This is a genomic window from Nocardia sp. NPDC004582 (assembly GCF_053602115.1).
Window position 1 is genome coordinate 1 of the sequence record NZ_JBSGCY010000045.1, and the last position, 44,442, is coordinate 44,442.

Below are 44,442 nucleotides of genomic sequence, written 5' to 3' on the forward strand. Positions count from 1 at the left end.
GGCCGGCTGGCGCTGGCGGGTCTGCGCGGTGCTGGCGGTACTGGCCGCGATGGCCGCGCTGGCCTGGGTCGGCACCGGGGCGCTGGTCGCGGGCGGCATCGGACTGGTCGCCACCACCTACCTGCTGAACACCGCCACCGTGTCGGCCCCGGCGGGCGTGGTGCCCACCACCATTCCCTCGGTCGCGGGCGCGCTGCTGTTCACCGTGGCGGCCGGGGCGGCGACCGTATTGCCCGCCGGACTGTCCTGGGTGCCGATCCTCGCGCCGTTCGCCGTGATCGCGTTGTACGCCATGCTGGTGCGCGGACTGACCAGCGACTCGGCCTAGCCGCCGGGGCGAAAATCGCTTCGAATCCGCCTGCGGGACTGCTTCACTCGCGACATGAACGAATATCGCATGAACGAGCGACAGCTGGTCCGGACCTCCAAGCGGCTGTCCCGGCATCTGCGGCACGCGCCCGAGGCGATCGGGCTCACCCTGGACTCGGCCGGATGGGTGGACGTCGCCGCGCTGCTGGCGGCGCTGGCCCGGTACGGCCGCACCGTCACGCGGCCCGAACTGGACGAGGTGGTGGCACGGAACAACAAGCGCCGCTTCGAATTCGACGCGACGGGGACCCGGATCCGCGCGAGTCAGGGGCACAGTGTCGCCGTTGACCTGGAGTACCGGGCGACCACGCCGCCCGAACTGCTCTACCACGGCACCGTTGCCGCGGCCCTGCCCGGAATTCGCGCCGAGGGCTTGCGGCCCATGCGCCGCCACGACGTCCATCTGTCGGCGGACACCGAGACCGCCGTCAAGGTCGGGTCACGTCGAGGCCGACCCATCGTGCTGACCGTGGACGCCGCCGCGATGCACCGCGACGGGCACGAGTTCCGGGTCAGCGCCAATGGGGTCTGGCTGGTGGCCGCCGTCCCGCCCGGTTACCTGACCGGTCTGTGAGCTCCGGCAGGACGCGAGCAGGACGGAATCCACTGTGGGCGGGGATTATTGGAGCGCGGGCGGCATCCGGGTCGGCTTGATGCGGCCGGCGTCGATGAGCGCCCGGAATGCCGCGGCTTTGCGCTGGCATTCGGCGACCGGGCAGCGGCGGTGCTGCTGCATGGTGCGGTGGGCTTCCTGGAGGCCCAAGGGGTGATCGGGGGCGAGGTGCGACCAGGAGGATGGTGCGGTGGTAGCCAACGCCAAAGCGTTGTGCTCCTTGGTGATTCGATCGCGGATCCGATCCACTGAGAGCCGATCCGGATCCTGGTGGGGGTGGTGCAGGCTCATGATGGCGATTGCCGTGACCACGAGCGTTGCGAGGGTGGCCGTGAACACTTGCCAGGCGGCCATTCGTTCACCTTCTCCATGTATATCGGATGTAGTCAGCTAGATATTCAGTTGGTTAGCTAGATATTCACCGTATGTCCCAAGACGTTACGCCTCCAGCGTGTCCTGGGTCAGAAACAATCGAATTTCGGCCGCTTTCAGCAACTTCCCCGGTCGTTCGGTCGCGCGGCACGCTGAATGGTTGCGACTATTTCGAGGTGGCGGACGGTCATGCCCGGTCGCGCTCCATCGCCGGTGCGGCACTCCTCGCCGAGTCGGCGGTCGGCCACGGCAGCGACGGCGCTTATCTCCTGTGTCACTACGGAATTGGTGAAATCGACCGGATGGATTCGACCCTCGATCGGCTTCGCATAGGAGCCGGCCCTGACGCGCGATAGCGTGGCCGATGCCGGGGATTCGCCCGGTATGGGGTTTATGGCCGAATTATTGTGTCACCCACGGAGTCTGATAGCCCGCCTCTCCAATGCGGGCGCCACCCTTCGTGAACTTAAACCGAAACGGTCGGTTTGCTGGCCGGGAAAGTCCGCATCGCCGCCCGCGCCGCCACCCTGCCTGTCGCACGAAAAGGGAGCCCTCACCGCGGGAACCGATTCGGTTTCGCACGATGAGGGCTCCCTGATGCGGTGGCCCGGTTCGGCTCAGGAGTGGGTGAGCACCACGTCCGCGAGGACGGGGGCGTCGTCGCGCTCGACGACGGTGACCGCGATGACGAGCTCGCCGTCCTGCTGCCAGATGCGGGAGCGGAGGGTCTCGCCCGGGTACATGACGCCGGCGAAGCGGGCGCGGAAACCCTTGACGCGGGACACATCCGAGGCCAGGGCGGTGTCGGTGGCGGTCTTGAGGACCAGGCCGTAGGTGCACAGGCCGTGCAGGATGGGGTTCGGGAAGCCGGCGTTGCGGGCGAACTCCGGGTCCGAGTGCAGCGGGTTGCGGTCACCGCACATGCGGTAGAGCAGGGCCTGCTGCGGCAGGGTGGGGGTGAGCACCTCGAAATCCGGTGCGCGGTCGGGGAGTTCGGTCTTCGCGGACGGGCCGCGGTCGCCGCCGAAGCCGCCCTCACCCTTGGCGAAGATGGAGGAGCGCGACGTCCACAGGACTTCGCCGTCGGAGCCGACCGCGGTGTCCTCACGCCAGATGACGGCGTTGGAGCCCTTGTCCCAGATCTCGGTGATCTTGCCGGAGATGGAACCCTTGCCCGCCGCCGGGATCGGGCGGTGCACGATGATCTCCTGGCTGCCGTGCACGACCTTCGCCAGGTCGATGTCGATGCCGTCGAACTTGACCTTCGGCGCCTCGGTCTCGTGGAACGAGGGCGCGACGGTGCCGAAGGACGGCAGCACGGCCGGCTCCCGGTCGTCGAGGTAGCGCAGCTCGGCGGCGTCGGTCCAGCGGTTGCCCGCGCCGAGCGCCAGGTTGTAGGTCTGCACGTCGCTGGCCGACCAGCTGAAATCGCGTGCCGGGATCTGCGCGCCGAGCGCGACGCTCAAGTCGATGGGCATGAAAGTTCTCCTCGTGATCGCGACCCCACTCGGGTCCGAGTTGATGTCGTGGCACCGAACCCGCGAGCCCCGTTCGTTGGGTCCGATGTTTCAACGCGGGGCCCGCGTCCGCAAGCCTGTGCCCGCTGACCGGGTGGCACATACGCCGGACCCGCCATCGGAAAGAGCGTTCGCGATGGCGGATCCGGGTTCTTCAGTTGTCGTCACACACCCCGCCGGGATAGAGCGGTACGACGGGATGTGTGGGTGGGTTGGGCGCGGACTCGACGTGACCCGACTCGCGCCCAACCCGATCCTGAACCGGGTTGGGACGGTTCAGGACGCCTTGTCGGCCTTGACCGGCGCGCCGTTCTTCGCCTTGGCGGCGATATCGAGGGCGGCCAGGTAGCCGAAGGTGATCGCGGGTCCGATGGTCGCGCCGGGACCGGCGTAGGTGTGGCCCATGACCGGCGACGAGGTGTTGCCGGCGGCGTAGAGGCCCTCGATCACGGTGCCGTCCTCGCGCAGCACGCGGGCGTCGTTGTCGGTGACCAGACCACCCTTGGTGCCCAGGTCGCCGGGGACCATCTTGACCGCGTAGAACGGGCCGACCTCGAGCTTGTTGAGGCACGGGTTCGGCTTGATGGTCTCGTCGCCGTAGTAGCGGTCGTAGGCGCTGTCGCCACGGTTGTAGTCGAGGTCCTTGCCGGTCTCGGCGAAGCCGTTGAAGCGCTCGATGGTCGCCGCCAGCTGGTTCGCCGGAACGCCGATCCGCTCGGCCAGCTCGGCCACCGTGGGCGCCTTGACGATCAGGTCGTTTTCCATCCAGCGGGACGGAATCCGCTGGCCAGGCTGCAATCCGGCGAAGATGTAGCGAGACCGGTAGCGCTCGTCGAACACCAGCCAGCACGGCACGTTCTCGCCCGGACCCTCACCCTGCCCGTATTCGCCGCCGTACATGGTGTGCACAGCCTCGACGTAAGGAGCGGACTCATTACCGAATCGCTGACCTTGCGTGTTGATCATGATGCTGCCGGGCAGGTTGCGCTCCGCGAGGCAGAACCAGGGACGACCCTCACCGCGGAAGGTGGTCGGACCCCACCACGCGTCGTCCATGAAGTCGATCGCGCCGCCGGCCTCGATGCCCGCGCGGATGCCGTCGCCGGTGTTGGCCTCGGCGCCGGTGGTCCACTCGGTGGTGATGGGCTCACGCTGGTACTTGTGCCGCATATCGGCGTTGCGCTCGAAACCGCCGCTGCCCAGGATCACGCCGTACTTGGCGTTGAACCGGACGGTCTCGCCGTTCTCGGTGGCCTCGACGCCGGTGACCACGCCGTTCTCGATGACCAGGCCGGTCAGCGGGGTGTTCAGCAGCACCGGCACGTTCGCGTCCAGCAGGCCCTTGCGCAGGCCCGCGATGATCGCCTGGCCCATGCCGACCAGCGCCTTGCCGGTGACCTTGCCCCACGCCCAGCGGGTGCCGACGCGCAGCACGCGCAGCATGCCGCTCGGGTGGCGGCGGATCAGGTTGAGCTTCTTGTAGTCGGCCTGCATGACGACCACGTTCAGCGGCGCCTTGCTGTAGGGCGGTTCCAGATTGAAGCGCTCTGCGCCCAGTACCTTCAGGTTGAAGGGCTTGGGCTCGCAGGAGCGGCCGTCCGCCTTGCCGCCCGGTGCCTCCGGGTAGTAGTCGGAGTAGCCCGGCACCCAGGTCATCTTCAGCGCGGAGTGGTCCAGGACGTAGTCGAACGCCTCGGCGCCGCGATCGATGTAGGTGTCGATCTTCTCCTTGGGCACCACGTCGCCGATGATGCTGTACAGGTAGGTCCGCGCCTCGTCCAGGTCGTCGCCCTTGCCGGCGGCCTTGAGCACCTTGTTTCCGGGAATCCAGACGCCACCGCCCGAACGCGCGGTAGAACCGCCGTAATGAGCGGCTTTTTCGATGAGCACCGTGCGCAGACCGTGGTGCGCAGCGGTGAGGGCGGCGGACATACCGGCGGCACCGCTGCCGACCACCACCACGTCGTAATCCCGATCAGTCATGTAGAACACGTTATAGAATCAATCCTGGTTTGGTCTATGTTGGTCTGGCAGATGGGACTGCCGAAGCGATGTTCTTCACAAAAACTCGTTTCAATTTCCAGTCTCGTCACCGTAGGGCCACCGGCCGGTACCCCCGATGGAAGGACAACAGCGTGCTGACCGACGCGCTACGCAAGGAACTGGCTGACGAACTCGCCGCGGCCGAACGGGATCGCACCCCGATCGACCCGCTGGTCGCGCGGCACCCCGAGATCGACGTGGTCGATGCCTACGAGATCCAGCTGATCAACATGCGGCAGCGGTTCGCCGGTGGCGCGAAGGTGGTGGGCCACAAGGTCGGCCTGTCGTCCAAGGCCATGCAGCAGATGATGGGCGTCGACGAGCCCGACTACGGGCACCTGCTCGCGGAAATGGAAGTCTACGAAGACGTTCCGGTCGACACCTCCAAGTACCTGTACCCCCGCGTCGAGGTCGAGGTCGGGTTCATCCTGGGCGCTGACCTGCCCGGCGAGGACTGCACCGAAGAGGACGTCCGCAAGGCCACCGTCGCCTACGCGCCCTCCATCGAGCTGATCGACACCCGCATCAAGGAGTGGAAGATCGGCCTCTGCGACACCATCGCCGACAACGCGTCCTCGGCCGGCTACGTGCTCGGCCAGGCCCGCGTCGCGCCGGAACTGCTGGACATCAAGGCCATCGACGCCGTGCTGACCCGCAATGGCGAGGTCATCGCCGAGGGCCGTTCCGACGCCGTGCTCGGCGACCCCACCATCGCCGTGGCGTGGCTGGCCCGCAAGGTCGCCTCGTTCGGCGTGCGGTTGAAGGCGGGCGACATCGTGCTGCCCGGCTCCTGCACCCGTGCCATCGACGCCCGCCCGGGCGACGAGTTCATCGCCGAGTTCGCCGGACTCGGTTCCGTCCACCTGGGCTTCGCGTAAGCGCCGCCCCGACTGACACAGACCTCACCGAGTAGGAGAAAGCCGTGACTGCAAGCAAAGTCACCGCCGCGATCGTCGGGTCCGGCAACATCAGCACCGACCTGCTGTACAAGCTGCTGCGTTCGGACAAGATCGAGCCGCGCTGGATGATCGGCATCGACCCCGATTCCGAGGGCCTCAAGCGCGCCCGCGGCCTGGGCCTGGAGACCTCCGCCGAGGGCGCGGACTGGCTGCTGGCACTGCCGGAGAAGCCGGACCTGCTGTTCGAGGCGACCTCCGCGTACGTGCACCGCGCCTACGCGCCGAAGTACGCCGAGGCCGGCATCCGTGCCATCGACCTCACCCCGGCCGCCGTCGGCCCCGCGGTCATCCCGCCGGTCAACCTCGACACCCTGCGTGACGAGATGAACGTCAACATGATCACCTGCGGTGGCCAGGCCACGATTCCGATGGTGCACGCGGTTTCTCGCGTCGTGCCGGTCGAGTACGCCGAGATCGTGGCGTCGGTGTCGTCGGTGTCCGCCGGTCCCGGTACCCGCGCCAACATCGACGAGTTCACCAAGACCACCTCCGCCGGTGTCATGAACATCGGTGGCGCCAAGCGCGGCAAGGCGATCATCATCCTGAACCCGGCCGAGCCGCCGATGATCATGCGCGACACCATCTTCTGCGCCATCCCCGAGGACGCCGACCGCGACGCCATCACCGAGTCGGTGCACCGCATGGAGAAGGCCATCCAGGAGTACGTGCCCGGTTACCGCCTGCTCAACGAGCCGCAGTTCGACGAGCCGTCGCTGGTTTCCGGTGGCATGGCGAAGGTGTCGATCTTCGTCGAGGTCGAGGGCGCGGGCGACTTCCTGCCGCCGTACTCGGGCAACCTCGACATCATGACCGCGGCCGCCACCCAGGTGGGCAATGTGCTGGCCGACCAGATCCTCTCGGCTCGGGTGTAAGGAGAACCGACAGTGAGCAATTCGAACGCCGCGGCGAGCCGCGCCAACTCTATCGTGAAGCCGTTCTCCGCCGATCTCGACGTCCGGGTCACCGACACGTCGCTGCGTGACGGCTCGCACCACAAGCGCCACCAGTTCGTCGTCGAAGAGGTTCGCGACATCGTCGCCGCCCTCGACAACTCCGGCGTGCCGGTCATCGAGGTCACCCACGGTGACGGCCTCGGCGGTTCCTCGTTCAACTACGGTTTCTCGAAAACCCCTGAGCAGGAACTGATCAAGGTCGCGGCCGAGACCGCCAAGCAGGCCAAGATCGCCTTCCTCATGCTGCCGGGCGTCGGCGTCAAGGAAGACATCAAGATCTCGCAGGACAATGGCGCGAGCATCTGCCGCATCGCCACCCACTGCACCGAGGCCGACGTCTCGATCCAGCACTTCAACATGGCCCGCGATCTCGGCCTCGAGACCGTCGGCTTCCTGATGATGGCGCACTCCACCACCCCGGAGAACCTCGCCAAGCAGGCCCGCATCATGGCCGACGCCGGCTGCCAGTGCATCTACGTCGTCGACTCCGCCGGCGCGCTGGTCCTGGAGCAGGTCTCCGACCGCGTCTCCGCCCTCGTCGCCGAGCTCGGCAACGACGCGCAGGTCGGCTTCCACGGCCACGAGAACCTGGGCCTGGCCGTCGCGAACTCGGTGTACGCCGTGCGCGCCGGCGCCACCCAGATCGACGGCAGCGCACGCCGTTTCGGCGCGGGCGCGGGCAACCTGCCCGTCGAGGCCTTCATCGGCGTCTGCGACAAGCTCGGCATCAAGACCGGTGTCGACTTCTTCGCCATCACCGATGCCGCCGAGGACGTGGTCCGCCCGGCCATGCCGTCCGAGTGCCTGCTCGACCGCCAGGCCCTGATGATGGGCTACGCGGGCGTCTACTCGTCGTTCCTGCGTCACGCCGAGCGCCAGGCCGAACGCTACGGCGTCTCGGCTGCCGAAATGCTCGTCCGCGCCGGCCAGCGCAAGCTCGTCGGCGGCCAGGAGGACCAGCTCATCGACATCGCCCTGGAACTCCAGCGTGAGAAGGAAAAGTCGGCCGCCAACGCCTGACCCTTGTCCTGCACTGGGCCGCAACCGACTCCGGTTGCGGCCCAGTGTCGTTTCCGGAGGCCACCGTGAAGTCAATCATCGTCAGGACGATACGAATGGACAAATAACGGAGATTCCAGGCTATTCAGAGTCTTCTCCGGCCTGCCTAACGTTGTCGGTATCGGTTCGAGGGACGGACCGGGGAGAGCGTTGGAGGGCAGAGCGATGCGGGCGGTCATTCAGAAGAGCTTCGGTGGGCCCGAGGTGTTGGAGGTCGTGGAGGTCGCGAAGCCCGCGTTGTTGCCGGGCGAGGTGCTGGTCCGGGTGCGGGCCAGTGGCGTCAACCCGGTGGACGTGGTGGTGCGGTCGGGGGCGTTCCCGTTGCTGGGCGAGCCGCCGTTCGGGGTCGGGTGGGATATCTCGGGCGTGGTCGAGGCGGTGGGCCCCGGGGCGCGGTACGACATCGGGGACGAGGTGTACGGGATGCCGTTCTTCCCCAGGGCCGCAACCGGTTACGCGGAGTACGTGGCCGCGCCCTCGCGGCAGCTGGCCCGCAAGCCCCGGTCGATCGGGCATGTCGAGGCGGCGGCGCTGCCGTTGGCGGCGTTGACCGCGTGGCACGGACTGGTGGACAAGGCGGGGATCGGGCCGGGGGATCGGGTGCTGATCCATCGGGCGGCCGGTGGGGTCGGGCACCTGGCGGTGCAGATCGCGAAGGCCCGGGGCGCGTATGTGATCGCGCTGGCCAGCGCGGGCAAGCACGACTACGTGAAGGCGCTGGGCGCCGATGAGGTGATCGACTACCGGACCACCGATCTCACCCGGGTCGTCGAGGATGTCGATGTCGTCTTCCACTCCGTCGCCGATGCCGAGCACTCGCTGTCGGTGCTGAAACCCGGTGGGACGCTGGTGACGATCTCCGAGCACATGAACCCGGCGGTGGCGGCCGCCGTCGAGGCGGCGGGGAGGAAGTTCGCCGGCGTCTCCGTGGAGCCGGATTACGCCGCGCTGGAACGGATCGCGGAGCTGGTCGACGCGGGCGAGCTGCGGCCGACCGTCGCCGAGACGCTCCCGCTGGAGGAGGCGGGGAAGGCGCACGAGCTGGTGGCGAGCGGGCAGACCGTGGGCAAGGTGGTGCTGACCGTGGAGTGACCGCGGCGGCGAATAATCGGAGGGGAACCCGGGTCGCGGCCCGGGTCCCGGAGGCGGAGGAGAGCGGCGATGGATGTCCTGAGTGAGGCGCTGGCCTCCATGCGGACCGGCGTGGCGCACTCGGTGCTGACCGAGGGCCGCGCGCCGTGGGCGCTGCAGCTGCCGTCCACCGCGGGTGCCGGCTTCCATGTGGTGCTGCACGGCACCTGCTGGTTCTATCCGACCGATCGCAGCGACCCGCCGATCGCGATCGGGCCCGGCGATGTGGTGTTCGTCCGCGACGGCGCGGGCCACATCCTCGCCGACCATCCGGACACGACTCCGGAGATCCCCCGCCCCGAGCAGTACATCCAGGGACCCCCGATCGGGGCGGTGCGGCTCGGCGGCGACGGCCCGGCCACCAGCCTGCTCTGCGGCAACTATCACCTCGACGGCCAGCGGCCGCATCCGCTGCTGCGGCAGCTGCCCCCGGTGATCCACCTGCCCGCGCGGCACGGACGCCATCCGGAACTCGCCGCCGCGATCCAGCTGCTCGGCGTGGAACTCGACAACCCGCGCATCGGATCGCACGGGATCGTGCCCGCTCTCATCGATTCCCTGCTGCTCTACATCCTGCGCGCCTGGATCGAGGATCAGCCGCGGTCGGCGGCGGCGGGATGGGCCGCGGCGCTGCGTGATCCGGCGGTCGCCCCGGCGCTCGCGGCCATTCATGACGATCCGGCCGCCCCCTGGACGGTGCAGTCGCTCGCCGATCACGCGGGCCTGTCCCGAGCCGCCTTCGCCCGCAAGTTCAACGCCATGGTCGGCGAACCGCCGCTGGCGTACCTGACCCGCTGGCGGCTGACCACCGCCGCCCGCCTGCTGCGCGAGGACGACATGGCGGTCGACAAGGTCGCCGCCCGAGCGGGATACAGCTCGGAGTTCGCGTTCGGCAAGGCGTTCAAGCGCGAGTACGGGCTGGCTCCCGGCCAATACCGCCGCCAGGCTCGCGCCGCCGCCTGACCCCGGGAGCCGAATCTATCCACAATGCGCACAGACGAGAAAGGCCCCTGTGGATGAATTCCACAGGGGCCTTTCGCTTATCGCCAGGGTTCTGGAGGAACCCGTCCTACAACCACGTATCCAACGTCGTGGTGGTGAGGAAGTGTTCGAGGTCCGCGCGCCAGGGGGCGGGGGTCGTCTTCTCCGGTTCGATGGCCGTGTACTGGCCGCGGTAGAAGAGCAGCGGCCTGCCGGAGTCGGTGGACTCCGACAGGGCCTGTACCCGGCCGATCACGATGTAGTGATCGCCGCCGTCGAGCACGTTGTCCACAGTGCACTGGATCGTGGCCAACGCGCCGTCCAAAACCGGGAGGTCCAGTTCCGAGGTGTGCCAGTCGATTCCGGCGAACTTGTCGGGTTCGCGGGAGCCGAAGCGGGCGCACACCGGCTGTTGCTCCTCGGCCAGCATGTTCACGGCGAAACTGCCGTTGCGTTCGATCGCCTTCCAGGAGCGGGACTCCTTGGTGGGGCAGAACAGCACCAGCGGCGGATCGAGGGACAGGGCGGCGAAGGACTGGCACGCGAAGCCGATCGGCGCCCGCTCGCCGTCCTCGCCGTCGAAGGTGGTGATGACGGTGATGCCGGTGCAGAACTGCCCCAGCACATTCCGGAACTGCCGCCCATCGATGACGGGGTGCCCGTCGGTGGTCACGTCCTTGGTCAACTCTGCCTCGGTCACTGTTCTGCCGCCCCTGTCCGTGCTCGCTACTTGAATCCGACGCTGAAGTCGTGGCCCCACAGGCTGACCGCGGTGGACTCGCGCGCGATCCACGAGTGGTCGTCGACCTCGAGTCCCTCACAGCCGAATTCGATGTCGAACCCGCCCGGCGTCTTCATGTAGAACGACAGCATCTTGTCGTTGATGTGCCGGCCGAGAGTAGCCGACATCTTGACCTTCTTGCGGTTCGCGCGATCCAGGCAGAGGCCGACATCGTCGGAGTTCTCCACCTCGACCATCAGGTGCACGATCCCGGTCGGGTTGGGCAGCGGCAGGAACGCCAGCGCGTGGTGGCGCGGGTTGCAGCCGTAGAAGCGCAGCCAGGCCGGGTCGCCGTCGGCCGGACGGCCCACCATCTGCGGGGGCAGACGCATGGAGTCACGCAGGCGGAAGCCCAGCACGTCCTGGTAGAACGCCTGCGCCGCGGCATCGTCGGTGCAGGTGAGGACCACGTGGCCCAGACCCTGCTCGGCGGTGACGAACTTGTGGCCGTACGGGCTGACGAAACGGCGGCCCAGGTACTGCGCGCCGTAGAACGCCTCGAGGGTGTTCCCGGCCGGATCCTGGAAGCGGATCATGCCCTCGACCCGGCGCTCGGCCAGCTCTTCCTTGGTGCCCTCGGTGAAGGCGACGTCGGCCTTGGCCAGGGTTTCGCGCAGGTTCTGCATGCCGCGGGCGTCGGTGACCTCCCAGCCCGAGACCAGCAGCCGGTCCTTTTCGCCGGGCACGATCACCAGGCGGGCGGCGAAGTCGTCCATGCGCAGGTAGAGCGCGTCCGGGTTATTGCCGGTGCCCTCCATCATGCCCAGCACCTTGAGGCCGTATTCGCGCCAGGCCGCCATATCGGTGGCCTCGATGCGCATATAACCGAGCGCCTTGATCATGGTCACTTCTCCTTGACGCCGAGCAGGAAGTCGGTTGCCAGGCGGTTGAACTCGTCGAACTTCTCGAGCTGCGCCCAGTGGCCGCAACCGCCGAACACGTGCAGCTGCACGCGCGGCACCATCTTCAACGCCACCAGCGCGCCGTCGATCGGGTTCACGCGGTCCTCGCGGCCCCAGATCATCAGCACCGGCTGCCGCAGCTTGAACGCGTCCCGCCAGATCATGCCCTTGGCGAAATCGGCGCCCGCGAAGGACTTGCCCATGGCGCGGGTGGCGGCCAGGGATTCCGGCTGCGAGGCCGAGGCGAAACGCTCCTCGACGAGTTCCGGCGTGATCAGCTTCTGGTCGAAGACCATGATCCGCAGGAACGCCTCCAGGTTCTCCTTCGTGGGTTCGAAGTTGAACTTGGACAGCAGCTTCACGCCCTCGGTCGGGTCCGGCGCGAACAGGTTGGTGGACAGGCCGCCCGGGCCCATCAGCACCAGCTTGCCGGCGCGGTCCGGGTAGTCCAGCGCGAAGCGGGTGGCCGCGCCGCCGCCGAGCGAATTGCCCAGCAGGTGCACGCGATCGGTGATCCCGAGGTGATCGAGCAGGTCCTTCAGCGCCGAGGACGAGTGCACGAAGTACTGCGGGTGCTCGGTCGGCTTGTCGGACTGCCCGAAGCCGGGCTGGTCGACGGCGAGGACGTGGAAGTCCTTGGCCAGCACCGGAATGTTCTTGGCGAAGTTCGACCAGGAGCTCGCGCCCGGACCGCCGCCGTGCAGCAGCACGATGGTGGGGCCGTTGCCGACGCCCGCCTCGTGGTAGTGCAGCTTCAGGTCCGGCCGCACCTGCGCGAAGCGCGAGGTGGACTCGTAGGTGATTTCCTCTACGGCGGTCACGGATTACACCATTCCGTCGGTGACCGGCAGGCCGAACGCGTGGGTGCCGTACATGACGTAGGCGCGCTCGGGATCCTGCGAGGCGTGCACGCGGCCGGCGTGGGCGTCACGCCAGAAGCGCTGCAGCGGAGTGCCTTCCACCAGCGCGGTGGCGCCGGCGGCCTCGAAGAGGCGGTCGACGGAGGCGATCACGCGGCCGGTGGCGCGCACCTGGTCGCGGCGGGCGGCGGCCCGCATCTCGAACGGGACGTCCTTGCCGGCCACGATGCACGCGTACTCGTCGGCGATATTGCCCGACAGCTGACGCCAGGCGGCGTCGATGTCACTGGCGGCCTCGGCGATGCGGACCTTGGCGAACGGGTCGTCCTTGGCGTTCTCGCCGGCGAAGGCGGCGCGCACGCGCTTGCCCTGGTGCTCGACGTGCGCCTCGTAGGCGCCGTAGCCCATGCCGATGATCGGCGCGGTGATGGTCGCGGGATGGATGCTGCCCCACGGCATCTTGTACAGCGGATCGGTATTCTGTTCCAGGCCAGGCGATTTCAGTTCGCCCATGGTCCGCATGCTGAGGAAACGGTGCTTGGGAACGAAGACGTCCTTGACCACGACGGTGTTGGAGCCGGTGCCGCGCAGGCCGACCACGTGCCACACATCGTTGACGACGTACTCGCTGCGGGGGATCAGGAACGAGCCGAAGTCGACCGGCTTGCCGTTCTTGATGACCGGGCCACCGACGAACACCCAGTCGGCGTGATCGGAGCCGGAAGACCAAGCCCACGAACCGTTCACGGTGTAGCCGGAGCCGTCCTCGGTCACCACGCCCGCGCCCATCGGGGCGTAGGAGGAGGAGATCCGGACCTCGGTGTCGTTGCCCCAGACCTCTTCCTGGGCCTTCTGGTCGAACAGCGCCAGGTGCCAGTTGTGGATGCCGAGGATGCCGGCACACCAGCCGGTGGAACCGCACGCGCTCGCGAGCTTGCGGACGGTGTCGTAGAAGATCACCGGATCCGCGGCGTAGCCGCCCCACTGCTTGGGCTGCACGAGCTTGAAGAAGCCGGTCGCCTGCAGATCCTTGACGGTCTGGTCCGGAAGGCGGCGCAGATCTTCGGTCTCCTGGGCGCGCTCACGCAGGGTGGGCAGCAGCGCCTCTACCCGCTCAACTACTTCTTGCGTCATCTCGCCAGATGCTCCTGCCTGGTGCTGGTACCGGAAGCGGTCTTCGTTTGCCCCTGAGAGTAGAACACGTTCTTATTCCTGTCGAGAACGCGGTTCACGCCCAGCTCAGAGACTCCCCATCCAGGTAGTTGGTCCTATCGCTGGCAAACGGTCAGCCGATTTTGTAACGTGTTCTAGTACATCCATAGGAGGATCAGGAAAATGGCGACATCCCCCCAAGGGCCCCGCGGGAAGGTCCGCGAGATCGACGTGGGCACCGCGCCCACCCGTTTCGCCCGGGGCTGGCACTGTGTAGGCCTGGCCAAGGACTTCCGGGACGGCAAGCCGCACTCGGTCAATATTTTCGGCACCAAGCTGGTCGTTTTCATGAACAGCCAGGGCGAACTGAAGGTCCTGGACTCCTACTGCCGCCACCTCGGCGGCGACCTCTCCATGGGTGAGGTCAAGGGCGACTCCATCGCCTGCCCGTTCCACGACTGGCGCTGGGGCGGCGACGGCAAGTGCACCGGTATCCCCTACGCCCGGCGCGTGCCCCCGCTGGCCCGCACCCGCGCGTGGATCACGCTCGAGCGCAACGGTCAGCTGTACGTGTGGCACGACCACGAGGGCAACCCGCCCTCGGACGAGGTGACGATCCCCTACATCGAGGGTCCGTACACCAATGCCGACGGCACCCCGTCGGAGAGCCTCAACGACGGCTGGACCGACTGGACCTGGCACTCGTTGCTGATCGAGGGCTCCAACTGCCGCGAGATCATCGACAACGTCGTGGATATGGCGCACTTCTTCTACATCCACTACGCCTTCCCGACGTACTTCAAGAACGTCCTCGAGGGTCACGTCGCCACCCAGTACCTCGAGACCAAGGGTCGCCCGGACATCGGCAAGGCGGCCGCGAACGGCATCGACGTGCTGCTCAAGTCCGAGGCGTCGTACTTCGGCCCGTCGTACATGATCAACCCGCTGCTCAACATCTACAGCGGCTTCGAGGTCAAGACGGTCCTCATCAACTGCCACTACCCGGTCTCGCAGGACTCGTTCGTGCTGCAATGGGGTGTGTCGCTGCAGAAGCCGCAGGGGCTGCCCGAGGCGCAGGCGGCCAAGTTCGCCGCCAAGATGACCGAGGGCGTGTCCGAGGGCTTCCTGCAGGACGTCGAGATCTGGAAGCACAAGTCCAAGATCGACAACCCGCTGCTGACCGAGGAAGACGGCCCGGTCTACCAGCTGCGTCGCTGGTACGAGCAGTTCTACGTCGATGTCGCCGACATCGACCCGAAGATGACGCAGCGCTTCGAATTCGAGATCGACACCTCCAAGGCCAACGAGCAGTGGGGTATCGAGGTCGAGGAGAACCTGCGCAAGAAGGCGGAGGCCGAGGCGGCCGCCGCGCAGGAGGCGAACGCCTGATGACCACCTGGGCGAAGGCACCCGATTTCGCGGACCGGCCGGAACAGCGAGCGCGGGTGCGCGCCCAGACGGTCGTCGACAAAGAGCACTACATGGAGTCCGGGCTCACGCCGATCGCGTGCCAGTCCTGCGGCACCGAGGTGCTCGTGCGCAAGCACAGCCACAACCAGAAGACGGTGCAGTGGACGGTCAACCCGGCCGACCACTGCCCGGTCTTCCGCAAGCTGGCCGAGGCCGGGCCCACCACCGGGAAGCCGGACTCGTGCCCGAATCTCGAGAAGACCATCGACCACGCGGTCGCGGAAGGGATTCTCGGGATCGACGACTGACGTCGTTCGACCCACCGGAAATGCCTCAGTCGAGCCGGAAGTCGGCGAAGTCGAATCCGGGCGAGACGACACAGCTCACCAGGACGTAGTCGTCTCCCGCCGGACGGGCGGCCTGGCTGATCCCGCCGGGAACCACCGCCTGGGGGCGCTGCCCCTGCTCCACATCGGGTCCGAGGAGGATCTCCTCACCCCCGATGTTCAGCAGCAGGGGCCCACCCCGATGCCAGAACCAGATCTCGTCCGAGGCCACCGTGTGCGGCGCGGACTTCTCACCCGGCAGCAGCAGGAAGTAGATCGCGGTCCCGCTCGCCCGCGCCCCCGGATAGCCCTCCGGCGTGAATTCCACCGCGCTGCGCCAGGTTTCGCGATACCAGCCCCCTTCGGGATGCGGCTGAAGATCCAATTCTGCGGCCAGTTTCGGACGGTCGTCGCTCATCGGCCCACTGTATTTCCGGATGCCGGGTGATGCTGTCATTCGCCACATCGGGCGATGCCGAGTGGCGTGAATGCGCAATTCGAACCATCCTCGTAGTGAGCGGATACGTGGATAAATTGGTCGGATCGATGCCTGAAACGCTCATGCCTGAGCGGTATGGTGAGTGTGTGGATCTGCTCAGCGAGACCATCTCCGCCATCCGGACCGGTCATCCGACCTCGGGGATGTTCGTGCGGCACGCGCCCTGGGGGCGCGGCTATCCGGTGGTCCCGGGCACGGGATTCCATGTGGTGCTGCAAGGTTCGTGCTGGCTGGTGCCGCCGGACGGGGAACCGATCGCGCTCGGCGTGGGCGATGTGATCCTGATGCCGCGCGGGGCGGATCACGTCCTCGTCGACAGCCTGGACAGTCCGGTCACCGAGCGGGCGCGGCCGGGTGAGCCTCGCGAGATCGCCGGGCCGGGCGCGCGCTGCGTGCTGGTCTGTGGTGCCTACGAGCTGGGTCGCCGGCGCAGTCACCCGCTGCTCGACGAACTGCCCGATTTCATGCATCTCCCGGCCCGTCCCGGCCGGCACCCGGCGCTGCGCGGCGCGGTGGATCTGCTCGCGGCCGAGATCGCCGAGCCGCGCGCGGGCACCGACGCCGCCATCCCGGCCCTGCTGGAGACCATGCTGCTGTTCGCGTTGCGCGCCTGGTTCGACGACCGGGCCGGGGAACCGACGGGCTGGGCCGGGGCCTTCACCGACCCGGCGGTCACCGCCGCCCTGCGCGCCATGCACGAAGCGCCCGAGCGGTCCTGGGCGGTGCCGGAACTGGCTGCCCTGGCGGGTGTTTCGCGGGCCACCCTGTCCCGGCGCTTCACGGCCACCGTCGGCGAGCCGCCCTTGTCCTATCTCACCCGCTGGCGCATGCTCACCGCGGCGCGGCTGCTGCGGGAATCCGATACGCCGCTATCCGCCCTCGCCCGCAAGGTCGGCTACCAGTCCGAGTTCGCCTTCGCGAAGGCGTTCAAGCGGGAATACGGCCTGGCCCCAGGGCAATACCGGCGCGCGGCGGACCAGCCCGCCGTCATCGCGGTCTGAGGCCCGCGCCGCCGCGCCGCTGAACGGCCGGTAAACCGGAGGCGGGGACGCCGCGGGTGAGCCTAGGCTGGCAGGTGTGACGGACTGGCGTGCACGCAAGGGGCCGATCGGGGTACTGACGGGCGCGGGCATCTCCACCGATTCCGGGATTCCGGATTTCCGTGGGCCGCGCGGGGTCTGGACCGAGGATCCGATCGCGGAACTGCTCTCCACCTACCAGAACTACGTGGCCGATCCGGAACTGCGGGCGCGGGCCTGGCTGGCCCGCCGCGACAATCCGGCCTTGACGGCCACGCCGAACGACGCCCATCGGGCGCTGGCGCGGCTCGCGCAACGGCGGCAGGTCGGGATCATCACGCAGAACATCGACCGGCTGCATCAGCGGGCCGGCTCGGAGACCGTGGTGGAGATCCACGGCAATATGTTCGAAGTCGTCTGCGTCGACTGCGAATTCACCGATTCCATGGCGGCGACGCTGGAACGGGTCGCCGCCGGGGAACCGGATCCCGCCTGCCCGGACTGCGGCGGCATTCTCAAGGCGGCGACCATCATGTTCGGCCAGCACCTGGACTCCGACGCGATCCGCGCGGCGGTGCAGATCGCGGAGACCGCGGAAGTGTTTCTGGCCGTGGGCAGTTCACTCCAGGTGGAGCCCGCGGCCTCGATGTGCGCGGTGGCGGTGGACGCGGGTGCGGACCTGGTGGTCGTGAACGCCGAGCCCACGCCCTACGACGAGTACGCCGCCGAGATCGTGCGCGACCCGATCGGGGCGGCGCTGCCCCGGCTGGTGTCGGAGATCCTGGGGGACTGAGGGTTTCAGCCGAACGGTGTGTGCGGGCGGGCCTGCAGTTCGCCGTCGATCCAGATGTCGACCTTCTCGTTGTAGAAGCACGCCAGTCCGGCGATCTTCTGGCTCTCCGGCAGCGGGGTGCGGTAGATCCAGACCAGGTCCCGGAACTCCTCGTCGCCGAGGCGGACGCTCCAGTATTCGGCGGTGCCCTTGTACGGGCACTGGGTGGTGGTGTCCGACGGCGTCAGCAGATCCATGCGGACATCGGTGAGCGGCACGTAGTAGCGCGGCGGCAGGCCGGTCTCGAACAGGATGCGGGGGCCGTGCGAATCGGCCAGCACCTGGCCGTTCAATTCGACGCGCATGTGCCGTGAGCTGGCCAGAATGTCCACGCGGGTGTACGGGTCGCGCGGATGGACGTAGATCGGCTCGTCCTCCTCGAACCATTCGGTCATGGCGTGGAAATCCAGTTTCACCAGGTCACGCAGTTCCGGGAGCGGCGAGTCCAGGTGCCGGACGGCCGCGCCGGCCGCCACCTGGCCGTCGGCGACCACATCGAATTCGGTGCCGATGCCGCGGCTCGGGGAGGGGCGGGTCTTGCCATTGGGTTCGAGTTTGACCCGCAGGTCCTCGACCGGCAGGTAGTAGGTGGGGTAGTGCGGCGACTCCCACACCAGCGTCGGGGTGACGGTGTCCGCGGCCAGGTGACCGCCGAGGTAGGCGCGTACCCGCTTGGCGCTCGGTTCGACGCGTACTCGGCCGCGCTGAGTCTCGGTCATAGGTCCGACGGTACGCCCGGAATGGAAACGGCTGGCGGCGAAGCGGATTCGGGATGCGGGCCGATGGCGGCCGAACGGGGTGCCGGAGGCGATTTTCCCCGGCTGACCAGGCTCGATAGGGTGGTCTGGCAATTTGTGGGCAACATGAAGGTGGCGGTCAGATGTCGGAACCGGTCGAGGCGCGCGTGACGGGGCCGGACGGCACACTCCCGCGGGGAACGACGCCACCCGAGCCGCCGGGCCTGCGCACCGGGCTCCGGCGCCGCCATATGACCATGATCGGCATCGGCGGCGCGATCGGCGCCGGGCTGTTCGTCGGCAGCGGCTCGGTCATCCAGACCGCCGGGCCCGCCGCCGTGCTCTCCTACGCGGCCGCCGGGCTGGTGGTGCTGTGCGTGCTGCGCGCCCTCGGCGAAATGGTGGTGGCCCGCCCGGTCGCCGGATCGATGGGCGAGTACGCGCGCCTGGCCATGGGCCCGTTCGCCGGATTCACCGTCGGCTGGCTGTACTGGTACCTCTACGTCATCCTGGTCGGGGCCGAGGCCGTGGCCGGGGCGGCCATCCTCGGCAACTGGATCGACCTGGACCAGTGGGTGCTCTCGGCCGGGCTGCTGGTCATCATGACCGCGGTCAACCTGATGTCGGTGAAGTCGTTCGGCGAGTTCGAATTCTGGTTCGCCTCGATCAAGGTGGTCGCCATCGTCGGCTTCCTGGCTGTCGGGCTGGCCTGGATCTTCGGGCTCTGGCCCGGGTCGCAGGCCGGATTCTCGAACCTCACCGGCCACGGTGGTTTCGCACCCAACGGGGTTACCGGCATCTTCTCGGCAATCGTGGTGGTGATGTTCGCCTTCGGCGGCACCGAGATCGTCACCGTCGCCGCCGCCGAGACCAAGGAACCGGCCAAGGCGGTCACCCGCGCCACCAACAGCGTGCTGTGGCGGGTGGGCCTGTTCTATGTGGCCTCGATCTTCCTGGTGGTCACGATCCTGCCGTGGAACGACGCCAAGGTGCTGAAGAGCCCCTTCGTCAGCGCGCTCGAGCACATCGGCATCCCCGCCGCGGGCACCATCATGCAGGTCGTCATCCTGACCGCGGTGCTGTCGGTGCTGAACTCGGCCATCTACGTCTCCTCCCGCATGCTCTACGTCCTCACCCGCGACGGCGACGCGCCCGCCGCCCTGGTGAAACTGAACAAGCGCGGCGTCCCCGCGCGGGCCGTCCTGCTCGGCACCATCGCCGCCTGGGGCGCGGTCATCGCCTCCTACGTCTCCCCGGACAAGGTCTTCACCTTCCTGGTGAACTCCATCGGCGTGGTGCTGGCCTTCGTCTACGTGGCGATCATGTTCTCCCAGCTACGACTTCGCGCCCGCCTCCGCCGCGAGGACCCCGCCGCCCTCAGCTACCGCATGTGGGGCTACCCCTACGTCAGCTGGGCCGTCGTCATCGCCCTGTTCGCCGTCTTCGTGGCCATGGCCCGCAACCCCGACCAGCGCAACCAGCTCATCGCCTCCACCGTCAGCCTCCTGGTGGTGATGGCGATCTACCCCTTGCGCGCCAGGTTCGGCCGCAAGAAGCCGGTCCGCGAGGTCGAGGTACTGCACCACTGACCGGCCGGGCTACTTCTCGACAGGCTTGACCACGACGGCGGTGCCGTAGGCGGCGACCTCGCTCATGGTGTTGGCGATCTCGTTGCAGTCGAAGCGCATCGCGATCACCGCGTTCGCGCCGTACGCCATCGCATGTTGGCACATGCGCATGATCGCCTCGTGCCGCGACTGATAGAGCAGTTGCGTGTATTCATGAATCTCGCCGCCGCCCAATGCCCGGAACCCGGCCGCGAAATTCGCACCGAGGCCGCGGCTGCGGACGGTCAGGCCCGCGACCTCGCCGATCACCTGGACGATCTCCTGGCCGGGCACGTCGTTCATGGTGGACACCAGGATCGGGAACTGCGGGGCCGGAGGCTGCTGCGGCTGCGGCTGGCCCTGCTGCGGGTAAGGGGCCTGGCCCTGCGGGGGATACGGCTGCTGGCCGGGACCCTGCGGCGGGTACTGCTGCTGCTGGTAAGGCTGCTGCGGCGGCATCGGTTGGTTCATGAGCGGGATGGTACGGGGCGCTCCGGAACATGGACCGCACTCCACGAGTGGGGTCCTCGAAGTGCGCCGACCAGTCGGCACACACGCAACTCGGAAACGCGTTTGAATCTGGGCGTTTTCCGGCAAGTAGCAAGGGATCTCGAACAAGGCTTAGAATACCTAGGTAGCGTCCGTTGGTGTGGATGATCGCAGCACCATCCGTATGTACCGCCTTCGGACCACAGCTAATCGCGGGAAGCTCGATGCTGTGGCGGCAGTGCTGCCATGGTGGCAGCGGGGATTGGTGCATGTGCAGTTCATCCAGGTGCGAAAGTTGAAGGCAGGTGTAACTGCGCTCGGCTGGCTCAGTCCACAAGAGACGAAATCGCTGCCGGGGTATCTGTCTCAGCGGCAATGGAGATCGGTCATCAGTCAGGCCAACGCAGCGCTTGTGGCTTGGCAAACAGCAGCGAAGGTCGGGCTGCGTGCCGCGATATGCGCTCTTTCCTTGGCTGACGGGGACCTCCGGGAGCAGTTGTGCCGAATCAACATCCGCGGAGCGTGGTGGGCGGTGGGTTGCATGCCTGCCGCCACGTGTGGGATCGAGGTCTCCGAAGAGGCGATCCGGATATCCGCGTCACTGATTGCGAACTGGCTGCGAAAGCACCCGTTCCCCAACCTCTCCGGGGTTCGCACAATGGCGATGGACGGCACCATCGCGAAGGTTTCCGTATCGCAGAAACCGTATGCGGACTACTGGATTAGGGTGTCCACCCTCGAAAAGCGCAGGCCAGTGAACATCCCGTTGCGGGGATACGGCTACTTCAACGACGCTGCAGGCGAGGTGCGCAACTTCTGCCAGATCAGCGTCAGTGAGGCAGGAAGCGTGTCCTTCGCCTTGGCGAAGAAGTCACCACGTGCCCAGCTGCGAGTCGAGGGTGCCGTATCCGCGAACATGTCCGCAACGAGGTAGGCCGGGTCCTCAATCGGTTGGCAGACAGCGATATTCGGGAGTTGGTTGTGGAGGAGTTGGACTTCCGCTCGGGCGGTCTGTCGCGGCGATTGAATCGGATAGTGAGCCGAGCGGGCAGGGCGGCAGTGAGTGCCAAGTTCACGTCACTCACCGCGACCCGTGGGATTACCGTCACCACGGTCAACTCGACCCATACGTCCCGTGGCTGTTCCGGCTGTGGCTACGTGGACAAGAAGAACAGGATCTCCCAGAAGCGGTTCTCATGCCGTTTCTGCGGTAAGAAGCTCCTTGCAGACATCAACGCTGCCCGAAATGTCCTGGGACGTTCCCAGACTCATGGCGGCCTGCGTGACTGCACCAAGGAGCAAGTCCTTGCTGAGATGGATCGGTCGTTCCGTGCTAGATGGCGAATCGAGCCGACCCTTCTCCGCGAGCGACGATTTCACGCGGTCGCAGCACCGCTACGCCGTCCGAAGGACGACGTCAACCGAGGTTGTGGAGTAACAACTCGATCGCCCCGGATACTGCAGGAGCCGTAGTTGTCAGGGCAGCAGCCCGTGCGCAACTGCGCACGGGCCGTGTCCGGAGGCCTCGCCGCTAGGCCGGGCGGGCCAGGGGACGGGCCGGGGTGCCGAACAGCTGGGCGTCGGCGTGGGCGCGCTTGAAGAACAGGTGCGCGTCGTGCTCCCAGGTGATGGCGATGCCGCCGTGCATCTGGACGGTCTCCGACACCACGTGGTTGAAGGTGTCGATGGCGTGCAGGCGAGCCGCCTGGATGTCGATCGGCTCGACCGCGCCCTCGGCGAGACCCGCGATGGCCAGGTAACCCAGCGAGCGCGCCGACTCCACCAGCACGTACATGTCGGCCATGCGGTGCTTGAGGGCCTGGAAGCTGCCGATCGGGCGACCGAACTGGACGCGGGACTTCGAGTACTCGACGGTCATGTCGAGGCACTGCTCGGCCGCGCCGATCTGCTCGGCCACCATTGCGGCCCAGGCGATCTCGCGCAGCCGGGTGACGTCGAGCTGACCCAGCGGGGTCGCCGCCACGGAGTCGAAGTCGACGCGCGCCAGCTTGCGGGTCGGGTCCTGGGTGACCACGGCGGTGCGAGTGACGCCCGCCGCGTCCGCCGCGACCTCGAACAGGCCCTCGGCGGTCAGTACCAGCAGGGTGTCGGCGAACGCGCCGTCGAGCACGTAATGCGCGGAGCCCGAGAGGGTTCCGCCGGCCGACCGGACACCGAAGGCGTCCCAGCCGCTCGCCGCGGCCCAGCACAGCGCCAACGTCCGCGCGCCCTCGGCGACCTCCGGCAGCAGCCGCGCGTTGGCCTCGGCGTTCCCGGCCAGCAGCAGTGCCTGCACACCCAGCACGGCCGAACCGAGCATCGGCGGCGCGGACAGCGTGCGGCCGAGCTCCTCGACCACCAGCAGGGATTCGACCAGGCCGACCCCGATGCCGCCGAACTCCTCCGGAATGGCCAGGGCCGCGACGCCGACCTGCTCGCACAGCAGCTTCCACAGCTGTTCGTCGTAGCCGCGCTCGGTCTCCAGCCCGCGCCGCATGGCCGCGCTGTCACCGTGCTTGGTCAGCACCGCGCGCACGGTGGTGACGAGTTCCTGCTGTTCGGCAGTGAGGCTCATGCCTGCGCTCCCCAGGGGTAGAAGTGACTGCTCATGCGACGTTCCCGGCCCGGAGCGCCGCGGCGATGCGGGCGCGGTGCTGCGCGGGAGTGCCCCAGGCCGAACGCAGGGCGGTGACCTTGGTCAGCCACAGCGACAGATCGCATTCGGCGGTGTAGCCGATCGCGCCGTGCACCTGCAGCGCGATGCGCGCGGTCTGGTAGGCGGCCTCGCCGCAGGCCAGCTTGGCCGCGGAGATGTCGCGGCCCCGGGTCTCGGCGTCCGCGCCCGACTCCAGGGTCAGCGCGGCCCGATACAGCAGCGGCAACGCCATCTCCAGGCCGATGTGGGCATTGGCCAGGTGGTGCTTGATGGCCTGGTTGCGGCCGATCGGGGTGCCGAACTGCTGGCGCTGCTTCACGTACTCGACGCTGGTGTCCAGCATGGCCCGGCCCGCGCCGAGCAGCTGCGCGGCGGCGGCCAGGGCGGCGGTGTCGAAGGCCAGATCGATTGCGGCGCTGACGCCTTCGCCCTCGGCCAGGGTCTCGCCCGCGGTCACGGTGTAGAGGCGGCGCGCCGCGTCCACCGACGGCACCAGGTCACCGGCGGTGCCCACCGCGATGCGGTCGCCCTCGGCGATCAGCACCAGGTCGGCGATATCGGCGTCCAGCGCGGTGGCGGCACCGGCGGAGCGGCCCGCGTTGGCGCCGGCCGACGCGGTCACCGCGAGGGTGCCCAGCTTCGCGCCCTCGGCCAGTTCCGGCAGCTGCTCGGCGGCCAGTGCGGCATCCGGAAGCGCCTGCAGCAGTGCGGGAATCGCGGCGGCGGTCTCCACCAGCGGACCCGGCACGGCGGCCCGGCCGATCTCGGTGAAGGCCACGATCATCTCGACCGGTCCGGCGCCGAAGCCGCCATTGTCCTCGGAGACGGTCAGCCCCAGCGCGCCCGCCTCGGCCAGCTGGCCGATCAGCGCGCGCCCGGCGGCGGCCTCGCCCTCGCCCCACGCCCGGACCAGGCCGGGAGTCTTGGCGGCCTCGCCCATCTTGCGCAGGCTGGCGGCGAAATCGTTCTGTTCTGCGGTCAATGCGAATCGCATGTCGTCGTCCTCCCTGTGGCTATCGCGGCAGGCCGAGCAGGCGTTCGGCGATGATGTTGCGCTGGATCTCGTTGGTGCCGGCGTAGATCGGGCCCGCCAGCGAGAACAGGTAACCGTCGGTCCAGGCCGACTCCTGCTCCGCGGCCGCGCCGTGCAGATCGAGCGCGGTCTCGTGCATGGCGATGTCCAGATCCGACCAGAACACCTTGTTCACCGAGGACTCCGCGCCCAGCTGGCCGCCGTCGGCCAGGCGGGTGACGGTGGCCCAGGTGTTGAGGCGGTACGCCTCCGCGCCCACCCACGCGTCCACGACGCGGTCGGCGGCGGCGGTGTCGGACTCGGCGGCCGAGTCGCGCCACAGCTCGATCAGCTTGGCGGCGGTGGCGGTGAACCGGCCCGGGGCGCGCAGCGACAGACCGCGCTCGTTGCTGGAGGTCGCCATGGCGACCTTCCAGCCGTTGTTGGCCTCACCGATCACGTCGGAGTCCGGGACGAACACGTTGTCCAGGAAGATCTCCGCGAAGCCCGGCTCGCCGTCCAGCTGCGGAATCGGCCGCACCGTGATGCCTTCCGCGGTGAGCGGGAACATCAGGTAGGTGAGGCCCTTGTGGCGCTGCGCCTCCGGGTCACTGCGGAACAGGCCGAAACCCCAGTCCGCGAACGAGGCCCGCGAGCTCCAGGTCTTCTGGCCGTTGAGCAGCCAGCCGCCCTCGGTGCGCTTGGCGGTGGAGCGGATGCCCGCGAGGTCGGAACCGGCCTCCGGCTCGGACCACGCCTGCGCCCAGATGTCGTCGGCGCGCGCCATTCTCGGCAGGATGCGGGCCAGCTGCTCGGGCGAGCCGTGCTCGAACAGGGTGGGGGCGAGCAGGAAGATGCCGTTCTGCGAGACGCGACCCGGCGCGCCCGCGGCGTAGTACTCCTCCTCGAAGATGACCCATTCGGTCAGCGAGGCGTCGCGGCCGCCGTACTCGGCGGGCCAGGCCACACACGACAGGCGGGCGTCGGCCAGCTTGGCCTCCCACTCACGGTGCAGTTCGAAACCGGCCTTGGTGTCCATGGACGGCAGGGGAGCGGCGGGCTTGTTGGCCGCCAGGAACTCGCGCACCTCGGCGCGGAATTCCTCGGTCTTGCTGTCGAATTCGAGATCCACTTACTTTGCCCCGTCATTGGTAGTAGCGGCCGCTTTCATGGACTTCGCGTCCATACCGCCCAGTGAGCCTGTGCCGACCTCGGCGTTGTGCGCGTGCGCGAAGTGATGCAGGCCGAACACGGAATCCATGCCCGCGCGCATCCCCATCAGGTCCTCGCACTGGTTGACGGCCTTCTTGGTCAGCGCCAGCCCGAACTGCGGCATCTCCGCGATCTTCTCGGCCAGCGCGAAGGTCTGCGCCTCCAGCTCCGCGCGCGGGACAACGCGATTCAGCATGCCCCACTCGTAAGCCTGTGCCGCGGTGAAGCGCTCACCGGTGAACAGCACCTCCTTGGCGCGGCGCGGACCCAGCACCCACGGGTGCGCGAAGTACTCGACGCCCGGAATGCCCATGCGCACCACCGGATCGGAGAAGAACGCGTCCTCGGAGGCCACGATCATGTCGCAGGCCCAGGCCAGCATGAGCGCGCCCGCGATGCACGCGCCCTGCACCATGGCGATGGTCGGCTTGGGGATCTCCCGCCAGCGCCGGCACATGCCCAGGTACACCTCGGACTCGCGCGCGAAGCGCTGATCGCCGCCCGGCCGGTCCACGTGGTCCCACCACATGACGGCCTGGTTCTCGTAGGAGATGTGATGATCGCGGCCCTGCGTGCCGATGTCGTGCCCGGCGCTGAAATGCTTTCCGGCCCCGGCCAGGACGATCACCTTGACCTCGGCGTCCTCGACGGCCTTGGTGAAGGCGGCGTCGAGCGCGTAGGTCATGACCGAGTTCTGCGCGTTGCGGAAGTCCGGGCGGTTCAGCGTGACGACCGCGATCGGGCCGCGCTTCTCGTAGAGGACGACTTCGCCCTCATCGGGGATGGGCCCCAATTCCTGGCTCACACTGCCTCCTTATGCGTGATCGAGCGCCCCGCGTGGTTACGCTGCGCTACCGCCTCCGGGCTGGACTCGATCACGCGGTCTCCTCATCACGTAGATTCCGCTTCAGGACCTTGCCCGCCGCGTTGTAGGGCAGCGCGTCGCGGAATTCCACGAATCGCGGCACCTTGAAGTTGGCCAGCATGGTCTTGGCCTGCGCGATCACGTCCTCGGCGGTCAGCTCCGAGCCGGCCCGGCGCACCACGTACACCTTGCCGACCTCGCCCATGCGCTCGTCGGGCACGCCGATGACCGCGGTCTCGGCGACGCCGTCGATGCGGGCCATGGCCTGCTCCACCTCGGCGGGATACACATTGAAGCCGCCGGAGATGTACATGTCCTTGAGCCGGTCGGTGACCTTCATGTAGCCGCGCTCGTCGATCACCGCGACATCGCCGGTGTGCAGCCAGCCGTCCGGATCGACGGTGGCGGCGGTGGCCTGCGGGTCGTCGAGGTAGCCGCGCATCACCTGGTCGCTGCGCAGCAGCAGTTCGCCGTTGTCGGCCAGCTTCATCTCGAAGCCGTCGATGGGGCGGCCGCAGGTGTTGGCGATGGTCTCGCTGGAGTCCTCGGGGCGGCACATGGTGCCGAAGCCGCCGGACTCGGTCTGGCCGTAGGCGGTCAGTACCACGTCGAAAGTCAGCTCCGAGCGCAGTCTTTCGATGAGCACGACCGGCACGGTGGCCGCACCGGTGACCGCGACGCGCAGGCTGGACAGATCCGCCGCGTCCCGCTGGGGGTGGTCGAGGATGGTCTGGTGAATGGTCGGCGGGCCGGTGAGCACGGTGATGCGCTCGGCGGCGATCAAGCGCATGGTCTCGGGCACGTCGAACACGGCCTGCGGCACGATGGTCGCGCCGGTGGCCAGGCAGGTGATGATGCCCGCCTTGTAGCCGAAGCTGTGGAAGAACGGCGGCACCACCAGGTAGCGGTCGTCGCTGTTCAGGGTGGCGCAGTCGGCCCAGGCCCGGGCGCTGGTCAGCAGCTGGCGGTGCGCGATCAGCGCGCCCTTGCTGCGGCCGGTGGTGCCCGAGGTGAACAGGATGTCGGAAAGGTCGTCCGGCGACACCGATTCCGCGCGCGCCACGACGTCGTCGAGGCTGACGGTCTCGGCCACCTTGCCCAGATCCGACCAGGCGATGGCGTTCTCGACCGGAGCCTCGCCCTCGACCGGAATCACGACGATCGTCTCGATGCCCAGTTCGGGTGCGTGCGCGCGCAATTCGGCCAGCCGGTCGCGGCCGAGGAACTCACCGGCGATGAACAGCGCCTTGGCGTGCACCCGCGACAGCGTGTCCGCCGCCTCGTCGGCCACGTACCGCGTGTTCAGCGGCACGATGGTCGCGCCCACGTAGTGGGTGGCCAGCACCGCGGTCACCCAATGATGGGTGTTGGGTGCCCAGATGCCGATGCGATCGCCGCGTTCGATACCGCGGGCCATGAGCGCACGGGCGGTCTCACGGACCGAGTCCAGCAGTTGCGACCAGCTCAGTCGCACGGCACCGTCGGCCACGGCGGGCGCGTCGCCGAAGGCGTGCGCCGCCGCGTGCAGAGCGAGCGGTGTGGTCTGCGGAGGAGATGTCACTGGGCTTCCTCGCTGTCCGGGAATGGGTCTAACAAAGCAAGTGCTTGGTAGGTTACTCTACCGACGTGAGCATGATCCAGACCCCCGAACCGGCCAGCGGGACTGAGCCCCGCGAGGATGCCGAATTCCGTACCGAGGTGCGGGAATGGCTGGCCGAGAACCTGAACGGCCAGTTCCGCGAGCTGCGCGGTCTGGGTGGTCCCGGGCGCGAGCACGAGGCATTCGAGGAGCGGCTCGAATGGGACCGCGCCCTCGCCGCCGCCGGGCTGACCTGCCTGGGCTGGCCCAAGGAGTGGGGCGGCCGCGACGCCACCCTGCGCCAGCAGGTCATCTTCCACGAGGAATACGCCAAGGCCGACGCCCCGGCCCGGGTCTCGCACCTGGGTGAGGAACTGCTCGGCCCGACCGTCCTGGCCTTCGGCACCGAGGAGCAGAAGCAGCGCTTCCTGCCCGGCATCCGCAACGTCACCGAACTGTGGTGCCAGGGCTACTCGGAGCCGGGCGCGGGCTCGGATCTGGCTGCCGTCACCACCTCCGCCCAGCTCGAGGGCGACGAGTGGGTCATCAACGGCCAGAAGGTGTGGACCTCGCTGGCGCACCTGTCGGACTGGTGCTTCGTGGTCGCCCGCACCGAGAAGGGCTCGACCCGCCATCACGGCCTGTCCTATCTGCTCGTGCCCATGAAGCAGCCGGGCGTCGAGGTGCGGCCGATCATCCAGCTCACCGGGACCGCGGAATTCAACGAGGTCTTCTTCGAGAACGCCCGCACCGCCGCCGATCTGGTGGTCGGGCAGCCCGGCGACGGCTGGAAGGTCGCCATGGGCACGCTCACCTTCGAGCGCGGCATCTCCACGGTAGGCCAGCAGATCCGCTACGCGCGCGAGCTTGCCGATCTGGAGGCCGTGGCCAAGGAGAACGGGGCCATCGACAACCCGGTCATCGCCGATCGCCTGGATAAGGCGTGGGTCGGCCTGCGGGTGCTGCGCGCCCACGTGCTGCGCACCCTGGAGTCCGGCCACGACGGGGCCTCCGTGGACGCTCGCACCGCCGCCGGTCAGGCGTCGGTCACCAAGCTGCTGTGGGCCAACTGGCACCGCGACCTGGGTGAGCTGGCCATGGACGTGCTCGGCGCGCCCGGCCTGATCGCCGACGGCGAGGGCGACGACCTGAACGCCTGGCAGCGCATGTTCCTCTTCACTCGCGCGGACACCATCTACGGCGGTTCGAACGAAGTGCAGCGCAATATCATCTCCGAGCGCGTGCTCGGACTTCCCCGAGAGGCTCGACCGTGACCGACCTGTCCACCGCCCCCGAAATCACCCCCGGCCACAACCTGCTCGCGGGCAAGATCGCGGTCGTGACCGCCGCCGCGGGCACCGGCATCGGCTCGGCCACCGCGCGCCGCCTGCTCTCCGAGGGCGCCGACGTGGTCATCTCCGACTGGCACGAGCGTCGCCTGAAGGAGACCGAGGCGGCCCTGCAGGCCGAATTCCCGGATCGCCGAGTCGCTTCGGTGCCGTGCGACGTCAGCTCCACCGAGCAGGTCGACGCCCTGATCGCCGGTGCCGTGGCCGCCTTCGGCCGCATCGACGTCATGGTCAATAACGCCGGTCTGGGCGGCGAGGTCCCGGTCGTCGACATGACCGACGAGCAGTGGGACAAGGTCCTCGACATCACCCTCAACGGCACCTTCCGCGCCACCCGCGCGGTGCTGAAGTACTTCCGCGAGGCCGGCCACGGCGGCGTCGTGGTGAACAACGCCTCGGTGCTCGGCTGGCGCGCCCAGCACGGCCAGGCCCACTACGCCGCCGCCAAGGCCGGCGTGATGGCGCTGACCCGCTGCTCGGCCGTCGAGGCCGCCGAATACGGCGTGCGCATCAACGCGGTGGCCCCGTCCATCGCGCGGCACGCCTTCCTGGACAAGGTCACCTCGGGCGATCTGCTCGACCGCCTGGCCGCCGGTGAGGCCTTCGGCCGCGCCGCCGAGCCGTGGGAGGTGGCCGCCACCATCGCCATGCTCGCCAGCGACTACACCACCTACCTGACCGGTGAGGTCGTCTCCATTTCGAGCCAGCGCGCGTAATTCGTTTCGGGCGCGGCCGAATTAGTGCGTTCGGCCGATGCGAAATGCTGTGCCGTGCGGTCGCAGCTTTTCTCACTGCCGCGTTCCCTCCGGGGGACGCGGCAGTGTCCGTTTTACCCAAGAAATAAATGGCTGGCGCGCCGACCGTGTCGTTGTGCAATCCTGGTTTAGGCCGGTACCGCTAGTCGAAGGGCGCGACCCATGGGTCCGGATCGCCGACAACAAGCACCTCCAGAACGAGCCCGCGAGGAAATGGAACTCGAGCTGATGCGCGAGGTCGTACTGGCGCGCCGCAGGCTCGACAATGTCGTTCTGGCCGCGCTGACATTGGGCGCGGAATTACTCGAGCACGACTCGGAGTGCGCCACCGCCATGCGCGCGGCGCAGATCCTCGAACAACACGCCGTGGACGAATCCGACGTGACCCGCGACCCGCGGGCCGCGTTGCGGCAGGACATGATTCGCGACCGCGATCGCGCCCGCCGCCTCGGGCTGTCCCGGGCCTCCGGGCACCTCGAGAACGAGGCGGATCAGCGCCGCCGAAAACGAACGGCCCTGCTCTGCGAGGTCCGGGCCGACCTGCTCGAGGTGGTCCGCACCTGCCGCCGCCTGCGCTACGACCATGTCGCGTTCGCCGACGGCATCGCCCAGGGATTGTGCGCCGCCACCGACAAATTGGTGGTGGGCGCGGATATGGAGACCTATCGGGCCTGGCAGCGCGGGATGGTGTTGAAGCTCATCGAGGAACCGGCGCGGGGTGACGCCCCGCCGCGCGTCATGGCCACCGTGGACGCCGGTCCGGGGCGCGATCCGATGACGGTCGAATGGGACAGTCCCGAGCGCCGATTGGCGCTGGTGGCCCGGATGGCGCGGGCGGGTATCTCCCCGGTGATCATCTGCGATCGGCTGCTGGCCGATCTGTCGGTGTCCTCGCCCCTGCGGTACTCGGTGCGCTGAGGGTTCGTCCGCCGTCGCGGTGAACGGGAGCACCCCGCCGTCGCGGTGAACGGGAGCACGGTGGACCAAGCAAATGCTTGGTTGTATATTGGGCTGGTGACCCAACCAGACCCCTCCAAATCGGCACGTCGCACCGAGCTGCTCGGCCTCGCCGCGAATCTATTCGCGGAGCGTGGCCTGCGTGCCACCACGGTGCGCGATATCGCCGACGCGGCGGGGATTCTATCCGGGAGTCTGTACCACCACTTCGATTCCAAAGAAGCCATGGTGGACGAAATCCTGCGCGGGTTCCTCGACGACCTCTTCGGACGCTACCGCGAGATCGTGTCGGCCGGCGTGCCCGCGCGCGACACCCTCGAGGCCCTGGTCACCGCGTCCTACGAATCCTTCGACCGATTCCATGCCGCCGTCGCCATCTACCAGGCCGAGGCCAAACGCCTCAGTGGCACTCCACGATTCGACTACATCGCCGAATACAACAAGGAGTTCCGCGAGCTCTGGCACCAGGTGCTGGCCAAGGGCGTCGCCGACGGCAGCTTCCGCCCGGAGATGGACATCGAACTGGCCTACCGGTTCCTGCGCGACACCGTGTGGGTGTCGGTGCGCTGGTACCAGCCCGGCGGCCGGATCACCGTGGACAACCTCGCCAAGCAGTACCTGACCATCGTGCTCGACGGGCTCACCAGCCCCGACCAGCGCGCCTAGCAGTAGGAGTTCTCATGTCAGCACCCCGCCGCCAGTATTCGCCGATGCGTGAGGCGTATGTGATCGACGCCGTGCGCACCGCGGTGGGCAAGCGGGGCGGCTCGCTGGCCGCCGTGCACCCGGCCGACCTGGGCGCGGCCGCCATCAAGGGCATCGTCGAGCGCACCGGCATCGACCCGGCCGTCGTGGACGACGTGGTATTCGGCTGCTGCGACACCATCGGCCCGCAGGCCGGCAATATCGCGCGTTCCTCGTGGCTGGCCGCCGGTTACCCGGAGTCGGTGCCGGGCGTGACCGTGGACCGCCAGTGCGGTTCCTCGCAGCAGGCCATCACCTTCGGCGCGCAGGCCATCATGTCCGGCACCGCCGAGGTGATCGTGGCGGGCGGCGTGCAGAACATGAGCGCCATCCCGATCTCGGCCGCCATGCTGGCCGGTCAGCAGTACGGCTTCGACTCGCCGTTCGTCGGCGCGGAGGGCTGGGACCACCGCTACGGCACCGGTGAAGTGTCGCAGTTCAATTCGGCCACCATGATCGCCGAGAAGTGGGACATCTCCCGCCAGGACATGGAGGAGTGGGCGCTGCGCTCCCACGACCGGGCCCGCAAGGCCATCGTGGACGGCAAGTTCGAGCGCGAGATCGTGCCGGTCGGCGAGTTCGCGATCGACCAGTGCCCGCGTGAGACCACCCTGGAGAAGATGGCCGGCCTGCAGCCGCTCGAAGAGGGCAGCCGCATCACCGCGGCGCTGGCCAGCCAGATCTCCGACGGTTCCGCCGCCACCCTGCTGGCGTCGGAGTGGGCGGTGCAGGAGTACGGCCTGACCCCGCGCGCCCGCATCCACCACGTGAGCGCGCGCGGCGCGGACCCGATCATGATGCTCACCGCGCCGATCCCGGCCACCCAGTGGGCGCTGGAGAAGACCGGCCTCACCATCCACGACATGGACGTCATCGAGATCAACGAGGCCTTCGCCTCGGTCGTCCTGGCCTGGATCAAGGAGACCGGCGCCGACCCGGACAAGGTGAACGTCAACGGTGGCGCCATCGCGCTGGGCCACCCGCTGGGCGCGACCGGCGCCAAGCTGTTCTCCACCCTGCTCAACGAGCTGGATCGGGTGAACGGCCGCTACGGTCTGCTCACCATCTGTGAGGGCGGCGGCACCGCCAACGTCACCATCATCGAGCGCCTGGGCTAGTCCCGACTCACCGTTTCGAAAGCCGCACACCGGATTACGGTGTGCGGCTTTCGGCGTTGTGCGCCCGGCGGGTCCGCTATCGTCGAGGTAGACCCGTTGACACTCGGGCATTGTCCAGGGGTGGAGCTGGATGAACGAGAACCTGCCGCGACGGGGGTTCCTGCTGGGAGCCTTCGGAATCGCGGGACTGGGCTGTCTGGCGTCGGCCGCGGCCGAACCGGTGCCCCTGCCGCCACCGCCGGTGCCGCTGCCGGCCATTCCCGCGCCGCCGGTGACGCCGTTCAACTACCACTCGCCGCCGTTGGCGCCCTATGTCGACGAGCTGCCTATTCTCGAAACACGGTCGGCGGCAGGGGAATTGGTCGCGATGTCGGGGGCGCACCGCTACCATCGGGATCTGCCGGAGACCCGCAGCTGGGGTTTCGGGCGGCCGGTGCTCGGCCCGAATCTCGAGGCCACCCGGGATCGTGTGGCGCGCATCAGGTTTCGCAATCAACTGGGCGAGCACGTGCTGGCCGCGCACGTGGACACCACCATGCACGGCGTCACCGAGGCGGATCGCACCGATCCGCGCTTCACCGTGCACCTGCACGGCGGCGCGAATTCCCCGGGCTCCGACGGGCATCCGCTGATCGGCTGGCGCAATGGCGGCGGGCCGACATTCACCTACGGCAATCGGCAGGAGGCCGCCACCCTCTGGTATCACGACCACGCCATGGGGATCACCAGATTGAACATCCAGGCGGGACTGGCTGGAATGTATTACCTGCGCGACGAATTCGATACCGGACGCGACGACAATCCACTGGGGCTGCCCAGCGGTGAATTCGAGATTCCGCTCATCGTGCAGGACCGCACCTTCAACTCCGACGGCAGCCTGCAGCCCATGGTGGCCACCTATATCGCGCAGGGCTACAACCAATCCGGTCAGCTCGGCGACGTGTGCTGCGTGAACGGCGTGGTGTGGCCGCGACTGGAGGTACGGCGCACCGTCTACCGGTTCCGGCTGCTGAACGGATCCAATTCGCGGCCCTACATCTTCGAGTTCTCCAACGCCCTGCCGTTCCTCGTCATCGGCGGCGATCTCGGGCTGCTCGACGCGCCGGTGACCGCGCCGTGGGTGCGGGTGAGCCCGGGGGAGCGGGTGGATCTGCTGGTCGACTTCCGCGGGATCCGCGACGGGGAGCACGTCGACCTGATCAACACCGCTCTCAACGATTTCGGCAATACCGTGTTCATGGCCCCCGAGCTGCGGTCGGTCATGCGATTCACGGGCGCGGGCGACGGGCCCGCCGCCGACATCCCGCCGGTGCTGCGCGGCGGTCCGGGCCGTCCCGATCCGCTGGAACCGATCCACCGGCCGGGCTCGGTGCGCACCGTGACCCTGATGGGCCTCAACGACGATTCCCGGCCGGTGGCCTTCTCGACCATGATGGCGCTGAACAACCTGGCCTTCCTGAGCCCGGACATCGATCTGGCGCGGGCCGGGACCACCGAGCAGTGGGACATCGTGAACACCACGCCGTTCGATCACCCCATCCACCTGCATCTGGCCCGGCTGCGGGTGATCGGCCGCCAGCCCATCCTGACCTCGGCCTACTTCGCCGCCCACTATCCGCCCAGGTTCGGCGCGCGCTGGGCGCCGTCGGCCGACGCCTTCGCCCTGGGACCCGAATCCGGGCCGCCGCCTTGGGAAGCCGGCTGGAAGGACACCGTCGAGTGCCCGACCGACACCATCACGCGGGTGCTGGTGCGGTGGCCGTCGGCCGCGGAGCTGGGCTTCGATCCGGATGCCGTCATCGCGGTGCCGCCGGGCGCGGAGGTGGTGGCGCCGAACCCGGATCCGGACATGACCATGCCCGCCGAGCCGGCGGCGGCCGCGGAGGTGCGCGGCTATGTCTGGCACTGCCACAATCTCGATCACGCCGATCACGACATGATGCAGCGGATTCGCGTGCTTCCCTGACGATCCAATGCGCGAAGTTCTCGATGCCGCACGGCATCTCGTCGATGCTTCCTAGACTTCCCGCATGCCGAATTCGGTGGATGCCCGGTTCGAGGAGGTGGCGCGCCTGGCCCGTCACGTCCAGGACGCGGTCGAGCGGGTACGCGCCTGCGCCGCGGTGGACGGCGTGCGCGTCGAGGTGGGCTTCGACGGGCGGATCACCACCCTGGTGCTACCGGATTCCGGTATGGCACAGTCGATTACGCGGGCCCATGAGCGGGCGTATGCGCGGGCGCGGGCGCGGGTCGCCGCCCTGCGCCGCGAGTTCACCGCCGATCCGGCCGTGGCCGCGGCCCTGCGCCGATGGCTACCCGCGGCCGCGGAGTCGTCGAATATCTGTGTCTCGCAGAATAGTTCCGGATCGGGCCCCGCGGAGGCTCCGAATCCGTACGCGCTGCCCTTCGCCATCCGGCGGCGCTACGGATTGGACCGCCGGCCGTGAGGGTTGCGGGGCATTGTCTCCGAGTCCGGACCGGCTCGTGAAGCCGGGCATTGGTGATCTTGAAGCCCCCGTGCCCGGCGTCGGGCCGGGCCGCACGGGCGCGTGAGCTGGAAATTTGCTCGGATTATGATGACCGCGGACGCATTTCGGACCTTCGGCAGAAAGCGGGCAGTTCATGGATTTGGGTGTCCGCTGGACGGTGCACGGCGACGGTCGCACGCCCGCACCGGGCGCCGTGGTGCGGCCCGATGAGCGGCTGTCCTGGCCGCGCACCTTCGGCCTCGGCGCACAGCACGTGGTGGCCATGTTCGGCGCGAGCTTCGTCGCGCCGGTCCTGATGGGCCTGGATCCCAACCTCGCCATCATGATGTCGGGCGTCGCGACCGCCCTGTTCCTGCTGGCCACTCGCGGCCGGGTGCCCAGCTATCTGGGCTGCTCACTGTCGTTCGTCGGCGTGGCCGCGGTGATCCGTGCGCAGGGCGGCAGTAGCGCCACGGTTACCGGTGCCTGCCTGGTGGTGGGTGCCGCCCTGTTCCTGATCGGCCTGGCCGTGCAGCGCTTCGGCGCGCGCGTCATCCACGCCGCCATGCCGCCGGTGGTGACCGGAGCGGTGGTCATGCTGATCGGCTTCAACCTGGCCCCGGTGACGGCCGCGACCTACTGGCCGCAGGACCAGTGGACCGCGCTGCTGGTCATGCTGTTCACCGGGCTGGCCGTGGTAGCGCTGCGCGGATTCTTCGCACGCATCGCCATCTTCCTGGGCCTGGTGTTCGGGTACGGGCTGTCCTGGCTACTGGACCGGGTGTTCGGGCGGATCCACTCCGCCGACGGCAGCGGCAAGGTCACCGACCACTGGCGGCTCGATCTTTCCGGTGTGGCCCAGGCGGATTGGATCGGACTGCCCAGTTTCCATGCCCCGGCGTTCCAGTGGTCGGCGGTGCTGGTGGCGCTGCCCGTGGTGATCGCGCTGGTCGCCGAGAACGCCGGGCACGTGAAGGCGGTCGGCGAGATGACCGGCGGCGACCTCGACGACAAGCTCGGCACCGCCATCGCCGCGGACGGTGCGGCGTCCATGCTGTCCACCGCGGTCGGCGGCCCGCCCAACACCACCTACTCCGAGAACATCGGGGTCATGGCCGCCACCCGCGTGTACTCCACGGCCGCCTACTGGGCCGCCGCCTTCTTCGCCCTGCTGTTCGGCCTGTGCCCAAAGTTCGGCGCGATCGTGGCGGCCATCCCCGGCGGGGTGCTCGGTGGGATCACCGTCATCCTCTACGGCATGATCGGCCTGCTCGGCGCGCAGATCTGGACCAATGCCCGGGTCGATCTGCGCAATCCGCTGAACCTGGTCCCGGCCGCGGCGGGCCTGATCATCGGCATCGGCAATGTGAGCATGAAGTTCACCGACACCTTCACCCTGAGCGGGATCGCGCTGGGCACGCTGGTCGTCATCACCGGCTACCACGTGCTGCGCGTGTTCGCGCCCGCGCACTTCAAGGGGGAGGAGCCGCTGCTCGACGAGGGCACCTCCTCCTACGACGAGTCAGGCGGGTAGGGAACGACCTTCGGGCGCATGGTCGCTCCCCGAGCCCGGCTAGGCTGCCCGATCGACGAACTCGACGGCCAACTCTTCACCTCTGAACGCCAGCTTCAGCGGGGTCGATCGTGAAGGTGAGGCGCCTTCGCGCTTTCGGGTGTGTCTGCCGCATCCGCCCGAATTAGGCTGACCACATGAATTCTGTGTTGGTCACCGGAGCGGCCCGCGGTATCGGAAAGGCCATCTGCCTGCGGATGGCGCAGCGGGGCTGGCAGGTTTACGCGGGCGTGCGCAAGCTCTCCGACGGCGAGGCCCTGACCGCCGCGAATCCCGCCATCACCCCGATCGTCCTGGATGTCACCGACCCCGACCAGATCGCCGCCCTCGACGCGGTGCTGCCCGCCGATCTCACCGCGGTGGTCAACAACGCGGGCGTCGTCGTGGACGGACCCGTGGAGCTGCTCACCCCGGAGGAGCTCCGAAACCAGTTCGAGGTCAATGTCTTCGGCGCGGTCGCCGTCACCCAGGCCGTGCTCCCGCGCCTGCGCGCCACCCAGGGCCGGGTGGTCTTCATCTCCTCGCTGTCCGGCCGCATCTCCACCCCGGGCACCGGCGCCTACAACTCGTCCAAGTTCGCGCTCGAGGGCCTGGTCGACGCCCTGCGAGTGGAACTGCGCCCCTGGGGAATCCGCACCTCGCTGATCGAGCCCGGCCCGATCGCCACCGACCTCTGGTTCGGCGCGACCGACATGGTCGACGCCACCACCGCGCACCTCACCGATGACCAGCGCACCCTCTACGCCGCCCACCTCGCGGGCCTGCGCCGGATGTCCCAGCAGGTTCCCAAGATCGCGGCCCCCGTCGAGTCGGTGGTCAAGGAGGTCGAAAAGGCGCTCACCGCACAGCGACCGAGCGCCCGCTACGTTCCCGGCCTGGCCGGAAAAGTCCAGGTTGTCGCCACCGCGCTGACCCCGACCCCGGTGCTGGACGCCATCTTCGCCCTGGCCGCGGGCATCGGCAAAAAGAAGAAGTAATCCGAAACGCGAACCGCCGGTACCCATCGAGACGGGTACCGGCGGTCGAAGCGCTTCGGGCGGTGCGTATTACGCGCCGTAGACCGGCTCCGGGGTGACGGCCTTGGCGAGCAGGTCGTTCACGACCGGGCCCAGCTCGGCCGGGTTCCAGCGGGCACCGCGATCGACGGAGACGCCGTGACGGTGGCCGTCCATGACGGTGACCTTGCCGGCCTCTACCTCGAACATACGGCCGGTGACGGCGGCGGACTCGGCGCTACCCAGCCAAACCACCAGGGGGGAGACGTTTTCCGGGGCCATGGCGTCGAAGCCGCCGTCCTCGGGGGCCGCCATGGTCTCGGCGAACACGGTTTCGGTCATGCGGGTGCGCGCGGCCGGGGCGATGGCGTTCACGGTAATGCCGTAGCGACCCATTTCGGCAGCGGCGGTAATGGTCAGGCCCGCGATACCGGCCTTGGCGGCGGAGTAGTTGCCCTGACCGACCGAACCGAGCAGACCCGCGCCCGAGCTGGTGTTGATGACGCGCGCCTGAGGCTGACGGCCCGCCTTGGACTCGTTGCGCCAGTATTCGGCGGCGTGACGCATCGGGGCGAAGTGGCCCTTGAGATGCACCTTGATGACCGCGTCCCACTCGTCCTCGCCGAGGTTGACCAGCATCCGGTCGCGGACGATACCGGCATTGTTCACCAGCACGTCCAGACCGCCGAAGGTCTCGATGGCGGTGGCGACCAGGCGACGCGCACCCTCCCAATCGGAGACATCGTCACCGTTCACCACGGCTTCGCCACCCGCGGCACGAATCTCCTCGACCACCTTCGCGGCGCCGGAGTCCGGCTTGGGCGTGCCGTCGAGTTCGGCACCCAGGTCGTTCACCACGACCTTGGCGCCGGCGGCGGCGAAAGCCAGCGCGTGCGCGCGGCCGATGCCCTGACCCGCACCGGTCACGATGACGACGCGGCCGTCGCAGATCTTCTTGTCCGTCATATCGATTACCTCTTCGTGTGTTCGGTCGGTCTAGTGGCCCGAGACGGCGGGGACGTCCGCGGTGGAGGCTTCCAGGAAGGCGGGCTTCTCGCCGCCGCCGTGCACCAGCAGCGCGCTGCCGGTGACATAGGCCGCGAGCGGGGAGGCCAGGAAGGCGGCGGTGCGGCCGATGTCCTCGGGGGTCGCCATGCGCCCCATGGGCACCGTCGCGCTGACCGAGGCGATGCCGTCCTCGTCGCCGTAGTGCAGGTGCGAGGACTCGGTGTTGACCAGGCCGCAGATCACGGAGTTCATCCGGACCTTCGGGGCCCATTCCACCGCGAGCGACGAAACCAGGCTGTCCACACCGGCTTTGGCGGCGCCGTAGGCCGCGGTGCCGGGGGAGGGCCGGTGCCCGGAGACGCTGGAGATCATCACGATCGAGCCGCCGGTGTCCTGCTTCTGCATGACCTCGTTGGCGACCTGTGACACCAGCAGCGGCGCGAGCAGATTCAGCTGCACGATCTTCGAGTGGAAGTTGGCGCTGGCGTCGGCGGCCAGGGCGAAGGGCGCGCCACCGGCGTTGTTCACGACGGTGTCCAGGCGCCCGTACTTCTCGACGATCGTCTCGATGAGCTCGCGCACCGAATCCACATCGCGCACGTCGCACGGCAGGAAGTCGATGGTGCGGCCATTGCTCTCGACGGGGGTGTCGGCGGGCCGTCGCGCGCAGGCCACCACGGTCGCGCCCGCGTCCAGGAAGACCCGGCTGATGCCGGCGCCGACGCCGCGCACGCCGCCGGTGACCAAGACGACCGAGCCGGACAGGTTTACTTCGATTCCCACCGTGCTAACCTACCAAGCACTTGCTTGTTTTGCCAACGATGGGACATGCGATGGGGATCATCCGTCACACCGAAACCGAGGGCGTCGAAGTCGTCACTGTCGACTACGCCCCGGTCAACGCTCTGCCGTCCGACGGCTGGTTCGCCCTGGCCGAGGCGGTCACCGCCGCGGGTAAGAACCCGGACACCCGGGTCGTGGTGCTGCGCGCCGAGGGCCGCGGCTTCAACGCGGGCGTGGACATCAAGGAGATGAACGCCGACACCGGCCACACCGCCCTGATCCGCGCGAACCACGGCTGCTTCGCCGCGTTCGCCGCGATCTACGACTGCGAGGTCCCGGTCGTCACCGCGGTGAACGGCTTCTGCCTCGGCGGTGGCATCGGCCTGGTCGGCAACTCGGACGTCATCGTCGCCTCCGACGACGCGACCTTCGGCCTCCCCGAGGTCGATCGCGGCGCGCTCGGTGCGGCCACCCACCTGGCGCGCCTGGTTCCGCAGCACCTGATGCGGACCATGTTCTACACCGCGGGCACCCTCACCGCGCAGCAGCTGCACCACTACGGCTCGGTCTTCAAGGTGGTGCCGCGCGCCGAACTGGACGCCGCCGCCATGGAGGTCGCCAAGAACATCGCCAACAAGGACGGCCGCGTGATCCGCGCCGCCAAGAAGGCGCTCAACGGCATCGACGTGCAGGACGTGCACCGCTCGTACCGCTTCGAGCAGGGCTTCACCATGGAGCTCAACCTCGCGGGTGTGGCCGACGAGATCCGGGCGCGTTTCGACGACGACCTGGCCGCGCAGAAGAAGGGGAAGTAAAAGCCATGCGCGACAAGCGAATGTCCCTCGACGAGGTCGTCGGCGAGCTCCGCAGCGGCATGACCATCGGCATCGGCGGCTGGGGCTCCCGGCGCAAGCCGATGGCGTTCGTGCGCGCCATCCTGCGTTCGGACATCAAGGATCTGACCGTGGTCACCTACGGCGGCCCGGATCTGGGTCTGCTGTGCTCGGCGGGCAAGGTGCGTAAGGCCTACTACGGCTTCGTGTCCCTGGACTCCGCCCCGTTCTACGATCCGTGGTTCGCCAAGGCCCGCACCGAGGGTGCGATCACCGTCCGCGAGATGGACGAGGGCATGGTCAAGTGCGGCCTCCAGGCCGCCGGCGCGCGCCTGCCGTTCCTGCCGATCCGCGCCGGCCTGGGTTCGTCCGTGGTCGATTTCTGGGAGGGCGAACTGAAGACTGTTCAGTCGCCTTACGAGACCGACGGCCAGACCGAGACCCTCATCGCCATGCCCGCGCTGAACCTCGACGCCGCGTTCATGCACCTGGACCTGGGCGACAAGCACGGCAATGCCGCCTACACCGGCATCGACCCGTACATGGACGACCTGTACGCCCTCGCCGCCGAGAAGCGCTACCTGTCGGTCGATCGCCTGGTCGAGACCGATGAACTGGTGAAAGCCGTTCCGCTGCAGTCGATGATCCTCAACCGCCTGATGGTCGACGGTGTGGTCGAGGCCCCCGGCGGCGCGCACTTCACCTTCTCCGGCAGCTACGGCCGCGACGAGAAGTTCCAGCGCCACTACGTCGAGGCCGCCAAGACCCCCGAGTCGTGGGCCGAGTTCAAGGCCCGCTACCTGGACGTGTCCGAGGCCGAATACCAGGATGCCGTCAAGGCTTTCGCCGAGGAGCAGAAGTAATGAGCGACACCACCACCATTACTCGGGCCGAGGTCTGCGTCGTCGCGTCCGCCGAGATCTTCCGGGGCGCGGGCGAGATCGTGGCCTCCCCGATGTCCACCGTCACCACCATCGGCGCGCGGCTGGCGCGGCTCACCTTCGAGCCCGACCTGGTGCTCTCCGACGGTGAGGCGCGGCTGTTCGCCGAGGTCCCGCCGATCGGCGGCCAGGCCCCGCTCGAGGGCTGGTTCCCGTTCTCGAAGGTGTTCGACGTGGTGCAGTCCGGTCGCCGCCATGTGGTGATGGGCGCCAACCAGATCGACCGCTTCGGCAACCAGAACCTGTCGGCGTTCGGCCCGCTGCAGCAGCCGACCCGCCAGATGTTCGGTGTGCGCGGCGCGCCGGGCAACACCATCAACCACGCCACCAGCTACTTCGTGCCCAAGCACAACAAGCGCGTGTTCGTGGACCAGGTCGATATCGTCTCCGGCATCGGTTACGACAAGATCGACCCCGAGAACCCGGCCTACCGGTTCCACCACCTGCACCGGGTGGTCTCGAACCTGGGCGTGTTCGACTTCAACGGCCCGGACCACACCCTGCGCGCGCTGTCGCTGCACCCCGGTGTGAGCGCGGACGAGGTCGCGGAGAACACTTCGTTCGAGATCGCCGGTCTGGCGGAGGCGGGCGAGACCCGGCTGCCGACCGAGGAAGAGCTCACCATCATCCGGACCGTGCTGGACCCGAAGGGTTTCCGCGAGAAGGAAGTGACGGCATGACCGCCCAGCGTTTGAAGACGCCGCTGACCGAACTGGTCGGCATCGAGCACCCGGTCGTCCAGACCGGCATGGGCTGGGTCGCCGGACCCGGCCTGGTCGCGGCCACCGCGAACGCGGGCGGCCTCGGCATCCTGGCCTCGGCGACCATGGACCTCGACGAGCTCGAGGTGGCCATCGCCAAGACCAAGGCCAAGACCGACAAGCCCTTCGGCGTGAACATCCGCGCCGACCTGTCGGACGCCCCGGACCGCATCGACATGATGATCCGCGAGGGCGTCAAGGTGGCCTCGTTCGCGCTGGCTCCCAAGAAGGAGCTGATCGCGAAGCTGAAGGACAACGGCGTCGTCGTGATGCCGTCCATCGGCGCGGCCAAGCACGCGGTGAAGGTCGCCTCCTGGGGCGCGGACGCCGTGATCGTGCAGGGCGGCGAGGGCGGCGGCCACACCGGTTCCGTCGCCACCACCCTGCTGCTGCCGTCCGTCCTCGACGCCGTGGACATCCCGGTCGTCGCGGGCGGCGGCTTCTTCGACGGCCGCGGCCTGGCCGCCGCGCTGTCCTACGGTGCGGCCGGTGTCGCCATGGGCACCCGCTTCCTGCTGACCCAGGACTCCAGCGTGCCGGATTCGGTGAAGCAGGAGTACCTCAAGCGCGGACTGCAGGACACCGTGGTCTCGCTCAAGGTCGACGGCATGCCGCACCGCGTGCTCAAGACCGAGCTGGTCGAGAAGCTCGAGCACTCGGGCCCGATCCGCGGTCTGTACGCCGCGCTGGTCAACGCCGCCAAGTTCAAGTCGATGACCGGCATGAAGTGGACGACGCTGGCCAAGGAGGGCCTCAACACCCGCAAGCACAAGGACCTCACCTGGTCCCAGGTGGTCATGGGCGCGAACACCGCCATGTACCTGAAAGCGGGCCTGGTGGAGGGCAATACCGAGGCGGGCGTGCTCGCGTCGGGCCAGGTCGCGGGCATCATCGAGGATCTGCCGAGCGTGGCGGACCTGATGGACAGCATCATCACCGAGGCCGTCGAGCGCATCGACAGCCTCAACAAGTACCGCGTCACCACTTCGGCCTGACGCCCCCGACGTGCGCGGCCACCACAGCCCGGCCGCGCACCCCGGATCCGCACACCATCGGATCCTTCGCACGCCGCATGTCCGGCGTACCGAGCCGCTCCCGGAACCTCTCGCCCGGGGGCGGCTTCGTGCGTTCGGGGGTCCGGCGACCGTCGTTTCGATGGTTGCTGCGATATGTCTGAACTGTCGGCAATCTGAACGGCGGGGAAACCTCTCGGTCGCCGGAGTCCGGCGGTGAGATGCCGGGGTGGGGTGCCGGTTCGGGTCAATTGTCCTGGGGCGCTTGGTGATATTGGCTACGTGGGGGTAAGCGCAGGCGTACGGTTTGTGAGCACCCCTAATGCGATCGGGACTTGTGCGGAATCACGTAGCGACCGGTACGATGGCCGCGTTCCGCAACGGCCCGGCAATCGGGGCGACAGTGTGAGCTCGAAACCTGTCCCGAACTGCCTGCCGCGGATCGGGATTCCGCACCCCTGGTGCGGAGAGAAGCCAAGTGCGCGGTATCGATGAGGGGATGGCTGTCGCATGATCGTCGATCGTGCAATGCGACTGGTGGCAGTGATAGCGGCTGTCACCGGTTCAGCACTGCTCGGGCCCGCTGCCGCTGACGCGCAGCCGGGCATCCCGCTCGACCCCGCGCCCACCGGGCAGGATCCGGCGCAGCCCGGTACGCAGACCCGGTCCGTGGTCCCGCAGTCGCCGCCGGGGGCCGCGCAGTCGCAGGCCGTGGCCGTACCCGCCACCCCGGTGGCCGGGCCCCAGGATCTGCTGTCCGTGCTGTTCGGCCTCGGGACCGGTTCGGCCGGAGCCGCCGTCGGTTCGGCCGCCGTCGGCTCCGCCGGTCTCGGCGCCGTGCTCGGTGGCACCGGCTCGGCCGCCCTGGGCTCCGGTTCGGCGATAACCGGTTCCGCCGGTGCGGGATTGGGCTCCGCCGTGGCGGGTACCGGTTCGGCCGGAGCCGCGACCGGCTCGGCCGTGCTGGGTACCGGTTCCGCCGCGGTCGGGTCCGCCGGTCTGGGCGCCGGATCGGTGCTCAGCCTGGGCTCCGCGGCCGTCGGCTCGGCGGGCCTCGGTACCGGTTCCGCGCTGCTGGGCCTGCTGCTCGGCACCGGTTCGGCCGCAACGGGTTCCGCCGCGGTCGGTTCGGCCGCCGTCGGCTCGGCCGGGCTGGCCGTGCTGCTGTCCAGCCTGGATCTGTTCATCGTCAATGTGGCGCTGCCGCGG

General features: G+C 68.4%; 44 protein-coding genes and 1 pseudogene. 28 read left to right on the forward strand and 17 right to left on the reverse strand.

Going from position 1 to position 44,442, the window contains the following annotated elements; all coding sequences use genetic code 11:
* Positions 1–328 (forward strand): hypothetical protein (locus ACWELJ_RS15230; RefSeq protein WP_452366767.1); only part of this gene is annotated, 328 nt, incomplete at its 5' end.
* A 69-nt stretch (positions 329–397) separates the two neighbouring features.
* Entirely contained in the window at positions 398–943 is a 546-nt protein-coding gene (locus ACWELJ_RS15235; RefSeq protein WP_452366768.1) for an RNA 2'-phosphotransferase, read from the forward strand.
* Positions 944–988: 45 nt separating this feature from the next.
* On the opposite strand, the gene ACWELJ_RS15240 is transcribed toward ACWELJ_RS15235, so the two are convergent.
* The 3 genes from ACWELJ_RS15240 to kstD form a co-directional block, all read right to left on the reverse strand.
* Positions 989–1,336, reverse strand: coding sequence for a hypothetical protein (locus ACWELJ_RS15240; RefSeq protein WP_452366769.1), 348 nt, complete (start codon positions 1,334–1,336; stop codon positions 989–991).
* A gap of 635 nt (positions 1,337–1,971) precedes the next feature.
* Positions 1,972–2,832, reverse strand: coding sequence for a MaoC/PaaZ C-terminal domain-containing protein (locus tag ACWELJ_RS15245; protein WP_452366770.1), 861 nt, complete (start codon positions 2,830–2,832; stop codon positions 1,972–1,974).
* 315 nt (positions 2,833–3,147) lie between these two features.
* Positions 3,148–4,854, reverse strand: coding sequence for a 3-oxosteroid 1-dehydrogenase (gene kstD / locus ACWELJ_RS15250; protein ID WP_452366771.1), 1,707 nt, complete (start codon positions 4,852–4,854; stop codon positions 3,148–3,150).
* Between the two features lie 152 nt (positions 4,855–5,006).
* Between kstD and ACWELJ_RS15255 the strand changes: the two genes are divergently transcribed.
* The 5 genes from ACWELJ_RS15255 to ACWELJ_RS15275 all read left to right on the forward strand — a co-directional run bounded on the left by ACWELJ_RS15255 (position 5,007) and on the right by ACWELJ_RS15275 (position 9,979).
* Positions 5,007–5,792 (forward strand): 2-keto-4-pentenoate hydratase, encoded by a 786-nt coding sequence (locus ACWELJ_RS15255; RefSeq protein WP_452366772.1) that lies wholly within the window; start codon positions 5,007–5,009, stop codon positions 5,790–5,792.
* Positions 5,793–5,836: 44 nt separating this feature from the next.
* On the forward strand, positions 5,837–6,745 hold the full coding sequence (locus tag ACWELJ_RS15260; RefSeq protein WP_452366773.1) for an acetaldehyde dehydrogenase (acetylating): 909 nt from the start codon (positions 5,837–5,839) through the stop codon (positions 6,743–6,745).
* A gap of 54 nt (positions 6,746–6,799) precedes the next feature.
* A complete protein-coding gene (dmpG, locus tag ACWELJ_RS15265; protein ID WP_213560685.1) occupies positions 6,800–7,846 on the forward strand; it encodes a 4-hydroxy-2-oxovalerate aldolase in 1,047 nt (348 codons plus the stop codon).
* A 204-nt stretch (positions 7,847–8,050) separates the two neighbouring features.
* Complete coding sequence (locus ACWELJ_RS15270; protein ID WP_452366774.1) at positions 8,051–8,977, forward strand: NADP-dependent oxidoreductase; 927 nt, start codon at positions 8,051–8,053, stop codon at positions 8,975–8,977.
* 69 nt (positions 8,978–9,046) lie between these two features.
* Positions 9,047–9,979 (forward strand): AraC family transcriptional regulator, encoded by a 933-nt coding sequence (locus tag ACWELJ_RS15275; protein ID WP_452366775.1) that lies wholly within the window; start codon positions 9,047–9,049, stop codon positions 9,977–9,979.
* 106 nt (positions 9,980–10,085) lie between these two features.
* Here the strand turns inward: ACWELJ_RS15275 and hsaB are convergent, their stop codons facing one another.
* The 4 genes from hsaB to hsaA are packed head-to-tail and all read right to left on the reverse strand — an operon-like array spanning position 10,086 to position 13,674.
* Positions 10,086–10,697 (reverse strand): 3-hydroxy-9,10-secoandrosta-1,3,5(10)-triene-9,17-dione monooxygenase reductase subunit, encoded by a 612-nt coding sequence (hsaB, locus tag ACWELJ_RS15280; protein WP_452366776.1) that lies wholly within the window; start codon positions 10,695–10,697, stop codon positions 10,086–10,088.
* A 26-nt stretch (positions 10,698–10,723) separates the two neighbouring features.
* Entirely contained in the window at positions 10,724–11,626 is a 903-nt protein-coding gene (gene hsaC, locus ACWELJ_RS15285) for an iron-dependent extradiol dioxygenase HsaC (RefSeq protein WP_452366777.1), read from the reverse strand.
* Positions 11,623–12,501 (reverse strand): 4,5:9,10-diseco-3-hydroxy-5,9,17-trioxoandrosta-1(10),2-diene-4-oate hydrolase, encoded by an 879-nt coding sequence (gene hsaD, locus ACWELJ_RS15290; protein WP_452366778.1) that lies wholly within the window; start codon positions 12,499–12,501, stop codon positions 11,623–11,625. Before hsaD ends, hsaC begins: the two co-directional genes overlap by 4 nt.
* Positions 12,502–12,504: 3 nt before the next feature.
* On the reverse strand, positions 12,505–13,674 hold the full coding sequence (hsaA, locus tag ACWELJ_RS15295) for a 3-hydroxy-9,10-secoandrosta-1,3,5(10)-triene-9,17-dione monooxygenase oxygenase subunit (protein WP_213558310.1): 1,170 nt from the start codon (positions 13,672–13,674) through the stop codon (positions 12,505–12,507).
* A gap of 201 nt (positions 13,675–13,875) precedes the next feature.
* Between hsaA and ACWELJ_RS15300 the strand changes: the two genes are divergently transcribed.
* Positions 13,876–15,081, forward strand: a complete 1,206-nt coding sequence (locus ACWELJ_RS15300) for a Rieske 2Fe-2S domain-containing protein (protein ID WP_452366779.1) — start codon at positions 13,876–13,878, stop codon at positions 15,079–15,081.
* Positions 15,081–15,410, forward strand: a complete 330-nt coding sequence (locus ACWELJ_RS15305) for a hypothetical protein (RefSeq protein ID WP_452366780.1) — start codon at positions 15,081–15,083, stop codon at positions 15,408–15,410. The genes ACWELJ_RS15300 and ACWELJ_RS15305 overlap by 1 nt, the downstream gene beginning before the upstream one ends.
* 25 nt (positions 15,411–15,435) lie before the next feature.
* On the opposite strand, the gene ACWELJ_RS15310 is transcribed toward ACWELJ_RS15305, so the two are convergent.
* The gene (locus ACWELJ_RS15310; RefSeq protein WP_452366781.1) at positions 15,436–15,846 is read right to left on the reverse strand and encodes a cupin domain-containing protein; all 411 of its coding nucleotides are present in this window, start codon (positions 15,844–15,846) and stop codon (positions 15,436–15,438) included.
* Between the two features lie 167 nt (positions 15,847–16,013).
* On the opposite strand from ACWELJ_RS15310, the gene ACWELJ_RS15315 reads away from it, so the two are divergent.
* Complete coding sequence (locus ACWELJ_RS15315) at positions 16,014–16,928, forward strand: AraC family transcriptional regulator (RefSeq protein WP_452366782.1); 915 nt, start codon at positions 16,014–16,016, stop codon at positions 16,926–16,928.
* A 76-nt stretch (positions 16,929–17,004) separates the two neighbouring features.
* Entirely contained in the window at positions 17,005–17,739 is a 735-nt protein-coding gene (locus ACWELJ_RS15320; protein ID WP_452366783.1) for an SIR2 family NAD-dependent protein deacylase, read from the forward strand.
* 5 nt (positions 17,740–17,744) lie between these two features.
* Here the strand turns inward: ACWELJ_RS15320 and ACWELJ_RS15325 are convergent, their stop codons facing one another.
* On the reverse strand, positions 17,745–18,497 hold the full coding sequence (locus ACWELJ_RS15325) for a DUF427 domain-containing protein (protein ID WP_452366784.1): 753 nt from the start codon (positions 18,495–18,497) through the stop codon (positions 17,745–17,747).
* A gap of 161 nt (positions 18,498–18,658) precedes the next feature.
* Between ACWELJ_RS15325 and ACWELJ_RS15330 the strand changes: the two genes are divergently transcribed.
* Complete coding sequence (locus ACWELJ_RS15330; protein ID WP_452366785.1) at positions 18,659–20,104, forward strand: amino acid permease; 1,446 nt, start codon at positions 18,659–18,661, stop codon at positions 20,102–20,104.
* Between the two features lie 9 nt (positions 20,105–20,113).
* On the opposite strand, the gene ACWELJ_RS15335 is transcribed toward ACWELJ_RS15330, so the two are convergent.
* Complete coding sequence (locus ACWELJ_RS15335; protein WP_452366786.1) at positions 20,114–20,593, reverse strand: YbjQ family protein; 480 nt, start codon at positions 20,591–20,593, stop codon at positions 20,114–20,116.
* A gap of 178 nt (positions 20,594–20,771) precedes the next feature.
* Here ACWELJ_RS15335 and ACWELJ_RS15340 point away from each other — a divergent pair, with 178 nt between their 5' ends.
* Both ACWELJ_RS15340 and ACWELJ_RS15345 read left to right on the forward strand, forming a co-directional pair.
* Complete coding sequence (locus tag ACWELJ_RS15340; RefSeq protein ID WP_452366787.1) at positions 20,772–21,545, forward strand: hypothetical protein; 774 nt, start codon at positions 20,772–20,774, stop codon at positions 21,543–21,545.
* Positions 21,546–21,670: 125 nt separating this feature from the next.
* Positions 21,671–22,084 (forward strand): zinc ribbon domain-containing protein, encoded by a 414-nt coding sequence (locus ACWELJ_RS15345; RefSeq protein WP_452366788.1) that lies wholly within the window; start codon positions 21,671–21,673, stop codon positions 22,082–22,084.
* 58 nt (positions 22,085–22,142) lie between these two features.
* Here ACWELJ_RS15345 and ACWELJ_RS15350 read toward each other — a convergent pair whose 3' ends face one another.
* The 5 genes from ACWELJ_RS15350 to ACWELJ_RS15370 all read right to left on the reverse strand — a co-directional run bounded on the left by ACWELJ_RS15350 (position 22,143) and on the right by ACWELJ_RS15370 (position 27,917).
* Entirely contained in the window at positions 22,143–23,186 is a 1,044-nt protein-coding gene (locus tag ACWELJ_RS15350) for an acyl-CoA dehydrogenase family protein (protein WP_452366789.1), read from the reverse strand.
* A gap of 31 nt (positions 23,187–23,217) precedes the next feature.
* The gene (locus tag ACWELJ_RS15355) at positions 23,218–24,261 is read right to left on the reverse strand and encodes an acyl-CoA dehydrogenase family protein (protein WP_452366790.1); all 1,044 of its coding nucleotides are present in this window, start codon (positions 24,259–24,261) and stop codon (positions 23,218–23,220) included.
* 19 nt (positions 24,262–24,280) lie between these two features.
* Positions 24,281–25,411 (reverse strand): acyl-CoA dehydrogenase family protein, encoded by a 1,131-nt coding sequence (locus ACWELJ_RS15360; protein ID WP_452366791.1) that lies wholly within the window; start codon positions 25,409–25,411, stop codon positions 24,281–24,283.
* Positions 25,412–26,296: an enoyl-CoA hydratase gene (locus ACWELJ_RS15365; protein WP_452366792.1), complete on the reverse strand. Its 885-nt coding sequence runs from the start codon at positions 26,294–26,296 to the stop codon at positions 25,412–25,414.
* A 70-nt stretch (positions 26,297–26,366) separates the two neighbouring features.
* Entirely contained in the window at positions 26,367–27,917 is a 1,551-nt protein-coding gene (locus ACWELJ_RS15370) for a FadD3 family acyl-CoA ligase (RefSeq protein WP_452366793.1), read from the reverse strand.
* 71 nt (positions 27,918–27,988) lie between these two features.
* Here ACWELJ_RS15370 and ACWELJ_RS15375 point away from each other — a divergent pair, with 71 nt between their 5' ends.
* The 9 genes from ACWELJ_RS15375 (at position 27,989) to ACWELJ_RS15415 (ending at position 37,876) form a co-directional block, all read left to right on the forward strand.
* A complete protein-coding gene (locus tag ACWELJ_RS15375; protein ID WP_357089968.1) occupies positions 27,989–29,209 on the forward strand; it encodes an acyl-CoA dehydrogenase family protein in 1,221 nt (406 codons plus the stop codon).
* Complete coding sequence (locus ACWELJ_RS15380; RefSeq protein ID WP_452366794.1) at positions 29,206–30,000, forward strand: SDR family oxidoreductase; 795 nt, start codon at positions 29,206–29,208, stop codon at positions 29,998–30,000. Before ACWELJ_RS15375 ends, ACWELJ_RS15380 begins: the two co-directional genes overlap by 4 nt.
* Positions 30,001–30,252: 252 nt before the next feature.
* A complete protein-coding gene (locus tag ACWELJ_RS15385) occupies positions 30,253–30,957 on the forward strand; it encodes a hypothetical protein (protein WP_452366795.1) in 705 nt (234 codons plus the stop codon).
* Between the two features lie 96 nt (positions 30,958–31,053).
* Complete coding sequence (locus ACWELJ_RS15390; RefSeq protein ID WP_357089804.1) at positions 31,054–31,662, forward strand: TetR/AcrR family transcriptional regulator; 609 nt, start codon at positions 31,054–31,056, stop codon at positions 31,660–31,662.
* 44 nt (positions 31,663–31,706) lie between these two features.
* Positions 31,707–32,858, forward strand: coding sequence for an acetyl-CoA C-acetyltransferase (locus ACWELJ_RS15395; protein WP_452366806.1), 1,152 nt, complete (start codon positions 31,707–31,709; stop codon positions 32,856–32,858).
* Between the two features lie 130 nt (positions 32,859–32,988).
* A complete protein-coding gene (locus ACWELJ_RS15400; RefSeq protein WP_452366796.1) occupies positions 32,989–34,824 on the forward strand; it encodes a multicopper oxidase family protein in 1,836 nt (611 codons plus the stop codon).
* A 64-nt stretch (positions 34,825–34,888) separates the two neighbouring features.
* Entirely contained in the window at positions 34,889–35,305 is a 417-nt protein-coding gene (locus ACWELJ_RS15405; protein WP_452366797.1) for a hypothetical protein, read from the forward strand.
* Between the two features lie 175 nt (positions 35,306–35,480).
* Complete coding sequence (locus ACWELJ_RS15410; protein WP_452366798.1) at positions 35,481–36,860, forward strand: uracil-xanthine permease family protein; 1,380 nt, start codon at positions 35,481–35,483, stop codon at positions 36,858–36,860.
* A 176-nt stretch (positions 36,861–37,036) separates the two neighbouring features.
* Positions 37,037–37,876 (forward strand): SDR family NAD(P)-dependent oxidoreductase, encoded by an 840-nt coding sequence (locus ACWELJ_RS15415; RefSeq protein WP_452366799.1) that lies wholly within the window; start codon positions 37,037–37,039, stop codon positions 37,874–37,876.
* Positions 37,877–37,945: 69 nt separating this feature from the next.
* Here ACWELJ_RS15415 and ACWELJ_RS15420 read toward each other — a convergent pair whose 3' ends face one another.
* Positions 37,946–38,860 carry an SDR family oxidoreductase gene (locus tag ACWELJ_RS15420; RefSeq protein ID WP_452366800.1) on the reverse strand — a complete coding sequence of 305 codons (915 nt, stop codon included), beginning with the start codon at positions 38,858–38,860 and terminating at the stop codon, positions 37,946–37,948.
* 30 nt (positions 38,861–38,890) lie between these two features.
* Positions 38,891–39,685, reverse strand: a complete 795-nt coding sequence (locus ACWELJ_RS15425) for an SDR family oxidoreductase (protein ID WP_452366801.1) — start codon at positions 39,683–39,685, stop codon at positions 38,891–38,893.
* Positions 39,686–39,735: 50 nt separating this feature from the next.
* Here ACWELJ_RS15425 and ACWELJ_RS15430 point away from each other — a divergent pair, with 50 nt between their 5' ends.
* From ACWELJ_RS15430 to ACWELJ_RS15450, 5 genes and pseudogenes are all read left to right on the forward strand, one after another.
* Positions 39,736–40,500, forward strand: a complete 765-nt coding sequence (locus tag ACWELJ_RS15430) for an enoyl-CoA hydratase family protein (protein ID WP_452366802.1) — start codon at positions 39,736–39,738, stop codon at positions 40,498–40,500.
* 5 nt (positions 40,501–40,505) lie between these two features.
* Entirely contained in the window at positions 40,506–41,381 is an 876-nt protein-coding gene (locus ACWELJ_RS15435) for a CoA transferase subunit A (protein ID WP_452366803.1), read from the forward strand.
* Entirely contained in the window at positions 41,381–42,139 is a 759-nt protein-coding gene (locus ACWELJ_RS15440; RefSeq protein WP_452366804.1) for a CoA-transferase subunit beta, read from the forward strand. Before ACWELJ_RS15435 ends, ACWELJ_RS15440 begins: the two co-directional genes overlap by 1 nt.
* Positions 42,136–43,215 carry an NAD(P)H-dependent flavin oxidoreductase gene (locus tag ACWELJ_RS15445; protein WP_452366805.1) on the forward strand — a complete coding sequence of 360 codons (1,080 nt, stop codon included), beginning with the start codon at positions 42,136–42,138 and terminating at the stop codon, positions 43,213–43,215. The genes ACWELJ_RS15440 and ACWELJ_RS15445 overlap by 4 nt, the downstream gene beginning before the upstream one ends.
* A 555-nt stretch (positions 43,216–43,770) precedes the next feature.
* A pseudogene (locus ACWELJ_RS15450) lies at positions 43,771–44,442 on the forward strand (hypothetical protein); the annotation flags it as partial.

Bases quoted from the DNA above. Each gene is read 5' to 3' on its own strand.
- ACWELJ_RS15385 (WP_452366795.1), top strand. From the start codon at position 30,253: ATGGAACTCGAGCTGATGCGCGAGGTCGTACTGGCGCGCCGCAGGCTC.
- ACWELJ_RS15305 (WP_452366780.1), top strand. From the start codon at position 15,081: ATGACCACCTGGGCGAAGGCACCCGATTTCGCGGACCGGCCGGAACAG.
- ACWELJ_RS15330 (WP_452366785.1), top strand. From the start codon at position 18,659: ATGTCGGAACCGGTCGAGGCGCGCGTGACGGGGCCGGACGGCACACTC.
- kstD (WP_452366771.1), bottom strand. From the start codon at position 4,854: ATGACTGATCGGGATTACGACGTGGTGGTGGTCGGCAGCGGTGCCGCC.
- ACWELJ_RS15410 (WP_452366798.1), top strand. From the start codon at position 35,481: ATGGATTTGGGTGTCCGCTGGACGGTGCACGGCGACGGTCGCACGCCC.
- ACWELJ_RS15420 (WP_452366800.1), bottom strand. From the start codon at position 38,860: ATGACGGACAAGAAGATCTGCGACGGCCGCGTCGTCATCGTGACCGGT.
- ACWELJ_RS15435 (WP_452366803.1), top strand. From the start codon at position 40,506: ATGCGCGACAAGCGAATGTCCCTCGACGAGGTCGTCGGCGAGCTCCGC.
- ACWELJ_RS15275 (WP_452366775.1), top strand. From the start codon at position 9,047: ATGGATGTCCTGAGTGAGGCGCTGGCCTCCATGCGGACCGGCGTGGCG.
- ACWELJ_RS15300 (WP_452366779.1), top strand. From the start codon at position 13,876: ATGGCGACATCCCCCCAAGGGCCCCGCGGGAAGGTCCGCGAGATCGAC.
- ACWELJ_RS15405 (WP_452366797.1), top strand. From the start codon at position 34,889: ATGCCGAATTCGGTGGATGCCCGGTTCGAGGAGGTGGCGCGCCTGGCC.
- hsaA (WP_213558310.1), bottom strand. From the start codon at position 13,674: ATGACGCAAGAAGTAGTTGAGCGGGTAGAGGCGCTGCTGCCCACCCTG.
- ACWELJ_RS15350 (WP_452366789.1), bottom strand. From the start codon at position 23,186: ATGAGCCTCACTGCCGAACAGCAGGAACTCGTCACCACCGTGCGCGCG.
- ACWELJ_RS15375 (WP_357089968.1), top strand. From the start codon at position 27,989: ATGATCCAGACCCCCGAACCGGCCAGCGGGACTGAGCCCCGCGAGGAT.
- ACWELJ_RS15325 (WP_452366784.1), bottom strand. From the start codon at position 18,497: ATGACCGAGACTCAGCGCGGCCGAGTACGCGTCGAACCGAGCGCCAAG.
- ACWELJ_RS15415 (WP_452366799.1), top strand. From the start codon at position 37,037: ATGAATTCTGTGTTGGTCACCGGAGCGGCCCGCGGTATCGGAAAGGCC.
- ACWELJ_RS15245 (WP_452366770.1), bottom strand. From the start codon at position 2,832: ATGCCCATCGACTTGAGCGTCGCGCTCGGCGCGCAGATCCCGGCACGC.
- ACWELJ_RS15440 (WP_452366804.1), top strand. From the start codon at position 41,381: ATGAGCGACACCACCACCATTACTCGGGCCGAGGTCTGCGTCGTCGCG.
- ACWELJ_RS15430 (WP_452366802.1), top strand. From the start codon at position 39,736: ATGGGGATCATCCGTCACACCGAAACCGAGGGCGTCGAAGTCGTCACT.
- ACWELJ_RS15235 (WP_452366768.1), top strand. From the start codon at position 398: ATGAACGAGCGACAGCTGGTCCGGACCTCCAAGCGGCTGTCCCGGCAT.
- ACWELJ_RS15240 (WP_452366769.1), bottom strand. From the start codon at position 1,336: ATGGCCGCCTGGCAAGTGTTCACGGCCACCCTCGCAACGCTCGTGGTC.
- ACWELJ_RS15310 (WP_452366781.1), bottom strand. From the start codon at position 15,846: ATGAGCGACGACCGTCCGAAACTGGCCGCAGAATTGGATCTTCAGCCG.
- ACWELJ_RS15400 (WP_452366796.1), top strand. From the start codon at position 32,989: ATGAACGAGAACCTGCCGCGACGGGGGTTCCTGCTGGGAGCCTTCGGA.
- ACWELJ_RS15395 (WP_452366806.1), top strand. From the start codon at position 31,707: ATGCGTGAGGCGTATGTGATCGACGCCGTGCGCACCGCGGTGGGCAAG.
- ACWELJ_RS15335 (WP_452366786.1), bottom strand. From the start codon at position 20,593: ATGAACCAACCGATGCCGCCGCAGCAGCCTTACCAGCAGCAGCAGTAC.
- ACWELJ_RS15355 (WP_452366790.1), bottom strand. From the start codon at position 24,261: ATGCGATTCGCATTGACCGCAGAACAGAACGATTTCGCCGCCAGCCTG.
- ACWELJ_RS15445 (WP_452366805.1), top strand. From the start codon at position 42,136: ATGACCGCCCAGCGTTTGAAGACGCCGCTGACCGAACTGGTCGGCATC.
- ACWELJ_RS15270 (WP_452366774.1), top strand. From the start codon at position 8,051: ATGCGGGCGGTCATTCAGAAGAGCTTCGGTGGGCCCGAGGTGTTGGAG.